The following is a 55,104-nucleotide window of genomic DNA, read 5'->3' on the forward strand; positions in this document are numbered from 1 at the left end:
CGACGCGGTCAGCCTGAAGTGGACCACGCCCTCGTCGGCCTCGCAGGCAGCGTCGTACCGCTCGAAGCCGGCTTTCTCCAGGACACGCACGGAAGCCGGGTTCGACAGTTCCACGCCGGCCGCCACGGTGTGCACCCCCGGCGCGGTGAGGGCGAACGCGGCGAGCGCCCGGGTGGCCTCGGTGGCGTAACCCCGGCCGCGCCGGGAAGCGACCACGCCGTAGCCGAGCTCGACGGTTCCCTCGGAGGGCGGCCAGAACAGACCGGTCGAGCCCACGACGAGACCGCTGTCCCGTTCGACGATCAGCCGGTGCCCGTAAGCGCCGAGCCAGGCCGGGTTGTCGTCGAAGAGGCTCGCGATGACGCGGTCGCCGTCGGCGGGAAAGTCCTCGGCCCAGCCGGCCGGCCGAGGAACGCCCTCGGCGCGAACGGCCCCGGCCTCGGCCGTGGTCCAGCTGCGGAGCACGAGCCGCTCGGTGCCCAGCTCGCCGAGATCCTTGGAAGTAGCGGAATGCACGGATGTCTCCTGGTCATGCATGGTGGATGACCCGGACCGCACCGCGTCAGCGCGCGGACCGGAAAAGGGCATGCTGAGGAAGGCCGTTGACGGCCATATTCATCAACCTCCCTGATCGCTGTCCGCGTTGGCGCAGTACCCGCGCCGGCGTGACGGTAGCAGAAGCCGCCGGTGACCACCCGCTCATCTCCTGCGGGCGGCCACCAGGGCGAACGAGAGGAACTCCCCGCTCCGTCACAGGGCTCATGTCTCAGGTGTTGTCGGGGTCCGTGTCAGGACGGGGCGAGGACGCAGAACTCGTGGCCCTCCGGGTCGGTCAGGCACGTCCACGGGACATCGCCCTGGCCGAGGTCGAGGTCGGTGGCGCCGAGGGCCCGCAGCCGGGCCACCTCCGCCGCCTTGTCGTCACCGGGATACGGCAGCAGGTCGAGATGGACGCGGTCCGGCACGGTCTTCACGCCGGGCGTGCGGAGGAACTCGAGATACGGGCCGACCCCCTTGGCGGAGCGCAGCACCGCGCGCTCGTCGGTCACCTCATGCAGGGTCCAGTCCGTCGCCTCGCCCCAGAACCGGGCCATGGCCCGCGGATCCACGCAGTCGACCACCACCGCGGCGATGGGACCGGTGTCCCGGTATGTCTCCCGGGGCTCCAGCACGCAGAACTCGTTGCCCTCCGGGTCGGCGAGGACCGTCCACGGCACGTTGCCCTGGCCCACGTCGGCGGGCGTCGCGCCGAGAGCCCGGAGGCGCGCGACCAACTCCTCCTGATGGGCCGCGGAGGTGGTGGCGAGATCGAGGTGCACACGGTTCTTCGTCGTCGTCTTGGGTTCCGGGACGGCAACGACGTCGACGCAGACGGCGACCGGGTCCGGCCAGACGAAACCGCCGACGGGTTCCACGTTGGTCACGCCCGGCCCCTCGCTGGAAACACCCCAGCCGAGCGCCTCCGCCCAGAACCCGCCGACCGTTGAGTCGTCAACGGCCTTTATGTTCACCTGAACAGGTCGCAGTGCCATGCCGGCGATCCTATGCACCGCGCAACGACATCCGCAGGTACCGCCGCCCCAATAGAGATCAACTCGCGCACCGGCTCGCCGGCCAGGGGCTGCCCCGACGACAGGACGCGGCCTGGCCGGCCCGGCCCTGCCGAGAAGAGGCGTGGGGAAAGACCCCCAGCCGATCTCGGCTGGGGGGTCTTCGTCATCCGGATCTGGCGTCAACGGCGTCGGTCGGTTGCAGGAGCCGAAGAACCGGCCACGCCCAGGTCAGACGGCAAGCCGAGCAGTCGGGCTGCCGGTGGGGCTCGGCACGAGTATTCCCTGCGGGACCGTGACGGTGCCGTCTCCCTTCGGGAGCGGCTTGCCGTCGACACACAGTCCCGGGGCCCGCATCGGGTCGCTGCAGTAGCTCTCCGGGACCACACCGGAGTCGGGTGTCGTCCCGGTGTCCTCCGTGGGCTCGGGGCCCTCGTCCGTGCTGTCACGGTCCTCGTGATCCCGGTCGTCCCAGTCACGGTCCTCGTGATCCCGGTCGTCCCAGTCGTGGTCCTCACGGTCGTCCCAGCCGGCGGTGATGGTGGCTGCCGTGTGGGGCGTCGCCGGGGCGGCGAATGCGCCAGTGGGCACCAGTGCGCCTCCTGCTGCCAGGGCGGTCGAGGCCGCGAGCATCAGAACACGCCGCTTCCGAGTGGTGGGGGAGGTGGTAGTCATAGGCATTCTCCTTCGGCCTGAAGGGATCAAGGGCGTCGGCCCGATGAATCACAGGCCTTTGACGGTGGGGCGCCTGACCGGTGAAGGGGACCGCCGGAATTGTTCCGGGCGATGCAGTGGCCACCGGTTCTGCGTGACCCCATGTCTCAAGTAGGCCCCGGCAACGCGGGGTGCGTCATGCCGCTGCATCTCGGGACTTGACAGGTGGCAGCGGCCATGAGCGGAGGCATCGGGGTGTCCCCATCGTCCGGTCCATCAGCCTGGCCATCGCCTTCACGCTGTGAGAACACCTGTCGGGGTGAGTTCAGGCGTCACCGGCAGATCAGTGCGCACCCGAGCGTGAGGAAGGCTTCATGGACGTCGTGCGGGAGGACCGGTTCACCGGGACTGGGACGACGACGGCAGGACGGCATCCGTCGGCCTGTTTGACGCTGTCCGGGCACGGCCTTCTTCTGCCACGAGACGGAGCACGCGCTCCCGCTCCTGGCGGCCCCAGGTCTCCTTGGTCGCGAGGATGCCGACGAGACCGACCAAGGCCGCGCCGAGGTAGAGCAGCGCCGCGCCTGGCCAGCCGAAGGCGCCTACCAGGGCGGCGGCGAGCAGGGGGGCGAATCCGCCGATGGCCGCGGCGACTTGGTAGCCGAGCGAGGCTCCCGAGGTACGGGTCGCGGTGCGGAACTGCTCGGTGAGCAGGGAGCCCTGGGTTCCCGTGAGCGAGGCGTGGATGATGCCGATGCCGATGATGAACACCGCCACCACGAGCGCGGGTTGGGCGGAGTTGGTGAGCAGGTACATCGGGAAGGCGAAGAGGATCGCCGCCGTACAGGCCGTGATGTAGATGGGGCGCCGTCCGATGCGGTCGGTGAGTGCGCCGGCGAGGAAGGTGACCGCGATGGCGAGGACGCTGGCGGCGGTGATCGCACTGAGGGCGACGGGCCTGAGGTCGGGATGGCGTTCGGTGATGTAGTTGAGCAGGTAGGTCGCGGTGGAGTAGTAGGCGAAGGACTCCACCACGCGCAGGGCGATGACGCGCAGGATGCCGCGCCAGTCGCCGGTCAGGGTCGCGCGGAGCGGGTTCTTCTCCGTCCTGCCGCCGGCCTGGGCCTCCTGGAACTCGGGGGATTCGGAGAGACGGGAGCGCACGACCAGTGCGACGATCACCAGGACGGCGCTGAGCAGGAAGGGGGTCCGCCACTGCCAGCTGCCGTCGAGGGTGTCGCTCCATGCGAACACGCCGCTGGCCAGGGCAATGCCCAGAGGGTTGCCGGACTGGGGGATCGCGGCGAACATGCCGCGGCGGTGCCACGGCGCGTGTTCGTAGGCCATGGTGATCGCCCCGCCCCACTCGGCGCCGAAGGCGAGGCCCTGGATCATGCGGATGGTCACGAGCAGGATGGGTGCGAGCACACCGGCCTGCTCGTAGGTCGGCAGCAGGCCGATGAGGAAGGTGGCGGCTCCCATCACGATCATCGCCGTGACGAGGACGGGTTTGCGGCCGAGCTTGTCGGCGAAGTAGCCGCCGACGGCCCCTCCGAGGGGGCGCATGACGAAGCCGACGGCGAGGGTGGCGAAGGAGAGCAGGGTGCCGACGAACCGGTCGCTCGCAGGGAAGAAGACCGCTCCGAAGTAGAGCGCGGAGGCGGTGCCGTACGCGATGAAGTCGTAGTTCTCGACACTGGTGCCGAGGGCCGCGGCGACTGCTGTCTTGACGCGGTCCTTCGAGCCGAGCACGCTTCGCCGTCCGGCGGAGGCGCTTGTGGGCATGGGGGATCTCCTTGGTGGGTCGCCGGAGAGACGCCGGCGTCTGCGCGGTGAGGAGGACGGGGCCGCAGAGGGCAGGCCTGATCCTTGGGAGGGGTGCTTGTGGGCACGACTGGGAGGCGCCCGGCGCAGTCGTCCGTGGGCCGGGCACCGTTCGGGGAGTCAGGGAAAGAGCGAGCGCACCCGCTCGAGGGGGTGCGGGCGGCTTGTCAGGGGGCCGGGGTCAGGGCGTCGAGCGCATTGAGTTTCTGGACGCGGCGGCGGGTTTCCTCATCGTCGTCGAAGACAGCGTCGAGGAACTCCCGGATGATGTCGGGCACGAGCGCGTGGGGGACCAGCCAGGCCCCGATGGCGATGGCGTTGGCGTCGTCGTGCTCGACAGCCTGGTGGGCGGAGTACGGCTCGTGGGCGAGGCCGCAGCGGACACCGGGCAGCTTGTTGGCGGCCATGACGGCGCCCTGGCCGGTACCGCACACGAGCACGGCCCGATCGGCCGCGCCGGAGAGCACGACCTCGCAGGTGGCGCGGGTGATGTCAGGGAAGTCGACAGGGTCGCAGCTGTGCGTGCCGCAGTCGATCACCTCGTGTCCGAGCGCCTCGATGGCCTTGCGGACAGCGTCTTTGAGGGGGTATCCGGCGTGGTCCGCACCGAGGGCGACCTTCATCGGTTGTTGTTCCTTTCAAGGAGGGCGCACTGCTCTCCGCCGGGTCGGGGAGGGACGTCGCAGTGCTGGGTCTGGAGCGTCGGCGGCGGTGAAACGCGCAGGGCAGCCGCTGGCTGCCCGCCGCACGATCGGGTAAGCGCAGTCGGCGGCCGTGACGGGCCTGACACGTTCGGCGCCGGGCCGCATCACCGTGCGCGGTCACCCGGTCCGCAGCGGTGCTGTCGTGCTGGGCGGCTTCGCCGACGAAGGTGCCGGGACTGTGAGCCAGGAGATCGTGCGGGGTCACCCCACGGTCGGCATCGACGGTGCCGGGACTGTGCGCACCCGCAACGGTCCGCTCGCCGGCGCGATGAGCGCGCTCACCGACGACATGCGTCCTGCCGACGACATGTGTCCCACCGACGACATGTGTCTCGGCAACGGCATGTGCCTCGGCGCAGTGGCCCGCGGCTGCACCGCCGGGACGAGGCGCCCGGACGAGGAGAACGGCGTCTTCGGTGGCGGCGGCGCCGAGGGCGCCCCGGACACTCATGCCGTGCCCTGCACAGACCGGTCCGCGAAGGTGGTGGGGACACGTTGACCGGGTGCTTCACGGCCGGCGAGGAGGTCGACGAGCCCGCGCACACCGAGCCGGCCGATCGACGAGGCGTCGTTGCGGACCGCGCTGATGGGCGGCGAGGCGAACTCGAACCAGTCCAGGTCGTCGAAGGAGACGACTTCGATGCGGGCGGCCTGCTCTGCGCCGAGCCGTTGGCGCAGCGCGCGCACGGCTCCCAGAGTCGTCTGACCGTTCGCACCGAACACGGCCGTGAACGTGACACCGCGGTCGAGGATGCGGCACATGGCCTCGGCCGCTCCGCCGGCCAGGAAGTCACCGGCGTCGAGCAGCCTGTCATCGGTGCTGATTCCGTGCGCCCGGCGCCCGGCAAGGTAGGCGGCTCGGCGCTCGGCTCCGGTGGAGATCCCGTCGGGGCCGCCGATGAAGGCGACGTCGCGATGGCCCCTGCGCTGCAGCCAGGCGAGCACCTGCTGTACGCCCTGGGCGTTGTCCGTGCCGTACAGCGGGGCGTCGACGCCCTCGATCGTCCGGTTGAGGAACACCACCGGCAGCCCGGACGCGAGCGTGGCCGCGACCTGCGGCGAGACGGTGCCCTGCGGCGAGAACAGCAGGCCGTCGATGCGCTGAGCGGCGAAGGTCTTCAGGTAGGCGTCGGCCTGCTCGGCGTCCTCGTTGGCGTTGGCCAGCAGCACGGTGTAGCCGTGGCGGCGCGCCTCCTGTTCGGCTGCGTGAGCCAGCTCGGAGAAGAACGGGTTGCGGATGTCGGAGACGAGCAGCCCCAGCACATCGGTACGGGCACGCCGCAGGGAACGGGCGGGCCCGTTGGCGATGTATCCCAGCTCCGCCGCAGCGGCGAGTACGCGGGCCCGGGAGTCGGCCGAGGTCTGGCTGCTGCCGCTGAGCACCCGGGACGCGGTACCGAGCGCGACCCCGGCCCTCGCCGCGACGTCCTTGATCGTGGCCATCCGCTCCACCTCCTCGTGGAAACGTTTCCATGGTTGGAATGACATTAAGATCGCACATCACTCGTGAGATGGGCAAGGTCCGGGAGCCCTCTTCGTCGTTGCCGACGAACGCCTCATGCCCGACCCCGCTCGACGTGCTGCTCGTCCGCGGTGTCCGGGACGGTCGCGCGGAACGAAGCAGCAACGGGGCGGAGGCCGATCCGATTCCTCGCAGGCGGGCCCGTCCGGGTTCAGGGCCGATGCCGCACGAAACAGGCGTAGGCGAAACCCTCGTCCGCGCGCGGCGCCCGGGTCCAGGACCGGGTGGTGAAGGTGGGGAGCCTGCCGTGGGTCAGCGCGAAACGGGGCAGCGACAGCCCGAGTTCGGTCCGCAGCGCCTCCAGCGCACGCAGCTCGCCGTCCACTTCGCAATCCTGCGGACGGAACAGCCGTGCGGGATCCAGAGCCTCGGGTATCGCGCCGGAGCGCTGGATCTCCGTACCCCGCACGGTGAACGCGTAGAGCTCCTCGCCCCGTTCGGCCACCGACAGGTGGAACGCGGCCGGGTGGTCACCCGGAGACGAGCGCCTCGGGTCGCGCCACACCACCACCGCCCGGCCGGACAGGGAGGCGGCCGGAGCGGGGGACAGGAACAGCTTGTTCAGGTGGTGGTGGGAGTGGCCGTCGAAGGCGAAGGCCCACGCTTCGGCGGTGCGGCCGACGGCGACCACGGCCCGGTCCTCCCAGAGTTCCACGCCCTGCCGCTCATGAGGCCGGGGCGCCCGCCAGGACGCCTTGCGCGGATCCGCGGGCGCGCTCAGTACGGCGCCTTCCTCGCCGATCAGAGCGGGCAGGCGGGACGGGTCGGCCCCCTCGACCCAGACACAGCGGTAGCCGTCGTGCGGGCGCCGGTTCGCCGCAGGCTCCGTCAGCCAGGCCAGGCCCGGCGGGTCGAGATCGGGAACCGGCTGCGGAGCGGGCCCCCTCTCCCCGGCCCGCGGTGTCGCGAGGATCTCCTGCCCGCGCTCCGGGGTGACCAGGGGACCCAGCACCGGATCGGCGAGCAGGCCGATCGGGGCGATCAGCGAGGGCCCGGGGCTCTCCCACAACGGAAGCGCGTCCCGCAGCACCCGCCACGCGACGTCGGTCGCCCCCCAGCGGGCCGACTCCCGGGCCTCGGCGACGGCCCGGCCCCAGGGACCGGCGGGCGCGTAGCGATGGGTGCCGTCCCGCATCGCCCTCAGTACGGCCTCGGCGGTTTCCCGGGCGGCCCCGCGGGCGGCCATCATCCCCAGCCAGTGGTCGTCCCCTCCCAGCCGCCATTGGCCGCTTGCCGGCGCCATGGCCTCCACGGGCAGAATCTCCGGCAGGTAACGCGGGTCGGCCACCAGGCTGCCGTAACCCCGGGAGCTGTGCGGAGCCAGCAGATGCCTGAGCTGGTTCAGCAGGACGGCGCTCCGGGGCCGCCCGAAGGACAGCGCCTCCTCGAGCAGGGGCAGGGCCTCCTCGTACCGTCCGCGCAGGGCCAGCCGGCGGGCCTCCTCCACATGGGCGTCCTGGAGGCGCGTGGTCGCGTTCACGAAGTCGGGTCTCTCCACCCGGTCGGAGTGGAAGCCGCGGTACATGGCCTCCATGTACGCGCGGAACGACGAGTAACGGTGGGGCAGTTCACCGCCCCAGCCCTTGTAGACGTACAGCGCCCACTCACCGTCCTGGTCGCTGTCGCCCGGATCGAGCAGGGCGTGCGACATGTCGGAGTCCGTCTCCAGCCGTAGCGCCCGTCGCCACATCCCGGCCAGCAGGACGTCCTCCTCACGCGGGTCGTCGCCCAGGTTCTGCTCGTACAGCGGGGTCATGTCGTACGGATCCCGGAACCACTCGATGTCCGCGGCGCCGCCGAGCTGATAGACCCCGGCCGTCTCGTCCACGTGCCACCCGTCGCTCACGGCCAGGAACTCCCGGTACGAGGGCGGCAGCCGCCGCCCCAGCCGCTCCTCGGCTGCGGCGATCGCCGCCTCGTCCGCCCCGGGCCTGGCCGGGGAGACGACGGCCTGCTCGCCGTCGTCGTCCTCGTCCGCGCGCGGAACCCACTCCTCCTGCCAACGCCTCAGGAAATCATGCCAGTTGAAAGACTCGCTGCTCATGGCGGCATGGTGTCATCCGGCACCGACAACGGTGCCGGCTCCAGTTCTCGTACAGCTGCGGCCGAGTGACGGATGTCGCCATCCGCCCTGGGATCACGCGACGCCGCGTGAGCAGCCGGTCGGCCGTGCCCGTGAGCCGGCGCCCGGCGGTCCGGCCGGACGCCGACGCCGCCGGTTGTCGTTCTGGCCCTGCCGCTCGGCGACCTTACGCCCGCCTTCCAAGGGCCTGGAGACGGCTGCCGGCCCGGCCTCACGCTCACTGTCACGTCGACGGCGCTCGTCTTCGCATGCCTGCACCACCTGACCGGCTGCCGCGAAAGCGCCCGGTTCCGGTGGCAGCTCGCTGCTGGGGCCGGCCGCTGCGCCGCCGCCTGCTGCCTGCACCCCTACCGCCTCGCCCCTCGGGGAGGCGCGGGGCACTGGTTGTGCCGGCCGGGCACCTGGAGGTCGCCGGCCGGCGGGAGGGCGACGCGCTGCCCGGCCTGCTGTGAGGGAGCCCGCCGGAGTGACGCGGCCACAGGGCCCGTCCCGGGTCATCTGCAGTGCGGTGGCCCGCATGTCAAGCAGCGACCCGCCGTGTCTGGAGGTGAGCAGGCGTCAAAAGGTCACCTTGACGGAGTAATAGTCATTCAATCAGTCAAATCTGCCGTGGTTTTGACGTCTCATCAGTTCGCCGTGGAGCGGCTGAGAGGGCTCGGTATCCCCCGATCGGCCCACCGTTGCCACCACTTCCGTTCTGCCCGAAATGACAGCAATGGGAGGTGTAAGTACGTTCAATCGCGAGCCGACTGCCGCAGCCGGCCCTTCTCAGACAGGAGACAAGGCGACATGATCAAGACCCGTTCCCACGCGCTCACCGCAGCCGTCGCGGCCGCCGCGGCCCTGACCGCGACCGGCATCACCTACGCCGTCGCCGCGCCGCAGACGGCCCCGCCCGTCGCCCAGCACGCGCCCGCCGCTCCGGCCGCTGCCGCCCAGGCTCCTCTCGGCGGCGACACCGGTGGCACCGCGAGCAAGGACGACGACGACGACGACGATGACGACCGCGGCGACAAGAACCACGGTAAGAACCACGGCGGCAAGGACTACGACGAGGGCTGGATCCACGTCAACGAGCGCTCCTACACCGCCCGCCCCGGCGGTTGCATCACGGTGGTCAGCGGCCTGGGCTCCACGAGCCTCAACATCCGCAACGACAGCAAGAAGACCGTCGCGGTCTTCCGGGGCGCGACCTGCGACAACGGCGCCCCCGTCGCCACCGTCGGCCCCCGCAGCTCCAGCTACGGCGTCGACCCCGGCTTCACCCGCGGTGTGAAGGTCAAGAACGGAATCGTGGGCAGCTTCCGGGTCCTCGACGACCACAACGACCACAAGAACGGCCACTGAGCCGGAAACCGCATGAGGCGCCATGGAGAACCCGGCCCGCCGTAATCAGGCCGGGGCTCTCCAGCCAGGCGCATCACAGATAACCCCGGCCCGTCATGAGCGGGCCGGGGTTCTCATCCGGGCCACGGCCCGGGGCACCCTCGGAAACGCCCCCACCTGGCCCTGGCCCGACAGCTCACGCGCCTGTCCCGCCGTACGGGAGGCGAACAGCAGGCGCTGCGTGCCTGCCCGGACAGCCGTCCTCCTGCCTCACCGGCTCACCGACGGGCGACTCCCGCTCCAACACGCCCCGTCGAGGCTTTCCCCGAGCGACGGCCGCCGGCCCCGCGCCGGCCATCGGACACGGCCGGACGGGCTGACGAAACCACGAGCCGCACGCCCGGCGTGGCACCCCTGCCCGGACCCCTCACGGGTCACACACGCCCAGGGTCGGTGTGCCAAGGCGCACGCGACGGCACGGCACTTCCCCCCGACGGCACCCGGACGCCGAGTCGCCCTGGAGGCGATTCGGCTTTCCCTGCCCGCTCCGCAGAAGCTTCGTTTCCTCCCCGGCCGGAAGACCGGGGTATCCACGAAGGAGTCTTGATGAGCATTCGTCTGGTGGAGGACGCGAGCGACGACACCTACGTCCTGGACATCCTCGACATCACCCTGGTCCCCGCACTGCCACGCCTCGGTCACCGGCTCAGCTGGACGATGAACAGCCACCTCAAGGAAACGGTCGACCTGACCCGGGTCACCTGCAGAGTGACGATGAAGATCGGCCCGGTGAAGATGATGGACAGGACCTACCGGCTGCCCGAGCTGCTGGCAGGCATGGGCGCCCGCCTCTCGGGCGACCCCCGTCCGCCCGCGGGACCGTGGAATCAGACGTGGCATCTTCAGATCCCCAGGACCGTGCCGGTGGCCAAGCACCGGATCCAGCTGCACGCGCACACAGCAGACGGCAAGGACTTCTTCGCCCTGAACATCCCCCTCGACTTCAGCCACCGATTCCACCCCGCACCGGACAGACACCTCACCTGGTGGCCATGCCCGACCGTCTGAACCCATGGCGCCTCCGTCGGCGCACCCGAGATCTCTTCGAGGTGACCGGCCGTCGTAACGAGCGCCGGCCGGCCTCGGCTTCGGCTCGGGCCCGGGTGCCGGCGAGTCGGCGGGAGCCGACTGTCGGTTCTGATGTGAACCTCCCATGGCACCAGCTTCGACACGAACGGGACACGCCGCTCATCCCCACCTGGTGATGCACTGTCGGACTGCGCGCTGCCCGCCTGCCGTCACCGCCCGCCGACCCGTATGGCTACACCATGCGGGCCTCCGGCCCGCCGCCCGACCCCGGCAGGGCCGTTGTCACACGCGGCGGCTACGTTGCAGCCCGGCACGTAAGCGAGCGGGGAGCGGGGAGCGGACATGGTCGTCGAGGTGGGGTACGCGCAGGCGTGGGACCCGGATACCCGCGTGCCCTGGCGGCCGATATCCGTGGGGGAGGCCCGTGAGCGGGACGCCGCCGGGCTTCCGTACGTCGTGGTGTACCGGGCGGCGGGCCGGCAGGCTCCCCTGGAAGTCCGGCTCGTCTCCTGGCGGGACCACTATGTCGGGCTGTGGGTCTACGACTCCCACGGCCGCCGGACCTACGACCTGGACATGCGGCTGCTGGACGACCCGGCGCGGCTGCTGCGCCGGTACACCGTCGGCTGGAACTACACCGGCCCGGCGATGGCGGAATTCGACGAGGCCTGTCCGCGCATCACCGTGGAGCTGTTCCCGGACGGGACGGGCCGGCGGACGGAGGAGCCCCGGGGCAAGCGCGGGGGCTCGTACGTCACCGTGCCCAGGGTCCGCGACGACGAACGCTGGACGGACCGGCCGGACTTCGGCCAGTGGCCGCTGCTCTCGGCCCAGGTCCACGGGCTCACAAAGCCGCCGGTCTTCGAGCTCGCCGAGGTGGCCGCGGCAGCCGACGACGGCAGCGGGCCGGCGCCGGCCACCTGCTGGCGTCCGCCCCGCCCCGCGCAGCCAGGGCCGATCGGTGAGCTGTTCCGGCCCGGAGCGCGTGTCACCGACGGGTACCACCCCGAGATGACGGTTGTGCAGCCGCGCCGGATCGGAACCCTGCGCGTTCCCAGCGGGCTGCTGGCCGTCTCCGGCCCGGACAGCAACGACGGCGACGGACCGCACATCACGGTCCCCGTCCCGCCGGGGGAGCACGTACTGGAGGAGGCGCAGGCCCGCCACACCTACCACTGCGAGTGGAAGGGAAGCCAGGTCACGCGTACGGACACCATGGCCGTCCGCGTGCTCGTCAGCGAGATCCCCGCCGCGACCTGGGAGATGGCCCTCCGGCCCGACGACGACCCCCGACTGCTCCGGGAGAACGGGATCTTCGGCTTCGACACCGACGGTGCCACGGGCTGCTTCGCCGACGCCGGGGCCTGGGAGCCGCTCCTTGCGCTCTTCGAGAGAGGGCTGATCCAGGCAGACCCGGACCTGGGCCCGGACGAGTACGAGGGCATCAGCGACTCCATGTACCTGCTGCGCACCCGGGACCAGGCCTCCGGCGGCGAGCTGGCAGCCTTCGCGACGACGGGGGACGGCACCTATCCCGTCTGGGTCGGCCGCTCCGAGGCCGGCGAGGTGGTCGGCGTCGTGGTGCTGGTAGAGGGAATGCCCCAGCTGCTCCCGGAAGGCGGAGCCACCGTCGGTGCCTGACGTGACCGACGCGGAGTCCTGGAACCGGCGTCCGGCGCCGTGGGCCTGTGCGCCGGTGGAGGGCCGGGTCATCGGCAACCGGCCGACGCCCGAAAGCCAGTCGCACCGCTGAAGCCGGCGACGGGCGGTGTGTTCGCTCACCCCGGCCGCCGCCGCGAGGCCGGTGCAGCCGAGGCGTCCGTCGGCGCCGAGGGCCGCCGGCATCGCCACCAGGTACGAAGAGACCGCCACCTCCTGCGAGGCAGCGGTCTCACTGGCATCGTGCCTGCTCCGGGCAGGATCCGTTCGAAGACGGACCCCTGGTTCCGGTACCGGAACGGACCCTAGTTCCGGTACCGGAACACGATCCGGCCGCGCGTCAGGTCGTACGGCGGGAGCTCCACCAGCACCCGGTCCTCCAGCATGATCTTGATGTAGTTCTTGCGGATCTTCCCGCTGATGTGCGCGAGCACCTGGTGGCCGTTCTCGAGCTCCACGGTGAACATGGCGCTGCGCAGGCACTCGACGACCTTGCCCTCGACTTCGATGACGTTCTTGTTCTTCGTCATCGCACCAGCTCCAGGTTGCTGCTCACCGGCCGGGCGCCGATGCCCTCGAACAGCGCTGAGGCTGCTCGGTTGGACTCCTGGACTTCGGCCCAGGCCGTGGCGGACCCGGAGCGGTGCAGCGTCCCCAGCGCGTGGGACAGCAGCGCTCGCGCGATGCCGCGGCGCTGCTCGCCGGCCCGGACGGCGACCAGCCCGAGGCGCGGCCGGTTCACCGTCACCACCCGGATCAGACCCAGGTAGCGGTCCGGCGCCGCGGCCACCGCGTACTTCGACGGGTCGACGACGGTGTCGCCCTCGGGGCGGGGAATCACCTCCGCGGGCATCGACTGCCACCCCACGGTCGCCTCGACTTCGTCCCGGATCGCACGGTCCACCGCCCGCAGCAGACTCTCGTCCGCCTGACCGGCGGGCACGATCCTCACGCCCGAAGGCGGCAGGACTGCTTCGAGCCCTGTGACCCGCGGATCGGTCGGCACGACGTACTCCCACTCGCGGCGCCGGACCGTGAAACCGGCCCGCCGCCAGCCGGCCGTCAGCTCGACGTCGGCTTCGTCGACCACCGTGTACAGCGGCGTCGGCAGTTCCGCCAGCATTGCCTCGGCGAGCCGGTCGAAGGCGGCGTCGTGCCAGGCGTCGATGCTGACGAACAGACGTCCGTCGGGCCGATGCTCCGCATGTCCGCGGCCGACCACCAGGTCGTCATCCAGTGCGTGCCATTGCCTGTCCGCGACGCGCGTGACCATCACCGCGTTCTCGCTCGGGCCGGCTGTGAAAGGCTTCGTGTTCATCGGAGTCCCCTTCCGGGAGCGCCTCGATCTCAGGCGCTCCTGGCGACACCGAACGTCAGCCGCCGGACCGTGACGGGTTGAGGGAGCACCCACGGGTAACTGTGTTCACGGGGCTCACCTCCATACGACGACTTCACGGTCCACCGCGAAAGTAGCAGCGGGGCGCCGCCTGGCTCAATTCCTTTTCTACGAGCCCGTAATGCGGTCGACGGCCGCGCCACGACGCACACATGACGCGAGACCGGGCACCACAACGCATGGCCGCCCAGGACCTGCCGGCGGACGCCGTCATCCGCAGTTTCAGCCTGGCTCGGTGATGAACCGGCCGCTCGTGGGCCTGGCGGCGGCGAGGGGCGACGCGGTCATCGACCAGGTCATGGAGCAGGGCCGGCCGCCATGACCGACCTCATGGCCCGCCGACCTCGCTCACATTCGGCAAGAGCAAAGCGTCACGCCGGCGGGCGGGTGAGCTTGGCGGCCACGGCGTCGAGGACCCAGTCCAGGCCGGTCGCGAAGGATGTCCCGGCGTCCACGTCCGTGCCGTCGTACACGGCCTTGGCCAGCGCCGGGAAGCGGCCTGTGGCCAGCATCCTCGTCACATGCGGGCCGGAGGCGCGCTGCCAGTCGCGCTTGGACAGGCCCGTGGCGCGCTCGGCCCGCAGGTTCGCGATCTCGCGCCTGATCGCGCCGGTGAAGTAGGCGCTGACAGTCTCCACGGCGCGCATGACGGTGTCGATGTCGGCGAGGCCGTCGAGGGCGGCGAGCGTGGCCTCGGTCACGGCGAGGCCGTTCGGGCCCAGGGCCGGGCGGCCGCCGAGCAGGTCGGCCAGCCATTCGTGACGCAGAGCGGCCTGCCTGGTGCGGTGGGCGAGGACGCGCAGCGCCTCCCGCCAGTCACCGGGCTGCTCCTCGGGGACGATCTCGGCCTGGACCTCGTCCACCATGAGGTCGAACAGCTCCTCCTTGGTGGAGATGTATCCGTACAGCCGCATCGGGCCGGCGTTCAGCCGGGCGGCGACCTTGCGCAACGACACCGCCTCCAGCCCGCCCTCGTCGGCCAGCGCGATGGCGGCGGCGACGATCCGCTCCCGGTCGAGCGGCACGGGGCGAGCGGGCGGCTCCGGCCGGTCCCACACAGTCATGGTCATACCGTTCTGCTGCGATGCATCGTAGTGGAGGAATACAGTGTATCGACATGAGACATCGTATCGCCGTGGTCGGGAGCGGCCCTGCCGGCCTTGCCTTCGCCCGTGTCCTGCACCGCCATGGCTACCCCGTCACCGTCCTCGAACGCGATCCCGCCCCCGACGCGCGCCCCCCGGGCGGCACGCTGGACCTGCACGAAGGGCTGGGCCAGCTCGCGCTCGACAAGGCAGGGCTGCTGGCGGAGTTCCAGGCGCTGTCCCGTCCCGAGGGGCAGGCCATGCGCATCCTGGACACGGACGGGACCGTCCTGCGCGACTGGCGACCCCGTCCGGACGACCGGGCCAATCCCGAGATCGACCGCGGGCGACTCCGTGACCTGCTGCTCGGCCCTCTCGACGTCCAGTGGGGGCGGGGCGTGACGCAGGCGGTGCCGGGAACCGGGGATGGCGTACTGGTCCATTTCGCGGACGGGCGGCAGGAGACGTTCGACCTCGTGGTCGGCGCGGACGGCGCATGGTCCCGGATCCGCCCGGCAGTCTCGTCGGTGACGCCGCACTACACCGGCGTCACCCTGGTCGAGACATCCCTCGACGACGTCGACACCCGCCACCCCGGCCTCGCCCGGTTGATCGGCGACGGTTCCCTGGCTGTGTACGGCGTGAACCGGGCTCTCGTCGCCCAGCGCAACAGCGGCGGCCACGTCAAGGTGTACGCCCAGTTCCGCGCACCGCTGGACCGGCCCACGAACCCGGACCTCGATGTCGAGGCCGTGCGATCGGGCCTGCTGGCTCTGTTCGACGGCTGGGCTCCTCCCGTCCTCGACCTCCTCCGCCATGGCACCGCCTTCGCCCGCCGCCCCCTCTACGTCCTGCCCGTCTCCCACACCTGGACCCACGTCCCCGGGGTGACGCTGCTGGGCGACGCCGCCCACCTGATGCCCCCCTTGGGGGCGGGCGCGAACCTCGCGATGCTGGAAGGCGCCGAACTCGCCGAGTCCATCGCCACCGGCACGGAAGATCTGGACGAGACCGTCCGCGCCTTCGAGGAACGGATGTGGGCACGGGCCGGCAGGTGGGCGAAGATCACCGCGGCCGGTCTGGAACGCCTCGTGAGCCCGGACCCCGCCGAAGCCCTCGCCCTCTTCGACCAAGTCCAGCCCTCCTGACCACCAAGCGCGAGAGCACCGCCGCAGTCCCTTCCGGCAAAGCCACCGTTGTGCGCATTCGCTCCGGTGACCATTGCGCGGCATCGGCCTGCAGACGCGCATGCGGCGCGCGGCTGCAGGGGCGGTGCGCTCTGCATGGCCGAGGTCTACCAGGTCATGCCGAAGGCGGGCGCAACGCCCGCACCGAACCGAAGGCCACCTTCGCGCCCCACTCACCGATCCACAAGGGAAAAGTCATATACCCCGCCGGGGTAGGGCGGCTCGGCTCTACGATCTTCACATGACTGACCGGAACCCGGCGGCCGAGGAGCTGCAGACCGCACGGCTGACGCTGCGGCGCCCGGCCGAAGGCGATATCGATGCGATCTTCGCGATCCACCACGATCCCGATACCTGCCTGCACAATCCCTCCGACGCGCTCGCCCGGCTCGACGAGGCCGAGGCGCTGTACCGACGCTGGAACGACCAGTGGCAGCGGTGCGGATACGGGTACTGGGTTGTCCGGCGCCGCGACTCCGACCGGCAATTGGGCTTCTGCGGGATCAAGCCCATGGAACTGCGGGGCATGAAAGTCCTCAACCTCTTCTACCGCTTCGCCACCTCGGCCTGGGGCCGGGGCTACGCCGGCGAATCCGCCATGGCGGTCACCGCCTGGGCATCCCGCCATGTCCCCGGCCTGCCGCTGATCGCCCGCGTCCGGCCGGCCAACATCGCCTCCCAGCACGTGGCGATCCGTGCCGGCCTGACCCGGAAGGAGCACCTCGACGGAACCGGATACGACGGCTTCGACTGGATCTACGCGGCGAAGCTGCCGAACTGACCGGTCCCCGGGTACAGGTGGCCCTCATCGAGGGCAGGTTTCCTGGCTGTCCGACGCCGGTCGCGAGGGAACCCGCGCGCGGCGGGGGAGTGGTCACGCGTGCTGGACGCGCGGCGGAGCGGCCCCGTGTGCGGCGCCGACGCCGGCCGGGGGCATGCGCAGGGCGAGCAGGGCGACGTCGTCGCCGTCGGGGTCGATGCGTTCCAGCAGCTCGTCGCAGAAGTCCTCCACCCCGCGGTGAGCCAGGGCGGTGGCCTGCAGGCGGAGCCTGGCCATGCCGATGTCGATGGGACGGGCACGGTCTTCCACCAGGCCGTCGGTGTAGAGCAAGAGGGTGGATCCGGGTGGCAGGGGGTCGGTGCCGTCGTGCCGGTGCAACTCCATGCCCAGGGTGTCGCCCATGCCCAGCGGCGGGTCGGGGTCGTCCTGAAGGTAGTGGGCGCCGTCTTCGGTGATCAGCAGGGGCGGGGGATGTCCGGCGTTGGTCCAGCGCAGGCGCCACGGGCCGCCTTCGGAGCCCTCGACATGGGCGAGGAAAGCGGTGGCGATCGGCGCACCGCTGGTGTGCGTCATCGCGTCGTCGAGATGCTCCATGATCAGGCTGGGCGGTCCTCGGCGGTCCCAGGCCAGGGCGCGCAGCATGTTGCGTAGCTCGGCCATGTGGGCGGCCGCCGGCAGGTCATGACCGACCACGTCCCCGATGACCAGCGCGGTGACGCCGCCGGGCAGCACGAACGCGTCGTACCAGTCACCGCCGACCTCGGCGACGGCCTGGGCGGGCCGGTAGCGGGCGGCGATGCCCAGGGGATCGACGTGCGGCAGAGGGGTGAGGAGTTGTCGCTGCATGGCCTCGGCGACGTGCCGCTGCTGGGCGAACAGCTGGGCGTTGTCGACCACCAGCCCGGCGCGGCGGCCGATGTCGGCGAGCACCGTGACCTCGGCGTCGGTGTAGGGCGGGGAGCCTGCGGTGCGGCCCACCGTCAGCGAACCGAAGACCTTGCCGCGGCTGTACAAGGGCACCACGACGGCAGAGTGCCCGCCGAGCTGGTCGAACAGGTCCTGGTGGGTGGTTGCGAGCGGTGAGTCGGTCTCGCGGGCGAGGATGTCGGGGTCCAGCAGCACCGGCTGGATTCCGCGCAGGACACGGACCAGGTGGGAGCCGGACGGTTCCGGCAGCGGCGGCAAGGGCCCCTCCAGCCCCGCGGCGGCATCGGCATCGTCTCTGGTGTGGATGGCGACCCGCTCCAGCTCCTCGGTGTCCGCGCGGAACAGGTCCACCGCGGCCCAGTCGGCCAGCCCCGGCACCAGCAGGCGGCTGGTCCGCCGCAGCACCTCACCGGTCTCCAGGGTGGAGACGAGCACCTCGGAGATCTCGGCGATCAGGCTCAGCCGCGCGGTCAGCTCCTCCAGGGCCGCCAGGTAGGCCGCCGTCTCCTGCTGGGCGGCCCGGCGGGTGCTGAAGTCGCGGAAGACCAGCACCGCACCGGCCGTCTGCCCTTCCACGTGCAAGGCGGTCGCCGCCCAGAGGACCGGCACCAGGGTGCCGTCGTCCCGCAGGAAGAACTCCTCACTGCCCTCGGCCGGACGGCCGCTGGCGAGCACCGCACGGGTCGCCGTATGGATGCGGCACTGCTCGGCGGGCAGGACCGTGCCGTCCTCCGCCCGGCACAGCAGGTCGTGCAGGTCCTGGCCGAGCGCCTGCTCCGCTGGACGGCCTGTGATCTGGCCGGCGCGGGCATTGGCGGCAGTGATGCGACCGGATGTGTCCGTGGCGTACACCCCGGTCCCGAGGTGATCGAACACCGCCCGCAGCAGGACCAGCTCCGGCACCGGATCGACCGCAACCATCACTCTGCCCGCCCGTCACCGCTCCCCGGCTCGCGTTCTCGGACGCCGGGTGTCCGTGCCCTGCTCTCTCAATCGGCGATCGCGGGATTTCGGGCACGTGGCGCGGCGGGTCCGTCGCCTGAAGGGAAGCCGCTCACGTGATGACTGCATGCAGCCACCGTGGCCAGGCAGGCATGAGGGTGCGAGTGCCCGACAGGCGGAGCCGGACTGTGGGCGATGCACGGTGACGCCGCAGGGCGAACGACCGCCGGCCCCGGCGAGCACGGCTCGTCTCCCGCGACGGAGCCGCCGGCTCAGCCTCACCTCTTGAGCCGGACAGCCCTGGCCCACCCTGATCATCGTTTTGCGGATCGAAGAGAACGGCGGCTGGACGCCACAGGGCGCCGTCCGCAAGGGGGTTGGGACATGTTCCGCACGAGGGGGGCCGTGTGATGTCGGGGAGTCACCGTCGGACGGTCCTCGAACCTCGACACGGGCACGTACTTCTCCTTCAGCAAGGACGGACGGCCGCGCCCTGGCATCGAGTTCGACGGCGACCACGGCACGATCGCCGCGGCCGATGTGTAGCGCTGAGCAGCGCTCGACGCCCGTATGCTGGTCGACATGCTCATGCGCGTCGGGCAGAGCGACGTTCGTACCGGTCGCGGAGCCAGGGGCACGGCCGCTCCGCGGGCCACCTGTGGGGCGGGGCCGACGCACACGAGAGGGACGGGTCGTCGCCGGCCGGCCTGTCCAGGATGCGCGCATCCACCGCCGGACGATTCACAGCCCCCACCCCGTAGGACACGCTCCAAGGCACACACGGGGCGGGATCAGCGGAGGAAGTCCACCAGCCGGCTGTTGAGCTCTTCCGGTGCGGTGAGTGGCAGGGAGTGGTGGGTGGCCCCGGGGAGCACCGACACTTCGGCCCGGGGGAGTGCCCGGCGGGCCCGGTCGGCGATGTGGCGGGCGTTGTGGGCGCGGCTGTGCTCGGCGAGCAGGACCAGTGTCGGCATGCGGAGGTCGGCTGCCGGAGGCCGGCCGCCGGCGATGAGTCTGCGGCTGGGAACGGTGGTGGCCAGGGCGTAGAGGCGCTGCCAGGTCTCGTCGGGACGGGTGGGTGCGGTCTCCCAGGCCAGGAAGGAGCGGGCGCGGTCCTGGCTGGGGCGGATGAGCGTGGGCAGTGCCCGTAGCAGGTAGCTCGGTCGGAATCCGGCGAAGACCTGGGTGGGGTCGACGAGGGCGAGGCGAGTGACCCGTTGTGGTGCGTGCAGGGCGTATCTGACGGCCAGCCAGGCGCCGTAGGAGTGGCCGCACAGATGCGTGCGAGCGAGCCCCAGCCCGTCCAGCAGGGCGTCCAGCCAGGCGGTCAGGTCGCCGGCGTCCTTCAGGGGAGTGCCGCGGCGTTCGCTGCGGCCGGCGTCGCCCATGAGGTCGACCGCGTGGACCCGGTGGTGCTGACCGAGGGCCGGTGCGTTGGCGTACCAGACCAGGCCGGTGGCCAGGCCGCCGGGCAGCAGCACCAGCGGACTGCCGTCGACCGGCCCGTACACGTAGACCCGGGTGGGCCCGTAGGGGGTGTCGACGTCGCGATCCTCGGTCATCTCCGGCCAGCGGGCGCGGAGTTCGTCGTAGGCATGGTCGAACGCGGTCCGATGCACTGGGCATTCCTCTCGCTCAGCGATACTCTCGTTGAGCGAGATATTACGTCGGAGGCCCCTGGAGTGTGCATTGGACGATCAGAACCCGACGATGGAGCTGGTCCACCTGCTGCGTGCGGTCACCGTGGAGTTCGACCTGCTCGGTGCCGAGTTCGCTGCGCGCCACGGGCTGCACACCACGGACGTCCGCGCGCTGATCCACCTGCTGGACGCGGCACGGGACGGCACTCCTGCGACCCCGGGACGGCTCGGCCGGCAGCTGCGTCTGAACTCGGCCGGGACCACCGCACTGGTCGACCGACTGGAGCGGCTGGGCCTGGTCCGGCGCAGCAGGGACACCGCTGACAGGCGACGCGTACTGCTGGAGGTGGAGGAGAAGGCCACGGAACTGGGGTGGGCGTTCTTCGGTCCGGTGATCGGCGAGGTGGTGGCGGCCGCGGAAGACTTCCCGGCGGACGAGCTGGAGACGGTGCGGCGCTTCCTGGCAACGGTCTTGCAGTCCACCCGGCAGATGCGGGCCTGACAGACCCTCCGCAGTGCCCGGCCACGACACCTCCGGCGATGCGAGCAGGACACGGCACCCGGGGTGGGAACACGACCGATGCCCAACCCGAGAAGGAGACCGTGACATCTCGGGCGGTGACAGGGCTGGACGCCCGAGGCGGTGGCCGTCGACCCACTACGCCGAACCGGCATCGAGGCCGGCGGCGGGGACATCATCTCCCGCAGGCCGGCGTCGAGGCTGATCCGAGGCCGGTAGCCGAGGTCGGTGCGGGCGGCGGTGACGTCGTAGGAGCGGTCGCGGCCCATGGCGGCGACCAGCCAGTTGGTGACCGGGGGCGGGGTGCGCCTGCGGAGCAGGCGTGCGCTGCCGTCCACCAGGGCCGCGGTCCAGTGCCAGGCGCTCGCGCGGCACCGGCACAGTGCCGGACGCCCTCCTCAGCGACACGGCATCCGCCGGACGTGCTGCCGGCAGCGGGTCGCTGGTACGCACCGCCGTCCTTCAGGAGCGGCTTGAGCAGTTCGCGCAGGCGGTCGTGGGGAAGGCCGGGGGAGCGGTGGCCGTTCCGGCCGACCATGGTCTCGTTCGCGATGAGGGCGTTGAGCACGGCTCCCTCGATCGCCTGCACGGCCGCCGTGTAGAAGCGGTCCATCCGGCCCCACGGGATGAAGCGCAGCGTCTCGTACTCGTCGGCGGACGGCTCGGCCCGGGGGACCTCGCTGCTCAACGTTCCGGCGACTGGTCGGCTCCGCCACGCCGAAGAACCACTTCCTGCTGGCCCGCGGCGGCAGCGCGGTCAACACCGCGGTCAGCCTCGGGATAGCCCTGGCGGTGATCAACGCGGTCATCGCGATCATGCTGCAGCAGGGCCGGCTGCTGTACTCAACAGCCCGGGACGGCGCTTGGCCGGACCTGGTCGGCCGGCCGCTGGCGCGCGTGCACGCCCGGCTGAAGACCCCGGTGACGGCCACTCTCGCGGTGGGCGTGGTCTCCGCGCTGATCACCTGGCTGATCCCGCCGGACACCTTGCTGCTGGCCACCGGCGCCAATCTGCTCGTGGCTTTCCGCGCAAGGCGGAGAGCGCCACCAGCGCCTCCCGGAGCGGGGAAGGCGATCCTCCGTGAGCCTCCCGGCATCGGCGGTCAGTCGCCGGCGCGTTTCCCGCTGCGTAGAAGTGCCAGTTGCTGGTTCACGGCGGCGGTCACTCTGCTCTCGTCGCCGGTGGCGAGTAGGTCGAGCAGTGCACCGCGCAGTACGGCCAGCGTCAGGGTGCGGTGGACGGTCCCCTCTTCGGTGTCCCGTTCGGCTCGCGGCTGGCAGTCCGCGAGCACGTTGAGCCAGTCGTCCACGGTGCTCCTGGCGAACCCTGCCCAGGGACCGTCGGGCTCGACCAGGGAGCGGGCATACGCCTCGGCCCACAGGCGCAGCAGCGGACGGTGGTCGTCAGCGGCGAGCCACGCCCACACGCCCTCCGCGGCGGCGGCGAGCCCGATGGGCTGTTCGTGCCGGCGGAGGTTGTCCAGGAGTGCCAGCTCTTCTGTGCGGGCTCGCTGCAGCAAGGCCCGCAGGAGTCCGTCCTTGTTGCCGAACAGGAACATCAGCACGCGGGTGCTCGAACCGATGGCCTCGGCCAGCGGGCGCAGCGACATGTCGGCCAAGCCGTGCGTGAGGGCGTACTGGTAGGCGGCTTCGAGAAGCTCGGTCTGGCGGGCGGACGGGTTTGCGGTGCTCCGAGGCATGCGCCTACCCTACGGGTACTGACACGATCGTGTCAGTAGCGTCTGGTTGCGAGTCGAACTCAGGGAGTGCACATGTCGGCAGGAGCAGACCAGCGGAGCATCACGGTTCGCCGCGCCGACCAACCCGGTGACCTCGGCTGGATGGTGATGGCCCACGGCGAGCTGTACGACCAGCAGTTCAACTGGAACCGGGACTTCGAGGCTCTGGTGGCAAAGATCGTCGCCGACTACGCCACCGAACAGTCCTCGGCGGCGGAGGCCTGGATCGCCGAGGTCGACGGCGAACGAGCGGGCTGTGTGATGCTCGTCGCCGACGACCGGCCGGGAGCGGCCAAGCTGCGTGTCCTGCTCGTCACCCCGAGCGCCCGGGGTCTCGGGATGGGCACGCGCCTGGTCGGGGAGGCCCTGGCATTCGCCCGCGCGACCGGCTACCAGCACGTGACGCTGTGGACCACCGACAACCTCCGATCCGCGCGCAGGATCTACCAGCACTTCGGATTCACCCTCACCGACGAGAAGCCCTACCAGGGATTCGGCCACAACCTTGTCGGCCAGACCTGGAGCCTCGACCTCTACGACAGCCCAGCGGCATGAAGACGCACTAACCGGGGAGCTCTCGGCGCCTCTGCTACAGCCCCCGACGCATCAGCCACTGCGCGCCGTCCGTGTCGCCGGCCTGCTCGCGCAACTGTGCCAGCCACGCCCTGCCGTGGTCGGGTTCGCAGCCGACGGCCCGATGGCCATGGTCGGGCCAGAGGCCAAGAGGGCTTGGCGTCCTGGGCGAGCGCCCGGGAGACGGGGTGGCCGCCCTGCCACCGCACCTGCTGCGGACCGTGGATGTCCCCCCTGCGGCGCACCGCCACCGGCCGGCCGCCGCTCGCAGACGGCCGCTGTACGGCAACCGGCGCACCTGTCATGCGAGGTGTACTACTCGGTGGTCGGTTCTTCGACTGCGGGTTCCTGGGTGACCGGTGCTTCGGTGACCGGTTCTTCGACTGCGGGTTCCTGGGTGACCGGTGCTTCGGTGACCGGTTCTTCGACTGCGGGTTCCTCGGTGACCGGCGCTTCGGTGACCGGTTCTTCGGTCGTCGGCTGCTCGGCTTGGGGCTGTTGCAGCTCGGCTTGCGGCTGCGTGAAGTCCGGAGTGTTGGCAGTGAGCGGCGTGAGGGTGGCCTGGTCCTGCGGTTGCTGAGGTGGATTCGGGGTGTTGAGCGCGCTCGGGAGGGTGAGGAAGTCGGTGATTCCTTGTACGCCGCGCGGATCGTTCAGGACGGCGGGGGTGGGCGGGCCGCCCGCGGGGCCCAGGTTGAGTCGGCTGACGATTCCGGCCTGGGTGTTCGGGGTGCCGGGGCCCAGAGCGAGCTCACCCGGAGCAGGGAGATTCAGGGTGGGGACGTTCAGGACGGGGTCCAAAGTGGGGTTTCCCGGGGCCGGGGGGCCCACGAGGGCGTTCAGAAGGGGGTTGCCCGGGGCTTGAGCTGCTGGAGGAGCTCCGGTCAGAAGGGGACCCAGCGGGGCGGGGCTTACTGGAGCCGGGGGGCCGCTCGGCGGGAGGGTGTTGAAGAAGGGGTTGCCCGGGGCGAAGGCGTCCGGAGGGAGGGCCCTCAGAACGCTCGGCGGGAGAGCGGTCACAGTGCCCGGAGGAAGGGAGCTCAGAACGGGGCCGAAAGTGGGGCTCTCCAGAGCCGGGGCGCCCGGTGCGAAGGGAGTGAGGCACGCCGGGAACGGCTGGGTGCAGGGTTGGCCCGGTACCGCCGCCGACGCCTCATGAGGCACCGCTGCGGCCTTTGTTGCGCCTAGGCTCACGGCGAGAACCGCGGCGAGGCAAGAGGCGCTGATCAGGCCGGGAACTCGTCGTCGGATGCTTCCCCTCATGGCACTTTCTCCATCTCGCGAGAGAGGGCCGCACTGGCCCACCTGCGATCGTGTGATGCTGGGCGTTATCGCAGTGCGACGCCGACGTGACCAGCATGCTCATGACCCGCCGGCTCGACCTCCGTCACCGTTTGAGACCTTGCAGCCTGACCGTCGACAGCCCCCGGCCTTTGAGGGGAAGGCCAGGGGCCGCCTGCCATGACGGGACGGTCACCAGAACCATGAACTGCGCGGTGCCGGCCCCTGCGCCGGGAAGTCGCCGGTGACCGCGTGACACTCTGGTGCGCGCGTGCCACCGGGACCAACGTTCCTTCACCGAGACCGGTCACGGCCTCGTCAACGATTCACGTCAACGGGCTGAAGGCCCCCCCAGCCTGGGCACCTGCTCGCGGCGCTCTACTTTTCGCTGGTCACCGTGGCCGCCTTGGGCTGGGCGACTGCGCCGACCGCGGGCTGGCTGCGCATCGCTGGAGCAGGTCGAGCGTCTTCTCCCCGACCGTGCTGAAGTCCATCCGGGTGCTGATCGCCGCGTGATACGTGACGGCCGTACTGCTGTGTACCCGTCCTGCTACCGGAGTTCGGCGAGAAGTTCTTCCCTTGACGGCACCACGCTCACTCCATATATTTAGTTCGGCCGAACGAAATAAATCAGAGAGCGGGAGGAGCAGGGAACAGCATGGACTCCCGAGAAACCGAGATCCGCGAGCTCTTCGCGGAGTACTGCAAGACCTGGACTGAAGGGGACTCCGCCGGATTCGGGCGGCTGTTCACCAAAGACGCCGACTATGTGTCCTACGACGGCAGCTGGGCAGCCGGCGCCGCTCAGCTGCAGGACAACCACGACAAGCTGTTCCGCGGCGTGATCGCCGGATCGGCGATGGTCGGCGAGGTCGAGTCGCTGCGCTTCATCACCGATTCCGTGGCCGTGCTGGTGGGCAACGGATCGGTTCTCATGCCATGGCGAAGCAAGCTGCCGAAGCGACGGCTGTCGCGGCAGATCATCGTCTGCGTTCGTACGCCGGAGGGCTGGCGGATAGCGGCGATCCAGAACGGCCGGCAGCGACCTGTGACCATCCCCGAGCCGGACTCGATGCCGTCGAAAATGTCGCAGGCCATGACGCGGCTGGCGCAGCGCTTCGGCATTGGCCGGGCGCGCGAGGTCGCACTGCCGTGACCGTGTCGACCAGGACCGTCCTTGCGATCACGATCGGACCCGGATGAGGAGTGCGGCGGCGGTGACGGCGGCCAGGAAGACGTATCCGCGCTTGTCGTAGGGGACGGCGACGGACCTGAACTGCTTCAGTTGACGCCCCAGTCGATGTCACCCTCGGTGTCGGCGACGGCCCGCACATGCTGCAACAGCATCTCTCACGTGCCGTCCGCCGATCGCAGCAAGTGCCGCTCGTACCCGGTCTTCCACGGACCGAAGCGTTTCGGCACCTCACGCCGCTGCGCCCCGGTTCTCACCTGGTGCAGAAGCCCGATGAGCACATGGCGGTGATCCCGCCATCGACCACAACGGCCGATGCTCGCCGACAGGAACGATCGAGCCATTCCCCCCTCGTCAGGCAGGTCGCCCCGGCTCGACTGCTCCGGAGGGCAGCGGTGGTCAGTTGTCTCTGGTGTGGAATTGATGTACGCCGTGCAGAAAAGGGGGGCCCATGCCCGCTTACGGCATCGTCAACGTCGATGTGCTGGACGAGGAGGCCGGCCTGGCCTACGCGTCCGTGGCCCAGCGGTCCGTCCTCAGTCATGGGGGCCGTTGTCTGGCAGCCGGCCCCACACCTGAGCCTGTCGAAGGCACCTGGGACTCCTCCCGGGTTGTGGTCATCGAGTTTCCCGACATGGATCACATCCGGGAGTGGTACGACTCTCCCGACTACCGGCGGGCCCGGCGCATACGAGAGGGCAAGGTTCGGGTGGGGATGCTGTTCGTCGAGGGCGCCCCGCCCGAGGGCTTCGCTCTCCCTGCCTAGCAGTGCTGCCGGCGCGGTGGCCGGCACCGTGCTGCTCCTGGCCGGGTGCGGTCGACGCTGAGCCGAAGCCATGAGCCGGTCGTGGAGCCTCTCCTGCTCCATCGGGCAACCGTAGGGCAGTCGGCTTCAAGCAAGCGTGCATCATGGGTTCTGCTGAGCTGCTTCGTGACGCCGTCTGCGCGATTCCGCCATGCGTCGTCGCTGCGCCGGCTGCGACGGCGGATTCGGCCACGCACGACTGCAGGCCGCGCCCACCGGATTATCCGGCTTGGTGCAGTCCGAATCGACTCTCGGCGTGACCCGCGAGGTGCCCGCCGCTGCAAGCTCCCACCCACCGCACCAGCGTGCTCCGGTCGCCCTGGGACGGGTTGTTCAGACGAGCGCTGGTGTGGGAGCGGGCAGGTAGGGGGTGATGTTGCGCCAGGCGCGCTCGATGTATTCCTCCTTCTCGCCGACCGGGGCGACGTAGTGCAGTGCGCCTTCGGCGGCGTCGTTGCCCTCGAGGCGGGCGATGATCCAGGCGGCGAGGTAGTGCGAGGCGAGGCAGCCGCCGGCGGTGGCGATGTTGTCCTTGGCGTAGAAGGGCTGGTTGAGCACCTCGACGCCGGCGGCGATGACCCAGGGCTTGGTGGTCAGGTCGGTGCAGGCGGGGATGCCGTTGAGCAGGCCGAGCTTGGCCAGCACGAGCGCGCCGGAGCACTGCGCGGCGATGAGCTGGCGCGAGGGGTCCAGGCCGCGCAGGACATTCATGATCGCCGGGTCTTCGACGACCTCGCGGGTGGCGATGCCACTGCCGACGATGACGGCGTCAGCGGCGCACGCCTCCTCAAGAGTGGACATCTGCTCGATGACCACCCCGTTCATCGATGTCACCTTGGGGCTGGGGGCGGCGATGGTGACACGCCAGTCGTCGGTCTTGATGCGGCTGAGCACACCGAGCGCGATCAAGGAGTCGAGCTCGTTGTAGCCCTCGAAGGTGAGGATGGCGATGTGCACGGCGGCTGTCCTTCCGGATGAGTGGGTCTTGACGGTAAGGACCCGCGAACAGGACAGTCAAAGAATTGTCATGGATACAATTCGGTGCATGGCAGCCCCGCGGTACAAAATCCTGGTCGACGCGCTCGCATCCGACATCCGGGCAGGCCGGCTCGCCGCAGGCGTGCGGCTGCCGACACACCGCGGGCTCGCCGCCCGCGAAGGCATCGCCGTGGTGACCGCGACTCGGGTGTACGCCGAACTGGAAGCGATGGGCTTGGTGAGCCGGGAACAGGGCCGCGGCACGTTCGTGCGTGAGATCGCGGTCCCCGCCGGTCACGGCATCGATCAGCAAGTCGTCGCCACGGATGCGGTCGACCTCACCTTCAACTATCCGTCGCTGCCCGGCCAAGCCGATCTCCTACGGCAGACCCTGCGGGAGGTGGCCACCTCCGGTGAACTCGACTCGCTGCTGCGCTACCAACCACATCGAGGGCGTCCCCAGGACAGAGCCTCGATCGCACAGCACCTGAGGCGTCGAGGAATCACTCCTGACGCGGATCAGATCCTCATCGTCAACGGTGCGCAGCACGGCCTGGCCGTCACCGTCATGGCCGCGCTCAACGCCGGCGACGTCGTCGCGGTCGACGCACTCACCTACCCGGGTTTCAAGGTGCTCGCGCATGCCTTTCATCTCGACCTGGAGCCCATCCCCACCACCACCGACGGGCCGGACCTCGATGCCCTCGAGGAGCTGTGCGCGACCCGCCCCGTGCGCGCGATCTACACCATGCCCACCTTGCACAACCCTCTGGGCTGGGTCATGCCGGCAGCCGACCGCACCCGTCTGATCGAGATCGCCCGACAGCACGGCCCGCTCATCGTCGAAGACGCCTCATACGCCTACCTGGTCGAGGACCCTCCACCGCCTCTGGCCGCAAGTGCACCGGACATCACCGTCTACGTCTCGGGACTGTCCAAGAGCGTCGCCACCGGCCTCCGGGTCGGCTTCGTCGTCGCCCCGCCGTCTTCGGTGCCGTCGCTCGAACGCGCGATTCGGGCGACCACCTGGAACACCCCGGCCCTGACCACCGCGATCGCCTGCCGCTGGCTCGAGGACGGCACGGTGGACCACTTGGAAGCACAGAAACGACACGACGCCACGGCCCGCCAAGCACTCGCCAGACAAGAACTGGCAGGCCTGCCACTCATCGGCCACCCCTCGTCCTACTTCACCTGGCTGCCGCTGCCCGACGACACACGCGCCGATCGCCTGACCGCCACCCTCGCGCGTCAGCACATCTCGGTGACCACGGCGGAGCCCTTCACCACCTCGAAGCACACACCGCAGGCGATCCGCCTAGCTCTCGGATCGACCGATATGGACAGTCTCCGGTCGACGCTGCGCACGGTGCGACGAGTCGTTGTCGAGGACGCCTACGCTTGAACCTCCCTCGATCAACCGATTCCCGCCCGCACTGCATTGCCACGCGGGTCCATCCCCGCGCCCGCGGAGATGGACCCGGCACCCCGGCGCAGGTGCGGAAGTCGGTGGTCTGCTCCCCGCCGGCGGGGCCGGGCCAGGCGGCGCAGTCGTCATTCCTGCGCGAGATCGTCGCGGTCATGGAGTGCAGGCGCTCGTGCGCGCGATCGGCGCGGGCGGTTCGACCTTTCACACCGCTTCCCACTACTGCAGTGTCTGCATCGTCGCTTGGTCGGCTGACGTGTCGGCAGGGGAGCTTGCACTCCACCGGCATGCGCAAGGTTCGAGGAGGCTGAACCCCTCTTCGTGAGGGGGCCCGCGTCTCCCAACCGGCACCGACGCTCACAGAGGGATGCTACGGTGTTTGAAGTGGCGATCATGCCACTCATGGAGATCGGAGGAGATGCGAGATGACGGTCGTGGTGACTACCGCTGCGCGCGGTGCCCGACTCGTTCGCGTCTCTCGGGTCTCGTCCTGACCTTTCCCCTGCCTGCCTCCCCTCCGCAGGAGTGGTTCCGGCACGTCTGCCGTCCGGCGAGACCCCCTCTCAAGGGTCTCTTCATTGTTTCCTCAACGCGCTTCACACCAAGCTGCTCTCTCCCTTCCTTCGCACGTCCTGACTCCGGCTGACTACGGCTGCGACGCGGAGCGTGAGCGCTCCTTCGCCCTGTCGAGAGCCGACGGCCTGGTTCCGGGCCGTGTGGTGCGGGCCGAGCGCGGTCTGTGCGACGTCGTCGCCGAGACCGGGCCCGTCCGCGCGGCGGTCGTGCCGTCCTCGGTCACCGGTGACCGGCTGACGCCGTGCACCGGTGACCGGGTGGCCGTCCGGCCCGCCACCGCGGCCGCATCCCTCACCGACGTGGAGGTGCTGGAGCGCCGGACCGCTGTGGTCCGCTCCACCTCCTCGCGCACCTCGCACGCCCAGGTACTGGCCGCGAACGTCGACACCGTGGCGGTGGCCGCCTCCCGTACCGACGCGCGGCTGCGTGGGGGGTCGGAGCGGCCGAAGAAGCACGGCGCGCGGCTTCGACGCGCCATCAAGCAGTTCCCGCACTTCAAGGCATGACGGAAAGGAATCTGGTCATGGACCTTCCCCGCATCTTCACCATCCGTGAGAGCAGTCACCGGATCCACAACCCGCTGACCGCGGACAAGTTCGCGGCCCTGGGCGAATCGCTCCGGCTCGCTCCGGGGACACGGGTGCTCGACCTGGCCAGCGGTTCTGGCGAGATGTTGTGCACCTGGGCGCGTGACCTGGGCTTCACGGGCACCGGGGTGGACATCAGTACGGTCTTCACCGAGCAGGCCCGGGCCCGCGCCGCTGAACTGGGCGTCGCCGACCGGGTCAAGTTCATCCACGGTGACGCCGCCGGCCATGTCGCGGACCAGCCCGTCGATCTGGCCGCCTGCGTCGGTGCCACGTGGATCGGCAACGGCGTGGCCGGAACGGCCGAGCTGCTCGATCGCAGCCTCCGCCCCGGAGGACTGATGCTGATCGGCGAGCCGTACTGGCGGCAGACCCCTCCGGACGAGGAGACCGCCAAGGCATGCCATGCCACCTCCATCGCCGACTTCCTGCTCCTTCCCGAACTGATCGAGCAGTTCCAGGACCTCGGGTACGACGTCGTGGAAATGATGCTGGCCGACCAGGACAGCTGGGACCGCTACGCCGCGGCCCAGTGGCTCAACATGCGCCGCTGGCTCGACCAGAACCCGGACGACGAACTCGCCCCCGAAGTACGAGAAGAACTCACCACCGAGCCCGCCAACTACGCGCGCTACGGGCGTGAGTTCCTCGGCTGGGGAGTCTTCGCCCTCATGAAGCGCTGACACCCCCGTCCCGTGCGGAACCCGGGCGTCATACCGTCCGGGCCCGCACGGGACACAGCTTCCCCAGCCATCGCGGCCTTCTGCCGTCGGAACGACTCCTCCATCTGTGTCGCATGGTCACGACCGTCAATCGGTCAGCGCAAACCTTGGCTGCAACACGCCCTCCATGCCGACCGACGCCCACGTAAGCCACTCGCGAGCCGTCTCCGCCTCGGTGTCCGAGCGGAGATGCCGATGCCGACCTCCTTGGCCGTGATGCTGTTCCTGTCCGCCGCCCAGCGCCTCGCGGGCCGCGAACTCGGCTCCGCCAGCGCCGTCGCGGACTCCAAGCAGACCCTGCTGGGCACCTACCTGTCCGCCGTGCCCCTGGCCGGGCTGGTCCTCACCGCCGCCCTCGGCTGGTCCTGGGCCGACCCCGCCGCCGCACTCGTCATCGCCGGCATCGCCGTCGAGGAAGGTCGCAACTCCTGGCAGGGAAAAGGCTGTTGCGCCCCCCGGCTGCCGCAGCCGCCCCGCAAGCCGTCGCGACGGACGGGTGCGCTGCCGACCGGGCTGCTCCTGCTGCGCGTGAACATCTCGTTGCCGGCCCGCCCCATCCCGCCCCAGCACCCTGATACTGGCCCGGCGATCGAGGAGCGGGGGCGGCCGTGGACGGAACGGTGCTGGGCGGGCTGGCGGCCGGACTTCTGATCGCCATGGTGACCGCCCCGGTGGGCGTGTCCGGAGCCGTGTTCCTGCTGCCCGTACAGCTGAGCCTGTTCTCCGTACCCAGCCCGGCCGTCACCCCGACGAACCTGCTGTTCAACGTCGTCGCTGGACCCGGCGCCCTGTGGCGCTACCGCCGAAACGGCATCCTGGGCGATCCCCTCGCACGGCGCCTGGTGACGGGCACGCTGCCCGGAGTCGTAGTCGGCGCCGTCATCCGTGTCTTCGCCGTTCCCGGACCGGCCGTCTTCCGGCTCCTGATCGCCCTATTCCTGCTGCCGCTCGGCCTGTGGCTGTGCGCCCGCACCCTGTTCCCTGCCCGCCGTCGACGCACTGCACCGGAGCCGCCCCCACACACCCTCACCCTCCTCGCCCTGGTCGTGGGCGCGGTCGGCGGCGTGTACGGCATTGGAGGAGGATCCCTGCTCGGCCCGATCCTCGTCGGACGCGGGCTGCCTGTCCAACGCGTCGCCCCGGCCGCGCTCGCCGCGACCTTCACCACCTCCGTCGTGGGTGCCGCCGCCTTCGCAGGGCTGTCCCTCATGAGTTCGGCAGACGTGGCCCCCGACTGGCCGCTAGGACTTGCCTGCGGGACCGGCGGACTGATCGGCGGCTACCTCGGCGCCCGCCTCCAGCCCCACCTCCCGGAAACTGCACTACGGCTCCTGCTCGGCACCCTCGCCGCCGCCCTCGGCACGCTGTACGCCGCCCAAACCCTGTGACCTGTAGGAGGACGCCACGCGATGCTGCGCGTCGGCACTCTGCGGCACCCCGCTCAGACATGGACAACGTAAAACCCTGTCCGCAACTTCGGCTCGGCCGCCCATCCCGGCCGCGGATCCGGCGTGGGTACGGGAGTACTCGGCATCGGCTCCGGCAGCGTCCACGTCACCCCGGATCCCTTCCACCAGGTGCTGCCCTGCCTCCGACGACCGGCCCTCGGTCAGCTGGCCGGCGGTGTTCTCGATCCAGAGCAGCATCCACTTGACTCATGCCTGCCATCCGGGATCGGCGCTGTCGTACCGGCCTTCCGAGTCGGTTTTTGGACGCGCCCCGGGCGTGCCCGGGCAGCGGTGCGTGGGGCAAGCGTTGCGCACCTCGCCGGGGCGCCGGATCGTGAATCCATGACGATCAACGACGAACCTGTGAACGGCGCAGTCGCATGAGCCGGGCGCCGTGGCAGGCACCCCGGCGCAGTGTCGCGCCACTGGAGCTGTTCTTCGACCTGGTCTTCGTCTTCGCGATCGGCCAGCTCGCGGAGCACCTGCACCACGAGCTCTCCTGGCGCGGCGCCGCCGAGACCGCGGTCATGCTGGTGGCGGTGCTCAGTGTCTGGGCGCTGACCAGCTTCGACGCCACCTTCCTGGATGTCGAACGCCCCCGGACCCGGTGGCTGGTCCTGGCCGTGATGGGCCTGGGACTGTTCATGAACGCCCAGATCCCCCACGCCTTCACGAACCGGCCGTGGGCCTTCGCCATCCCCCTGGTCGTCATTCTGCTCCTGGTCGACATCACCGCCGCCATGACCGCTCCGACCCCCGTCCTGCGCCACCATTACCGCCGCGTGTCGGCGTGGGCCGCTCCCTCGGTGCCGCTGTGGCTGATCGGTGCCGCCGTGGACGACGGGCCCCGGCTTGTCTGGTGGGCGGCGGCCGCCGCCGTCGACATGACCGGCGTCTGGCTGGCCCACCCTCTGCCCCGCGACCGGCTTTCCTCGCGGGACCTCGCCTTCGACGCCGAGCACATGGTGGAACGGATCCGCCTGTTCATCATCATCCAGCTCGGCGAGACCGTCCTGACCATCGGAACGGCCATCTCCGGCGCCCCGGCCGAAGCGGCCACCGTGGTGGCCGGCCTCGGTGTGTTTGTCGCGCTGGTGTGCCTGTGCGCCAGCTACTTCCAAGGCGGCGAGGACATCCTCGCCCGGCACGTCGCGGCAACTCCCGACAAGCTGCTGCCCGTCCGGCACGCCGTCAGCGGCCAGTACCCCACCTTGGCCGGTCTGGTCGCCCTCGCCGTCGGCGCCGAACTCGCCATCAGCCATCCCACCGGCCACGGCAGTGCCACTGTCGGTCTCCTGCTGTTCGGCGGCCCGGTCCTCTACGTGATCACCCAGGCCTGGTGGTACTACACCTCCACCGGACAGGCCTGGGGCGCCCGCCTCCTCGCCTGCCTGGCGTTCACGGTCGCCGGTATCACGGCTGTGTGGCTTCCCCCGCTTGTCTCGGTGCTGGTCCTCGACGCCGTCCTCCTCGCTCTGGTCGCCGTGCTGAAGCGGGTTCACCAGCGCGTCCTCGCGGCGATGCCCGCCGCAACGCGGCCCTGAGGAGCGCAGCCCGCGGGTCTGTCGCCGGGGCGAGGGGGCCGCTGCCGGTCAGAGCCGGCCGCGGGTGTACTCCCACAGCCGGCCGGCGGTGCCGTGGTCGAGTGCGTGGGCCGCGACGCCGTCACCCGTGCCGTCCTGGGTCACCGGCGCTTCCTGGTTGTCCTCGAAGTAGCGGCCCGTGACACCTTCCAGCAACGGGGAGGCGGCCAGGAGGACGGACGTGGCGGCTCCCTGCTCGGCGGTCTTGTAGAAGGGCTGTTCCACACGGTTGCCCGCCACGTCGGCGGCGCCCATGGCCCGCAGGGTCTCCCGGTCCAGGTGACGCTGGAGCCGTGTCGTGATCCACCCCGGCATGAGTTTGAGTTGGCGGTGATGCCGTCCGGCGCCCATCGCCGTGCGATGCCGACGGCGAGCAGGATCGCCGCACTCTTGGAGCGGCCGTGGGCGGCCCACCGGTCGTAGGGGGTGCGCTCGAACTGGGGGTCGGCGAGGTCGACGGGGTGCCGGCGGTGTGCACCGGAGCTGACGGTGACGACACGCGCGGAGCCCGCGGCACGCAGGGCGTCGCGAGGCCCAGGGCGAGCGCGAAGTGCCCCAGTCCCTGGCCGAGGCCGTCCGCGTCTCGCGCTCCACGCTTGCGGCGCGTTTCAAGAGATCCGTCGGGCAGAGCCCGGTGGAGTACCTCACCCGCTGGCGTCTGGAACTGGCCGCTCACCGCCTGATCACCACCGACCAGCCCCTCGCCTCCCTCGCACAGGCCGTCGGGTACGGATCCGAAACGGCGCTTGGCCTCGCGTTCAAGCGCGAGTTCGGCATCGCCCCCGGCGCCTACCGGCGAGCCGCCGCCACAAGGCGGTGAGCCCCTTTCTCCCCGGAGGCCGCCGCCACGCGGTTGCCGCAGGCAATCATCGTGGCCGCCTACGCCGGTGGGGAGGCGGCTGGTGCGCGGGGACGGCGTCGCCCTGGTGCCCGTGGGCGGCCTGCGTGCGTATGAGTGGTGCGCGGCCATGTACGGCACCCCGGTGGCGGGGGAACGCAGGCGGCCACGTCAGCCTGCGGAGTGCGGGCGGAGGCGGCCTCTTCTGTCAGTGGTCCACCGGGACCGCCGCCGGCTGCGTGTGGGGTCTCATGGGGGAGGGCCCGCGTTACCGGAGCAACTGCCCGTGTGTTGTGTCTGTCTGTCTTGCCCCTCTTCTTCCGAAAGGACAGGGCGGACGCTTCTTCTCACCGTGCCAGCAGGGTGCCGGGGTGCTGAGGCGTCGGGTTCATCGCCTCGACCGCCGCGACCATGGGGGCCAGTTCCGGATTCCTGGCAGCTTCGTCGAGCGCTTCCCGCAGGGCCGTGTCGTTGGTCGGCCGGGCTTCTTCCAGGAGTTTCAGGCCGGCTTCGGTGACGTCGGTGTAGATGCCGCGGCGATCGGTCGGGCACAGGTACCGGGAGAGCAGGCCGCGGCCCTCCAGACGGGCAACCAGACGGGTGGTGGCGCTCTGGCTGAGGACGACCGCGTCGGCGACCTGCTTCATCTGCAGATGCCCGCCCTCACCCTCGTGCTGGCGGCTGAGCACGTCGAGCAGCGAGTACTCCCGCACGCTCAGGTCGTGCTCGGACTGCAGGGCGCGCTCGATGTGCGCCTCGATCCTGCCGTGCAGGAGGAAGAGGGCTGCCCATCCGTTGGCGAGGGCGGTCAACGCGGGGTCCGTGGCTGTCATGGGTCTCCTTCCGGATGAGACTCAGGTCCAGGTTAACCCATAATCGAAAATACCCGCCATGTCCCGTATGTAGCCCATGCAAGTAAATGCAGCCGATGTGGGCGGGGACGTCGCCGAGGTGCGGGTTGCGCCGCCCTGCCGAAGAATCTTGCCTGTCACGGTTCCTCACGGACAGCCCTGCGCCCTCGAGCGTTTCGCTGGTGTGACGCGGCGCCCGGAGGGCGGGGGAGGCGCAGTCGGGCGCGGCCCGCTTCCGAGGAGGGCGCCGCCACTTCTGGAAAGGTGCTCGCCCGATGCAGATCGATCTCAGCGGACGTACCGCGCTGGTGACCGGGTCGACGGCGGGAATCGGCGAGGCGACCGCGCAGGCGCTGGCCGTCGCCGGGGCCGACGTCGTGGTCAACGGCCGCAACGCCGACCGCGTCGCCGAGACGGCGGAGCGGATCGGAGCACGCGGCGTCACGGCCGACGTCGGGACGGCCGAAGGGACGGCCGACCTGATCCGGCAGCTGCCCGACGTCGACGTCCTGGTCAACAACGCCGGCATCTTCGCAACCAGACCCGTCTTCGAGATCCCCGACGCGGACTGGCTGCGGTTCTACGAGGTCAATGTCCTCTCCGGAGTGCGCCTGGCGCGCCATTACGCACCACGGATGGCCCGGCGCGGATGGGGCCGGGTGATCTTCGTGAGCAGCGAGGCGGGCCTCCAGACGCCGACGGACATGGTCCACTACGGGATGACCAAGACGGCGCAGCTGGCGGTATCGCGCGGGATGGCCCAAGAACTCGCCGGCACCGGGGTCACCGTGAACTGCGTACTGCCCGGGCCGACGATGAGTGACGGTGTGCTGGCCATGTTCGACGAGCTCTACCCCGGGCTCGATCCGGTCGAGCAGGAGCGGCGCTATCTGGCGGAGAACCGTGCGGCCGCGTCCCTGCTCAAACGCCTGATCCGCCCCCACGAGGTGGCCAGCATGATCGCGTATGCCGCCTCGGAGCAGGCTTCGGCGACCACGGGCCGGGCACTCGGCGCCGACGGCGGCCTTGTCCCCACGATCGTCCCCTGACGGGCGCCCCGGCGGCCGTGCCGGACGGCTCGCATCCGCCGGGTCCGCAGGGCGGTGACCCCGGTGTGTCCGCCGAGCGGTGCCCGCCCCTTCGGAGCGGAAGGCGCAGCCACCCCCCTTGCGTTAGCCCGCGTCTGCAATTATTGTCTTCACCTGTAAGGTGCTTCTGCAGCAAAATGCGGTCGCTCCCTGTACGACCCAGGCGGGTGTCCTCTCACCCCCGCGCCCGGCTCCGTCGGACGAGCCGCCGCAACCGGGAGGCACCCGCTCCCCCCAGCCTCACCCCCACACCGAGGCATCGATCGAAAAGGCATCATTCATGTCCCTGAAGGAAATCCTCCCCGGCCGTCTCGGCTTCGGCACCGCCCCGCTGGGCAACATGTTCCGCGCGATCCCCGAGGAGGAAGCCACCGCCACCGTCGAGGCCGCCTGGGACCAGGGCATCCGCTACTACGACACCGCCCCCTTCTACGGCGCCGGCCTCGCCGAGGAGCGCCTGGGCCAGGTCCTGTCCACCAAGCCCCGCGACTCCTACGTGCTGTCCACCAAGGTCGGCCGGGTCATCCTCGACGAACCGGAGACCGACGTCCCCGACTTCGGCGAGAAGGGCGGCCTGTTCGAGTACGGCAACCCCAACAAGATCGTCCACGAGTGGACCGCCGACGCCACCGAGCGCTCCATCGAGGACAGCCTCAAGCGCCTCGGTGTCGACCGGCTCGACATCGTCTGGGTCCACGACATCGCGCAGGACTTCCACGGTGACGCCTGGGTCCAGAAGTTCGAAGAGGCCCGCACCGGAGCCTTCCGCGTCCTGTCCCGCCTGCGCGACGAGGGCGTCATCAGGGCCTGGGGCCTGGGCGTCAACAAGACCGAACCCATCGAGATGACCCTCGCCCTCGACGAGCCCAAGCCCGACGGGTTCCTCCTCGCCGGCCGCTACACCCTCCTCGACCACGCCCACGCCCTGCAGCGGCTGCTGCCGATGGCCCAGGAGCAGAACGTCGACATGGTCGTCGGCGGCCCCTACAGCTCCGGCATCCTCGCCGGCGGTACCCACTTCGAGTACCAGCAGGCCCCGCCGGAAATCATCGAGCGCGTCAACCGTCTCAAGGCACTCGCCGACAAGCACGGCATCAGCATCAAGGCCGCCGCCCTCCAGTTCTCCCTGGCCCACCCGGCAGCCGCCGCCGTCATCCCCGGCGCCACCCGCCCCAGCCGCATCGCCGAGGACATCGCCGCCCTGAGCGAGACCGTCCCGGCCGCCTTCTGGACGGACCTGCGCGCCGCGGGTCTGGTCAGCCCGGCCGCCCCGCTGCCCAACGGCGCCTGAACCCCACCATCCCCACCTTCGACCCCCCACGCCAGCACCACCATCCGGAGAAACACCATGGCCTCGACATCCGTCAGCCGCATCGTCCCCGCCTCGCCCGACAAGGTCTGGAGCCTCATCGGCGGCTTCGACGCCTTGCCCGACTGGCTCCCCTACATCCCTGAGAGCACCGCACTCGAAGGCGGCCGGGTCCGCCGGCTGAAGAACCCCGAGGGGGAGGTCATCATCGAGCGCCTCGTCGACTTCAACGAGACCGAACGCCACTACAGCTACGCCATCCTCCAGGCACCCTTCCCCGTCAACGGCTACGTCTCCACCATCCGCGTCCACACGGTCCCCGGACAGGAGAACGTCGCCGAGGTCCAGTGGTCCGGCCGCTTCAACCCCGAAGGCGCCACCGAGGAAGAGGTCGTCGACCTGTTCACCGGCATCTACCGCGACGGCCTCGACGCCCTCCACGAGACCCTCGCCGCCTGACACCGACACCGGCCCGCCGAACCACACGGCCCGAGTACGCACCCCGCGGACCCGGGCCGCGGCGTACCCGGGCCGCGGAGTCGCTCGTGAACCGGCCCATAGGAAGCCGAAGCAAGTCGGCAGCTGGCTCACACGCCTGCACTCCTGACTCGGGCAAGCCCCCACAGGGCGGCAGAGGCAGGCCCTGCTGCCGGCCTTGCCGCAACAGGGAGGACTTCCACAAGCCAGGTCCGCCACACGGCTTCTGGAACGCGCGATCAGCCACCTCCCCGTTGACCGCGGACACCATCGCTGACGTCAGCACCTGAGCGAGCGCAGCACGGAGCCCGGGCGAAAACCCAAGGCTCCGCTCCGAGTCGGTCTGGATTGTCCCGTACGAGTGACAAGCGGCTCAGGCGCCGCTCCACCGACTTCGGTACCGGCAGCGGGCCCTGGGCCAGCGCCCGCTCCAGCTCCCTGTAGTCGGGCGACAGGATGAGATGCATCTGCTCAGTGGTGGCCATCCGGTACTGCGCGAGCACCGCCAGGGCCGAACGGTCCCAGCTGACCGCATCGACATCCGTCATGACGGACTCCCTCGTGCAGCGGCACCAGTACTGCTCGGGCGCCGCGCGTACGACAGAGGCCATCAGCTGACCCTTACCACCTCGACGCCGTCACCCACTGGCGAGACGGCCAGTGCCGACGCCGGCCTTCCAGGCCGCCCACGACAGACAGATCGCTGCAGCGATCTCGGTGGTCCTGGACGCGGGCGGCTGAGGATTGGGGAGTTTCTGCAGATTGCCTGTACGAAGCGCGCACGCCCGGCATGATCCGGAGGGACGTGGGGCCGGGCGGAGCGAGGAGGCGTGGGTGGTGCGTGGCCATCTGCTGGGGGGCCGTTACCGGCTCGTGGAGCCGCTTGGCGAAGGCGGTATGGGGCAGGTGTGGGAGGCCCGGGACGAGAGGCTGGACCGGCCGGTCGCGGTCAAGGTCATTTCACTGCTCTCCGGCGGCGGCAGCCACGCCGCCGATGCCCGCGCCCGCTTCCTGCGCGAGGCGCGACTTACCGCCCGGCTCCAGCACCCCCATATCGTGACCCTGCATGATGTCGGCGAGGCGGACGTCGAGGGACGCACGACGCCTTTCCTCGTCATGGAGCGGCTACGGGGCCAAGGCCTGGACGCCCTGCTGCGCAACGGTGACGTAACCCCGAGGGACGCGGCGCGATGGGGCTCCCAAGTGGCCGACGCGCTGGCGGAAGCGCACGGAGCCGGGGTCATGCATCGAGACGTCAAGCCCTCGAACATCATGGTCACAAGCTCTGGCAACGCCAAGGTTCTCGACTTCGGCATCGCGCGGGCGGCCGACCCCCACGCCACCGCGGACCGGCTGACGCAGACCGGCTACATCGTCGGCACCCCACCGTATATGGCCCCCGAGCAGGCCCGTGGCCACCCCGAACCCCGCAGTGACCTCTATGCCTTGGGCTGTGTCCTCTTCGAACTCCTCACGGGCCGACTGCCTTTCGAGGCACCCGACACCATGGGCTATCTCAGCGCCCACCTCACCGACGATCCGCCCGCGCCCGGTTCGGTAGTGCCGGGCGTGTCGGCCGACTGGGACGCGCTGGTACTGCGGCTACTGGAGAAAGATCCCGGCCGACGGCACGACAGCGCGGTCGAACTCGCTGCAGATCTGCGGCGACTGGTCCACGCGGCGCCGACCACCTCCGCGACCGTGTCGACCGCACGCCGGCAGGCCGTCCGGCCGACCATCCGTGTCACGACCCATGCGCCGGGCGAGGCCGGCCTCGACGCGCGCCGGACCGCGACCGTCGCCATGGCGGCGGCGCTGACCTGCCTGCCGCTCCTGGTGTACCTGCTCTCCCAAACCGCCACCTACGTCACGGACAGTGGCGCGCCCACGGGGCTACTCATCGCGAACCTGCTGCTGGGCCTGGCTGAGGCAGCCGCGCTCGGCATTGGTGTGGGACTCCTGCTGCGCCGCAGATCGGCAGGCCGTCGGACGACAGCGGTGGCGGGCGTCCTAACAGCACTGCACGGGCTGAGTGCCAGTGTCCAGTACCAGGTGGCGCACGGGCCGCAGACCGTCGCTGTGATCGCCCACGTCGTCGGCCCGCTGATGGCCGTCGCCGCGGCGACGGCGGTGGTCGCGGCCCTCCGCCCGTCCACGGCCCGGTGGTGCCGCGAGACGCAGGTGTTCCCGGAACCGGTCGTGCGGGCCGGGACCGTCGCACCCGCGCTGCTGACCCTGCTCGTGGCGCCCGTGGTGCCTGTCGCCGCCGGCCAGGCCGTCGACGCGGGAGGGATCACGTACGCGGCGGGGGTGCTCCAGACGGTGCTCTTCTCCCTCCTGGCGGCGGTGCTCGCCGACGGCGTGGTCCTGGTCCTCGTCCGGAATCCGGCGGGCCGCATGCCCGTCGCCGCAGGCGGGCTCGGCTTCACCCTCGTCGCCCTGAACGGCCTGCTGCATGCGAACGTCCTCGGATTCACGTTCCGCATCGTGCTGGGCCTCCTGGCGATCGCGGCCGTCGTCACCACGGTCCGCGCTGCCCTTCCGCCCGGCCACGCCCGTCGCCGGCCGTCCACCTAGGCCACGCGTGTGGCACGAGCACATGGTGGAACGAACCGTTCCGCCCGGGGGAAGGGTCTTGAGCCCCGGACGTCACGAAGCGGAGAGGACCGATGGAGCCTTTGAGGGAGGCGGAGCGGCCCGTCGCCGGCGCGTTCCGGCTGGTGGCGGAGCTCGGCCGGGGCGGCATGGGGCGCGTGCTCCTCGGGGTGTCGCCGGACGGGCGGCTGGTGGCGGTCAAGCTGATCCACGAGGAGTTCACAGAGGACGGCGGGTTCCGGGCACGTTTCCGCCGTGAGGTCGAGGCGTCCCGTCGGGTCTCGGGCGCGTACACGGCCTCCGTGGTCGACGCGGACGCCGGGGCGGCGCAGCCGTGGCTGGCGTCGGTCTTCGTGCCGGGTCCCGCCCTCAGCGAGGTGGTAGAGCGGACCGGTCCGATGCCCGCCGGGGCGCTGGTGCGGCTGGCCTCCGGGCTCGCCGCCGCGCTGACGGAGATCCACCGTGCGGGGCTGGTTCACCGGGATCTCAAGCCGTCCAACGTCCTGCTCGCCGCCGACGGCCCCCGGGTCATCGACTTCGGCATCGCACGGGCCACCGACACCGGCGGCGGTACGGAGATCACCCGGACCGGTCTGGTCGTCGGCTCTCCCGCGTTCATGTCACCGGAGCAGGCAGAGGGCCGGCAGCTCACGCCCGCGAGCGATGTGTTCTCCCTTGGCGCGGTGCTGGTCCGGGCGGCCACCGGGCACAACCCGTTCGCGGGGACGTCGGCGCTGATGACCCTCTACAACGTGGTGCACGCAGAACCCGATCTGACGGGAGTGCCTGCTCCGCTGCGGGATCTCGCCGGCCGGTGCCTGGCCAAAGACCCGGCATCGCGGCCCGGTCCGGGCGAGCTCATGGACCTGCTCGGGCCAGTCCCGCCGTCCCCGCGACCGTGGCCTGATGCCGTACACACTCTGATCGACGCGCAGCATGCGGAGGTCGCCCGGGCGCTCGGACCGCCCGGAGCAGGACAGGTACGGATCGAGGACGGCGAGGCGACGATCACCGGCACGCTGCGGCTGCCGCCCGGTCCGCTGCCCGTACCGCGTCCGCGTCCGGGCCGGCGCACGCTGCTGCTCGGCGGGCTCGGGGGCGCCGGCGCGGTGCTGGCGACGGCGCTGGCCGTGGACCGGCTCACCGGCCCGTCATCGCCAAAAGGGTCGGGAGTGTCGCCGTCGCCGAGCACCGCCTCGCAGGGTCCCAGCGCGTCACCGTCCCCGACGGCCGTAGTCGAGACGCCTGCGTACACGTTGTCGGCAAGATTCCCGCACTATCCCACCGCCGTCCGGTTCAGCCGGGACGGCAGGCTGCTCGCCGTCGGAGACCGGAACGGCAGCGTGCTGCTCTACGACAGCACGACCCTCAAGGCCTCGCCCCCGCTCGCGGACGGGGAGTACGGCACTACCGGCGACGTGGCGTTCTCCCCGGACGGCAGACTGCTCGCCAGTGTCGACGAGTCCGTGACCATCACCCTGTGGGACGTGGCAGGGCGGAAGAAGACAGCCGAGCTCAAAGGACTTGAGGATCAGGAGAACGCCATCTCGTCGTACTCCCTCGCCTTCAGCGCAGATGGCGGGACCCTCGCCCTGGCCTCGAACCGGACCATCGTCCTGTGGAACGTCCGCACCCGTGCCAGGATCGCCGCTCTGCGGCAGCCCCTGGACGATCCCGACCCGGGATGGGGTGATCTCGACGGCGTGGTGCTTACCGACGGCGGCCGAACGGCCGTCACCGTGACCACGTCGGGCAACCTGCGCTTCTGGGACGTCGCAAGGGCCGAAATCACCGCGACGGTCCGCGCCTTCTCCGGCCTGGCTGCGCGCGATGTCGCAGTCAGCCCGGACCACAGGCTGCTGGCAGCCGGCGGTGCGGGGACGGTCAGACTCTGGCATGCCGGAAGCCGCCGGGAGGCTGGCACCCTAAACTTCGGCACCTCGGACGACGTCATCTCCCTGGCGTTCAGCCCGGACGGGAAACTGCTGGCCGCCGGGACCTTGTCCGGCGAGACACGAATCTGGTCCACCCGCACCCAAAAACCCGTCCGGACGTTCGACGCGGAAAGCGGTGGAGGCAAGACGCAGCTGCGCCAGGCCATCGGCGGTTCGGCCGCCGGATCACTCGACTTCAGTCCTGGCAACACCCGTCTGGCGGTGGTCCACGATCACTACCTCGTGCTCTGGAAGCTCGCCTGACGCCTGACACAGCCGCCAGGAGGCTGGGCCGAGGTCTGACCCTTGCTCTCACTCACGCAACCGTACTTTCGCGTACATTTCCCGTACGGCTGTTCACCGGCGTACGCCCGCCTCGGTGCCATGGTGGAAGACGAGCTCCTGCGGAAGCCCTTCCTCGGCCGACGCCTTCACCAGCGCGGTCTGCAGCGCCGCGAGCCGCGCCCCGCGCACCTGCTCCGACCGGCCCTCCGCGCCCAGAAGCCGCGCGGCTGCAGAAACATCTGCTGCCGAACGGCCCGGATCGTCTTCCATTGACGACACGGCGTACGCGGTCTCGCACGGTCCCGTTTCCTCGTAATCGAACATCGGGCTAATGCTCGGCGACGACTTCACAAGATCTGTGCCAGAACCTCGTTTTGACCTACGCAGCCAGCTCCCGACGATCCACCTGGACCCCCGACTGCCGGGCAGTCTCGATCCTCGTAAATCGAGGCATCATTCTTGGGACGCCATGTCGACAAACTTGGGGACAGCTCAGGGAGCCGACATGCCGCGGTTGCGACCCGCTGCCGGGGTGGAGCGGGCGGCGGCACTGGCTGCCAGGCCGAGCAGCAGGGCGATGATGCCCACAATGACGTTGTTGACAATGGTCCTTGTGGTGCTGACGTCACCTGAAACGACCCAGGGGGCAATGATGGTCCACACACCCAGGGCGCAGGCGGCCCACGCCATGCTGTGCGTGCGCTCGTAGGCGCGCCCGAAGCCACCGCTCATCAGGAGCGCGTAGGCGATGCCGACGATCAGGTTATTGACGGCGAGCGTTGAAAAGCCGTTGAACCCCGCTATCCACGGCGACGCCGCCAGGTAGAGGCCCGTGAGGAAGGCCAGGGTCTCCACGGCCTGTGCCCGGGGGGTGGTCGCTGCGCGCTCGGCCATTTCGTGGCGGGCGCGCATGTCGAGAATGTCGGGATGGGTTTCTATGGATGACCGGGGAGAGGTTGTCATTTCCTGTCACCTCCGGGGTGCCTGTTCTCCGATTGCGAGCGACGGGTACCCCTATCACGCGGCCGAACCACTGTCCTGCCCGGGGGGCGAAAGACCTCGCGGTGGAAGCCAACATGAGACTCGGCCTTTCCCGGCAGCGGGATTCAGGGGAGGCGGGCACCGGCGGCCATGCGCAGGTTCCGGGCGCGGCATGACACAGCGACTGCCAGGTGACGGCCGTAGTGCAGGGCGGCTGCCCGCATCGGGCTCAGGTTCCGGCGACGACTGCGGTCCGCAGGGGCCGACGTACCGGGTGAAGGGGGCCCGCAGCGGACGCCTCCTTGCTCAGCACCCGGCTGAGCCAGAACGAGGCCAGGGACGTCAGCACCACGTCCCATGGCTCAGGCCGCTCCGGCAGCGGGCGGCCAGGGAGCCGGACCACCGTGGCCCACCGCCGTGTGGGCGCCGAAACCTGCCATGGCGGCCAGATAGCCGTCCAGCGGCCGACCCTGCCCTGGGTGTGCCTACTTCTGTCCGGCGCGGATGCGGTCGGTCCCTCCCTCGCCCGGCGCCCGCTCGCCTCCGTCCTGGTGGCGCAGGCGTACCTCGACGTGACCGTCGACGATGCGGGTGTCGAAGGCGGGCTGGGGCGCGGTGGCGGGGCCGCGGACGTTCCAGCCGTCCGAGAGCCTGAAGACGCTGCCGTGCCAGGGGCACTGGACGCATCCGTCGGCAATGGTGCCCTCGGACAGCGGTCCCGCGAGGTGGCTGCACCGCTCGGCCAGGGCATGGATCGTCCCGCCGATTTCGCGCACGACCAGGACCGGTACGTCGTCCACGCTGCGCCGCACGGGCCGGCCGGCGGGGAACTCGTCCACGGCCCCGACCCGGTGCCAGCCTTCCGTGACGACGTGCGGGACCTCTTCGGCGTGGTTGGCGCCGCAAGCCTGCCGGTAGGCCAGGTGGCCGCCCAGCATGCCGCCGAGCCCGACGGCCGTCAGGCCCAGGAACCCGTACGCGCGGCCAAGACGCCAGCGGCCCTTGATGCGGCAGGTGAGCGAGGCGGCGTACAGGCCGACGGCCGCCGTGTTGGCCAGGGCGTGCACCAGCCCGACGCGCTGCTGCTGACGGTGCAGCTCCGCCCAGTCAACCGCGCCTGCCAGGGCCGCGGGCGCGGCAGCGGCCAGCCCCACGCCGACCAGCAGTCCCGCCTCGCGGGAGCGGCCGGGACGCGCATCGAGCACGGCCGCTGACAGCCAGCTCCCGATCGGCACCTGCACCATCAGCGGATGCACCGGGTGCCCAAGCCACCTGCCGTGCAGCACATCTCGGCCGCGCCCCAGCGGCAGCGACCGCATCCCCGTCCGCAGCGCGCCGATCACCGCATCGGCCCGCGGCTCCCGCTCCAGGCGGTCCAGCAGCCACAGAACCCGGCTCTGCCGCATCCGGCGGCGTGGCATGGTGCTCATGGACCGCCGGGTCCCCACCAGCACAGACGGCAAACGACACCGCTGTACCGGCGCGCCACGACTCAGCCGTCCGGCCGGATGACGGCGCGGACGCAGCCGTCCGCCTTCTGCTTGAACGTCTCGTATGCCCGAGGCGCCTTCCTCAGGGGCACCTCGTGGGTCGCCAGGTGCGACGTGAGGCCCGCAACGGACACCGAGTTCTCGTGTTGTGCCGCCCTCGGCCGGGGTACCCGCGCCTGGCCACGGGTGCCGGCGACGGTCGATGCCCGAGCCGGCCCCCTCATCGGCACACCGGGAGGAGCGGGCGATGCACGGGCACCGGACCATCGCGGACCAGACTCTTGATCAGCTGGGCGGCGAAAGCAGCGTCCTGGCACGACAACGCCGTGACCACGTCCAGCTGGAGCGGCTGATGGCTCAGTACCAGGACCTGGGAGACGGTGAGGACCGCGAACGGATCCTGAAGGAGACCGTCCAGCTCGTCTTCAGCCACGCCTTCGCGGAGGAGACCGTGCTGTGGCCGGCGGTGCGGCGCTGTGTTCCGGGCGGGGACGAGCTGACCGCCCGAGTGGAGGAAGAACACCAACAGATCAACGATCTCGTCACCGACATCGAACGCCTCGCTCCGGGCGATCCGGAGCGCGAACAGCGAGTACAGCAGGCATTCACCCTGATCCGACAGGACATCCGCGACGAGGAGGACCTTCTCCTGCCCCGGCTGCAGGACGCCGTGGACACCGCTGACCTGCGTCGACTCGGCAGATCCTGGGAACTGGTCCGGAAGACCGCACCCACCCACCCCCACCCCGTCGTCCCACGGCGCCCACCGGGCAACGCGGTCCTGGGCGTGCCGCTGAGTCTCTACGACCGGATACGCGACGCACTGGGCTTCGCCGCTTCCGCACCATCCCTGATCAAGAAGCTGTTCGGCGGACTGGCCGGGCTGCTCCTCTCCGCCGCTGCGGCCGTCACGACGGTGCGCAAACGGCGCTGAGCCACGCGCTCGCCGGCGCCGCGAGGGGGGGCCGGCACGGTTGCTCCGACGGCCGTGACATGGCCGTCGACCACGTGGGCCCGGTCAGTCGAAGACCGGTGCTCTGAGGGAGGGACCTCGCCGCCGTCCGGGCGTGTGCTGTAGCGGGCGTTGCCTGATGGCTGAAACATGGCAGGGTGCCCTGGCTCGCGGACTGCAGGACGGCGACGGGGTGCTTCGCCCGCCCGGACTTCCCACGAGAGAGTGCCCATGACGTTCAATCCTCTGGAGCAGCGGGGCATTCCGCTGGACCGCCAGGTGCGCAGCTGGCGCGAGCTGAATGTGGAGCCTGTCGACCCGGACCGCTGTGACCCGTACACCCGGTGCCGGATCATCACGATGAACGGCATCGAGGTGGAGGCGATCCTGTTCAGCCACCAGCTCGCCCGCAACACGGTCGACCCCGAGATCAAGCGGCAGCTGGCACGGGTCCGCTACATCGAGGCGCAGCAGCAGAAGGTGGTGAACTGGCTGCTGCCGGGTGTGTCGTCGGTGCTGGAGACGACGATTGCCTACGAGCAGGTCGCGGTCGACCTGACGGCGTGGGTGGCGCGGATGGAGCCGGATCCGTACCTGAAGCAGGCGTACCAGTTCGGTGTGCTGGAGGACTTCGACCACCTGTACCGGTACGCGAACCTGTACGAGATGATCGAGCACCGCAAGGCCGAGTCGATCGTCGACAACCTGACCGAGGTCATGCCTGGCCGGCCCACGAAGTTCCACCACCGCGATCCGGTGGACAACGTCCGCGACCCGTACGCCAAGGACGAGACCGACCCGCTGTCGAAGCTGCACGCACTGACGATCATGTCGGCGGAGCAGCAGACGATGAACTTCTACATGAACACCGGCCCCACCTACATGGAGCCGATCGCCCGCCAGCTGTACCAGGAGATCGGGCTGATCGAGGAGGAGCACGTCACCCACTACGAGTCGCTGGTCGACCCGGGTGAGACGTGGTGGGAGCAGTTGGTCAACCACGAGTACAACGAGTGCTATCTGTACTACTCCTTCATGGAGCAGGAGAGCGACCCCAAGGTGAAGGCGATCTGGGAGCTGCACCTGAACATGGAGCTGGAGCACCTTCACACGGCCTGCGACCTGATGCGCCGCCATGACGGCCGCGAGCCGCAGGAGATCCTGGCGCCGGAGCTGCCCAATGTGCTCACCTTCGAACCGAACAAGCAGTACCTGCGCGAGCTGCTGGACACCCAGATGGATCTGACCACGCTCGGTGCCGGCTACGTGCGTGAGGCGCACGAGCGGTTCGAGCAGATGCAGGAGCAGATCCACGGCGGCGAGGAGCCGCCGAGCGAGCGGGTCATGGCCGAGCACGACGAGATGTTCGGTCGCGAGTACCGGGTCCAGTCGGAGGGTGAGCACCCCGACCCGGCCATGCGTGAGAAGTAGGGGAGCCGAGATGTCCGAGCTGCACACCCCGCAGGCCGGGGACGACCAGGCCCAGGACACCGACGTGGTGGCGTTGCTGATGCGCCAGCACGGCGACATTCGCAACCTCTTCGACGAGGTCGAGGCCGCCACCGGTGAGGAGCGGCGCGACGCGTTCCGCCGCCTGGTGCGGCTGCTGGCCGTGCACGAGACCGCGGAGGAGGAAGTCGTCCATCCCTTCGCCCGACGCGGTTTCGAGGGCGGCGAGCAGGTCGTCGAAGACCGGCTCGCCGAAGAGCGCGCCGCGAAGGAGACCCTGGCCGCCCTGGACGAGATGGACACCGACGACCCCGAGTTCATGCCGCAGCTGATGCAGCTGCGCACGGACGTCCAGGAGCACGCCCGGGCGGAGGAACGCTACGAGTTCACCCACATCCGCCGCAGCACCGATGCCACCGCTCTCGCGGCCATGGCCAAGGCCGTCAAGGCCGCCGAAGCCATGGCTCCCACACGTCCCCACCCCGGCGTGGAGTCGGGTGCGGCGAACGTGGCGCTCGGCCCGGTTGCCGCACTGATGGACCGCACCAAGGACGCGGTACGCAAAGCCATGGGCAACAACGGCTGACCGGAAAGGGGCGGCCCGGCCCCTCGGGGCGGGCCGCAAGGCTCTGACGATTTTCGGCGACGGAGACTCCTCGTCTCACCGGTTCCCCTCTCGGGTCCGGCACCTCCTTGGTGCGGTCGCTTACCCACGCCGGGCACCTGACGGCTACCGCGGATCGGGTCGCCGGTGGCATCCGCGTTCGCTGGACAGATGGGCATTCCCGCTCGGCAGCACGTCGCCGCGGACGGCCGCGCCAAGCGATCCCGTATCGGTGGCCCTCGGCGCGCGGCGGCTTGCGCCCGGCTTGCGGGCGCCGGTCCGTCACTGACCAGCTGCCACAGATCCGGCCACCTGCTCACGGTCACCGACACGGTGGCCGAACGGCGACGCGCTTGGCCTCGCGGGCGGCGAACCCGCTGCAGCACTGCAACGGCCGCCCTGTTGCACCGCGTCTTGGTCGCCCGATCGCGCAAGCCACTCCGGCTGGAGACGGGCCTGACCCGGTGAGACCCATTTCGGTGCTCACCGGCCGAGGTCTTGGCCCGCACGTCACCTGGGGCGGTCAGCGGGGCAGCAGGCACGCCAGTGCGCTCAGGCCGGCAGCGCAAGCAAGGACGGCGCACGCCCCGGCAGCGTGCATGGTGAGGAGGCTGCGGCGCAACGTGGCGTACCGGTTTTCGTATTCCTGGCGGAGCTGTGTGGCTCGTTGGACGGTGTCGAGCAGCATCTGCCGGGTGAGGTCGATCCGGTGGCGGATGTAGTGGCGTGTGACGTCCTCGGCTTGGGCGGTGGTCAGCCAGGGCATCCGGGCGCAGAGGTCCTCGGCTTCGCGGCGTGCCTGGTCGTGGTGGGCGCGTGCGAGCAGGTAGCCCTCGACGTCGTCGGCCAGGGTGCGGTGCCCGTCGCCGTGCGAGGCGTCGGGTGCGCCGTGGCTCATGGCTGTGTGCCCTTGTGACTGTTGGCCTCCACGGCGTCGCGCCGGCCGAGGTTCTCGAGTTGTTCGATGTGGGAGATGTCGGGATGGTGGAGGTCGAAGGCGGGGGATTCGCTGCGGACGCGGGGCAGGGTGACGAAGTTGTGGCGGGGCGGTGGGCAGGACGTCGCCCATTCGAGGGAGCGTCCGTATCCCCAGGGGTCGTCGACCTCGACGCGTTTGCCGTGCTGAGCCGTCTTCCACACGTTGTAGAGGAAGGGCAGGGTGGACAGGCCGAGCAGGAAGGCGCCGATGGAGGAGACGGTGTTGAGGGCGGTGAAGCCGTCGGCGGCCAGGTAGTCCGCGTACCGTCGGGGCATGCCCTCGGCGCCGAGCCAGTGCTGCACCAGGAACGTGGTGTGGAAGCCGACGAACAGAGTCCAGAAGTGGATCTTCTCCAGGTGTGTGTCGAGCATGGTGCCGGTCATTTTGGGCCACCAGAAGCTAAAACCGCCGAACATCGCGAACACGATCGTGCCGAAGAGCACGTAGTGGAAGTGGGCGATCACGAAGTAGCTGTCGGTGACGTGGAAGTCCAGCGGCGGCGAGGCGAGGATGACTCCGGTCAGGCCGCCGAAGAGGAACGTGACCAGGAAGCCGGCCGCCCACAGCATCGGCGGCTCGAACGACAGGGAGCCCTTCCACATCGTGCCGATCCAGTTGAAGAATTTCACCCCGGTGGGCACGGCGATCAGGAAGCTCATGAAGGCGAAGAACGGCAGGAGCACGGCGCCGGTGGCGAACATGTGGTGCGCCCACACCGTCACGGACAGGCCGGTGATGGCGATGGTGGCGCCCACCAGGCCCATGTAGCCGAAGATCGGCTTGCGGGAGAAGACGGGGATGATCTCGCTGATCACTCCGAAGAACGGCAGGGCGAGGATGTACACCTCGGGATGGCCGAAGAACCAGAACAGGTGCTGCCACAGGATCGCGCCGCCGTTCTCGGCGTTGAACACCTGCGCTCCGAAGCGCCGGTCGGCCTCGAGCACCAGCAGTGCCGCCGCCAGGACGGGGAACGCCAGCAGGACGAGCACCGAGGTGAGCAGCACGTTCCAGGTGAAGATCGGCATCCGGAACATGGTCATGCCGGGGCCGCGCATGCACACGATGGTGGTCATGAAGTTGACCGCACCCAGGATCGTGCCGAACCCGGACAACGCCAGGCCCATGATCCACAAGTCACCGCCCACGTAGCCGGTACGGACGGGGCCGCTGAGCGGGGTGTAGGCGGTCCAGCCGAAGTCGGCCGCGCCCTGAGGGGTGAGGAAGCTGCCGAGCACGATCAGGCCGCCGAAGAGGAACAGCCAGTACGACAGCATGTTCAGCCGGGGGAACGCCACGTCCGGGGAACCGATCTGCAGGGGCATGATGGCGTTGGCGAAACCGGCGAAGGTCGGGGTGGCGAACAACAGCAGCATGAGAGTGCCGTGCATGGTGAACGCCTGGTTGTACTGCTCGTTGGACACGATCTGCAGCCCGGGCCGCGCCAGCTCCGCCCGGATCACCATCGCCAGCGCCCCGGCGATCAGGAAGAACACGAACGACGTGATCAGGTACAGGTGCCCGATCTTCTTGTGATCGGTCGTCGTCAGCCAGGAGACGATCACCTGCCCTCTGCCGCGACGCTCCGCCGCCGGGACTGGAGCAACAGGTTCGGTGTGTGTCGCCATCAATTCCTCAATCGGCAGCTTCAGGTGCAGACATCGGGCGGTAGGGCAACCAGGCAAGTTCCCGGCCGGCCGGCTCTCGTGCCGGGCAGCGGTAGCCAGGCAAGCGGGAAACTAGTCGTGGCGAGTCGTCAGCGCCGCCTGGAGAGGTCGTCTTGGGGACTGAATGGCCGACTGATCCATCCATCCGAGTGAGAGCCGGGTTCCGCTCACCTGGTGAGCCGCACGGGCTCTCCCGTCGCGGGACGGCCTGGTTCGCGGTACCCGGACGGTACGTGCGCCCGCGCGGTCCCCTCCCCTTGCGAAGGTGTCTCCGTGGCGCAACGCGACGACCGGCCCTCGGCTCCTGATCCGTCGCGGTGAAGCCTGCTGCTCGCCCTCTGCGGGACGGGGTCCGCTCACTCGACGGCCTCTACGGTGCGAACGCCCTGCGGTGTCCCGGGTGTGCTGGGAGTGCCCTGCCGTCCTTTGAGCGAGCGGTGTTCCCCGGAGCTCGTCGGAACCCGGTGCAGCAGCCCGTCGTCTCGTTCGCCGTACTGGGCGGTCCTCTCCGGCGGGGGTGAGTGAAGGTCTCGTCGAAGCAGAAACCCTCCCCGGCCGGCACCTGGCTGCCCACCGGCCGCCGTCCAAGGCGCAGATGCTCGTGCCGGGTCGCGCCGCGCGCACGTGATACAGCGCCGGCCGAGCGGTCGTGGTAGCCGGTGTCGTGGTCGTCGTTCATCCACTCAGCAGACGCCCAGCTACTCGTCGAGGAAGACCTCCGCATAGCCACGGTCGTTGGTGCGGTGCTGCAGCTGTTCCGCCCACAGCCCCTTGTCCTCGGCGACCACTCGGACGACCTTTTGCAGTTCCTTCCCGTCGAGCACTCGCCCGGGCGGGGAGAACGGCAAGTCCTCCCTCATCGTGCGTTACTTGCGGCGTTCATCGTGGTGGCTCCTGCCGGGGGCGGAGCGCAGCCAGGTGGTGATCCACCCGGTCTGCATCGCGGCGTCGAGGAGGTACGTGGGCCGGATTCGCCCCTTGGGTACGTAGATCAGGTCGATGGCCAGCAAGGTGAGTGAGGTGCCGAGACCGATGCGGCGGGCATGGGCCCAGCCCTGTGGGGCCGGAGCCGCCGCGAGTTGCGCGACGCCGGCGGAGACCAGCAGGCCGCCCGTCGTCATCTGCAGCCAGACGTCGGTCTTCGGGCCGAAGACCCACTCGAAGCTGCGCAGATGCAGCAGCGGCCAGAGCCCACCCACGACGTTGAATGCGCCGTGTGCCACCGCGACCGTGTTCGGCCGCTCGGGAACTCTCGCCTTGCCCATGGGCCGTCCCTTCGGATCCCTTGGCAGGGTCGGCCGGGTACCCTGCCGACCCTGTGGGAAACGAAGGCTCACGGGGCCGGCAAGATTCCCGGGGCCGCGCGGGGGCAGGTGGTGAAGCGCAGGCCGAGTGGGCCGGCGGTGACGGTCCAGGTGTCGTCCGCGATGCTCACGTCGGCCGTCACGACGCGCACTGTGTCAGACTGAACGGCCCGAACGGTGACCGGGGCCAGCGCCCGAGCACCAGGCGCGTCCCGGACGAGGTGCCCACGCCGGCGATCCAGCCGTCGAAGCGCGACCGCGACCCCACTGCCTCGGCGTGCCGCGGCGGCGGCTCATGGTGCTACCCCCCATACCGTCCTGGCGTCGGGACACACGGCCTGGACGCCCCGAGCCGCACGTGCCGCACTCCCTCCGAGAAGTGCACCAAGGGCTCGGCGGCGGGCGAGGGAAGGCTCGCCGCGGTGGTGAGCGTCTCGTCGAGCACCTCGACGACGGCCTCCGCCAGCGGCCAGGGCTCGTGCTCGACCGGCGTCTCCCAGAGCATGCCGAACCGGCGCGTGTACGCCCGCCAGCGCGAGGTCAGCCAGACGTCCTGCTCGTTGGGCGCTATCGGGGCGCCGGGCCGGACGACCAGGCGGTAGGAGGCGTCGCCGACCCATCTGGACCCCGTGTACGAAACGGCGTCCCCGGTCACGGAAACGCTCAGCGTGCCCGGGTTGTACGGCGTGCCCACGGCACGGGCCGCCAGCATCAGCGGGCACGCCACCTCGATGGACAGGAACCACAGCCCATCCCGCCCGTCCCTGTGACGGACGTAGGTCCGCAGGTTGGTCTCCGCGAACGCCGGAAGCCCGGGCAACCGGGCGGGCACGCCGGGCAGGCGCACGTCCGACATGACAAAGGGGGTCAGCCCGACCCACGCCGCCCCCTCGTACTCGTCCACCACCAGTTCCTCGGGCAGCAGCGCCTGGACCTCGTCCGACGGGAACGGCCAGTGGACGAACGTCTGCCTCAGCCAGCCGGCGTGAAGCGCGGGAAGGCGCACCCGCTGCTCCGCTCCATACGCGACCACACACGGCGAGTGTCCCCGCCCTGGCCGGAGCAAACGTGCAGGACAGGCGGGCGAACCGCTGCTCCATCGGGTCGGACCTGGATACTTGTTGTCGCCCACCCGCGCCGGCGGCGCGACGGGCACGCACCTTCGACCAGGCAGTGCCCGACCGGCGGCCGGCGACCACGGACCGCTGCCACGGGCACCGATGTCCCGCCGCGTCACAGAGGCGAGCGGCACGCCGCTCCACGCCCACCGCAGGCGGCTGTGAACGGGTTGACCAGGGCCACCGCAGCAGCGACGGCCGGCCACCTCTTCTTTGAACTCGCCGCAGGCGTCGGGATGCCCTTGGCGTCCGTTCTCGGACCGTTCACCGCAGCGACCGCGTGGACCGTCGGAACAGGAACGGCCTGGCGCACGGCCGGCACCCGACCCGCGTCCGCCGATTCCGCGTTCGCCGTGCTCAACAGCGTCAGCCTGGCCGCAGTGATCGCCCACCTGACGGCCTGGCCACGCCGGCGGACGCGGCTGGCGATCCCGTGGCTCGCGGACTGCGAAGGGCTCGGCCCGCGGCTCATGCCGTACTACAACCCGATCCTCTACGTCTCGGGTGCCGCGGCCGTCGCCGCTCTGGTGCTGGAAAACGACTCCGCTTCGCGGCGCCTGCCGCTGCTGACGTTTCCGCTCGTTCCCCTCCTCGTCGCTGCCCAGCGCGCGGAACACCGGCGACTGAAGGCGATCGCGGCAACACGCCCTGGCTGGTGGAACCGCCGCCTGGCTGGAACCGGACGATGCGCTGCACACCACGACTGATCAGTGCGTGTGGTGTCGGCCAGAGGCGACGACGGGCTGCTGCCCGGCCGCGCAGCTCGGGCAATCCGGGTCTGCCTGAGCGGTGCCGATGCTGATCAAGAGGAGACCGCCTCGCTCCGGCGACGCGCATGACGAGGTGGGGTGCGTACTTCGCTCTCGCCGTGCTCCAGCGCTGCCCGGCACGGCCGCGGCCCTTCATGAAGCCGAGTCACAGTTTGCGTGGCTCATCGTTTCTTGCCGGATCAGTGATCTCGATGCCCGCCGGGATGAAGCCGGTCTGCCCCTTGCCGGCCAGTTCTTTCAGGTGCTGCCGGTAGCGCTCCGGGGAGACGACCTTGACATTGAAGAGCATCCGGGCGTGGTCGACGCCGCAGAGCTCGGCGCACTTGCCCCGGAAGGTGCCCTCCCGGTTGGGCGTCACCTCGAAGGCGTTGACGTTGTGGCCGGGGAAGACGTCCTGCTTCATCAGGAACGGCAAGACCCAGAATGAATGGATGACGTCCCGGGAGGTGAGGATGAAGCGGACCTTCTCGCCCTTGGGCAGCCACAGTGTCGGGCCCGGGTTGCCGTTCTGCGGGTTGCGGGTGCCGGGGACCCCGACGTCGTAGACGCCCTCGGCGCCCGCGGGGAAGGCCCTGCCGTACTTGTCCGGAACGATCGCCATGTCCGGGTCGGCT

Annotated in this window: 54 protein-coding genes and 3 pseudogenes (2 of these 57 running past the window's edge); 27 read left to right on the top strand and 30 right to left on the bottom strand. The window is 70.3% G+C overall.

The genetic code is table 11. The features are described from left to right. The 5 genes from IE260_RS25555 to IE260_RS25575 all read right to left on the bottom strand — a co-directional run. Positions 1 to 537 carry the 5' portion of a GNAT family N-acetyltransferase gene (locus IE260_RS25555; RefSeq protein WP_189875792.1) on the bottom strand. The gene continues 21 nt to the left of window position 1, outside the view, so only the first 537 of its 558 coding nucleotides appear in the window; its start codon is at positions 535 to 537; its stop codon lies off the left edge, out of view. A gap of 251 nt (positions 538 to 788) precedes the next feature. Further along, positions 789 to 1,532, bottom strand: a complete 744-nt coding sequence (locus IE260_RS25560) for a VOC family protein (RefSeq protein WP_189875794.1) — start codon at positions 1,530 to 1,532, stop codon at positions 789 to 791. 249 nt (positions 1,533 to 1,781) lie between these two features. Further along, positions 1,782 to 2,225 carry a hypothetical protein gene (locus IE260_RS25565; protein ID WP_189875796.1) on the bottom strand — a complete coding sequence of 148 codons (444 nt, stop codon included), beginning with the start codon at positions 2,223 to 2,225 and terminating at the stop codon, positions 1,782 to 1,784. 378 nt (positions 2,226 to 2,603) lie between these two features. Continuing rightward, positions 2,604 to 3,989, bottom strand: a complete 1,386-nt coding sequence (locus tag IE260_RS25570) for an MFS transporter (RefSeq protein WP_189875798.1) — start codon at positions 3,987 to 3,989, stop codon at positions 2,604 to 2,606. Between the two features lie 206 nt (positions 3,990 to 4,195). Beyond that, positions 4,196 to 4,651: an RpiB/LacA/LacB family sugar-phosphate isomerase gene (locus tag IE260_RS25575; RefSeq protein ID WP_189875800.1), complete on the bottom strand. Its 456-nt coding sequence runs from the start codon at positions 4,649 to 4,651 to the stop codon at positions 4,196 to 4,198. 259 nt (positions 4,652 to 4,910) lie between these two features. Here IE260_RS25575 and IE260_RS25580 point away from each other — a divergent pair, with 259 nt between their 5' ends. Beyond that, positions 4,911 to 5,231, top strand: a complete 321-nt coding sequence (locus IE260_RS25580; RefSeq protein WP_189875802.1) for a hypothetical protein — start codon at positions 4,911 to 4,913, stop codon at positions 5,229 to 5,231. Here IE260_RS25580 and IE260_RS25585 read toward each other — a convergent pair. Together IE260_RS25585 and IE260_RS25590 are read right to left on the bottom strand one after the other, a co-directional pair. After that, a complete protein-coding gene (locus IE260_RS25585; RefSeq protein WP_189875804.1) occupies positions 5,180 to 6,175 on the bottom strand; it encodes a LacI family DNA-binding transcriptional regulator in 996 nt (331 codons plus the stop codon). The two genes, IE260_RS25580 and IE260_RS25585, sit on opposite strands and share 52 nt — an antisense overlap. A 230-nt stretch (positions 6,176 to 6,405) precedes the next feature. Next, positions 6,406 to 8,298 carry an SMI1/KNR4 family protein gene (locus IE260_RS25590; protein ID WP_189875807.1) on the bottom strand — a complete coding sequence of 631 codons (1,893 nt, stop codon included), beginning with the start codon at positions 8,296 to 8,298 and terminating at the stop codon, positions 6,406 to 6,408. Positions 8,299 to 9,126: 828 nt separating this feature from the next. Here IE260_RS25590 and IE260_RS25595 point away from each other — a divergent pair. From IE260_RS25595 to IE260_RS25605, 3 genes are all read left to right on the top strand, one after another. Continuing rightward, positions 9,127 to 9,684 carry a hypothetical protein gene (locus IE260_RS25595; protein WP_229881238.1) on the top strand — a complete coding sequence of 186 codons (558 nt, stop codon included), beginning with the start codon at positions 9,127 to 9,129 and terminating at the stop codon, positions 9,682 to 9,684. A 585-nt stretch (positions 9,685 to 10,269) separates the two neighbouring features. Beyond that, entirely contained in the window at positions 10,270 to 10,731 is a 462-nt protein-coding gene (locus IE260_RS25600; protein ID WP_189875809.1) for a hypothetical protein, read from the top strand. 363 nt (positions 10,732 to 11,094) lie between these two features. Further along, positions 11,095 to 12,393, top strand: coding sequence for a DUF4241 domain-containing protein (locus IE260_RS25605; protein WP_189875811.1), 1,299 nt, complete (start codon positions 11,095 to 11,097; stop codon positions 12,391 to 12,393). Between the two features lie 323 nt (positions 12,394 to 12,716). On the opposite strand, the gene infA is transcribed toward IE260_RS25605, so the two are convergent. From infA to IE260_RS25620, 3 genes are all read right to left on the bottom strand, one after another. Next, positions 12,717 to 12,941 carry a translation initiation factor IF-1 gene (gene infA, locus IE260_RS25610; protein ID WP_010981942.1) on the bottom strand — a complete coding sequence of 75 codons (225 nt, stop codon included), beginning with the start codon at positions 12,939 to 12,941 and terminating at the stop codon, positions 12,717 to 12,719. Next, the gene (locus IE260_RS25615; protein WP_189875813.1) at positions 12,938 to 13,729 is read right to left on the bottom strand and encodes a GNAT family N-acetyltransferase; all 792 of its coding nucleotides are present in this window, start codon (positions 13,727 to 13,729) and stop codon (positions 12,938 to 12,940) included. The genes infA and IE260_RS25615 overlap by 4 nt, the downstream gene beginning before the upstream one ends. Positions 13,730 to 14,178: 449 nt before the next feature. Further along, positions 14,179 to 14,871: a TetR/AcrR family transcriptional regulator gene (locus IE260_RS25620; protein ID WP_189875815.1), complete on the bottom strand. Its 693-nt coding sequence runs from the start codon at positions 14,869 to 14,871 to the stop codon at positions 14,179 to 14,181. Between the two features lie 53 nt (positions 14,872 to 14,924). Between IE260_RS25620 and IE260_RS25625 the strand changes: the two genes are divergently transcribed. Both IE260_RS25625 and IE260_RS25630 read left to right on the top strand, forming a co-directional pair. After that, positions 14,925 to 16,040 (top strand): FAD-dependent oxidoreductase, encoded by a 1,116-nt coding sequence (locus IE260_RS25625; protein WP_189875817.1) that lies wholly within the window; start codon positions 14,925 to 14,927, stop codon positions 16,038 to 16,040. A gap of 280 nt (positions 16,041 to 16,320) precedes the next feature. Further along, positions 16,321 to 16,860 (top strand): GNAT family N-acetyltransferase, encoded by a 540-nt coding sequence (locus tag IE260_RS25630; RefSeq protein WP_189875820.1) that lies wholly within the window; start codon positions 16,321 to 16,323, stop codon positions 16,858 to 16,860. A gap of 93 nt (positions 16,861 to 16,953) precedes the next feature. Here IE260_RS25630 and IE260_RS25635 read toward each other — a convergent pair whose 3' ends face one another. Together IE260_RS25635 and IE260_RS25640 are read right to left on the bottom strand one after the other, a co-directional pair. Next, positions 16,954 to 18,690, bottom strand: coding sequence for a SpoIIE family protein phosphatase (locus tag IE260_RS25635; RefSeq protein ID WP_229881241.1), 1,737 nt, complete (start codon positions 18,688 to 18,690; stop codon positions 16,954 to 16,956). An 830-nt stretch (positions 18,691 to 19,520) separates the two neighbouring features. Then, positions 19,521 to 20,291, bottom strand: coding sequence for an alpha/beta fold hydrolase (locus tag IE260_RS25640; protein WP_189875972.1), 771 nt, complete (start codon positions 20,289 to 20,291; stop codon positions 19,521 to 19,523). A gap of 148 nt (positions 20,292 to 20,439) precedes the next feature. Between IE260_RS25640 and IE260_RS25645 the strand changes: the two genes are divergently transcribed. Continuing rightward, a complete protein-coding gene (locus IE260_RS25645; RefSeq protein WP_189875973.1) occupies positions 20,440 to 20,871 on the top strand; it encodes a MarR family winged helix-turn-helix transcriptional regulator in 432 nt (143 codons plus the stop codon). A 193-nt stretch (positions 20,872 to 21,064) separates the two neighbouring features. Here IE260_RS25645 and IE260_RS41895 read toward each other — a convergent pair whose 3' ends face one another. Continuing rightward, positions 21,065 to 21,577 carry a P1 family peptidase gene (locus IE260_RS41895; RefSeq protein ID WP_268254940.1) on the bottom strand — a complete coding sequence of 171 codons (513 nt, stop codon included), beginning with the start codon at positions 21,575 to 21,577 and terminating at the stop codon, positions 21,065 to 21,067. 47 nt (positions 21,578 to 21,624) lie between these two features. Here IE260_RS41895 and IE260_RS43125 point away from each other — a divergent pair. Next, positions 21,625 to 21,858: pseudogene (locus IE260_RS43125) on the top strand (amino acid permease); the annotation flags it as partial. A gap of 134 nt (positions 21,859 to 21,992) precedes the next feature. Here the strand turns inward: IE260_RS43125 and IE260_RS25655 are convergent. Continuing rightward, complete coding sequence (locus tag IE260_RS25655) at positions 21,993 to 22,589, bottom strand: TetR/AcrR family transcriptional regulator (protein ID WP_189875824.1); 597 nt, start codon at positions 22,587 to 22,589, stop codon at positions 21,993 to 21,995. A gap of 72 nt (positions 22,590 to 22,661) precedes the next feature. On the opposite strand from IE260_RS25655, the gene IE260_RS25660 reads away from it, so the two are divergent. Then, positions 22,662 to 23,183, top strand: a complete 522-nt coding sequence (locus IE260_RS25660; RefSeq protein ID WP_189875826.1) for a GNAT family N-acetyltransferase — start codon at positions 22,662 to 22,664, stop codon at positions 23,181 to 23,183. A 333-nt stretch (positions 23,184 to 23,516) separates the two neighbouring features. On the opposite strand, the gene IE260_RS25665 is transcribed toward IE260_RS25660, so the two are convergent. Then, complete coding sequence (locus tag IE260_RS25665) at positions 23,517 to 24,002, bottom strand: hypothetical protein (protein WP_189875828.1); 486 nt, start codon at positions 24,000 to 24,002, stop codon at positions 23,517 to 23,519. 1,138 nt (positions 24,003 to 25,140) lie between these two features. On the opposite strand from IE260_RS25665, the gene IE260_RS25670 reads away from it, so the two are divergent. After that, a complete protein-coding gene (locus tag IE260_RS25670) occupies positions 25,141 to 25,638 on the top strand; it encodes an SgcJ/EcaC family oxidoreductase (protein ID WP_189875829.1) in 498 nt (165 codons plus the stop codon). Positions 25,639 to 25,832: 194 nt separating this feature from the next. Here IE260_RS25670 and IE260_RS43130 read toward each other — a convergent pair whose 3' ends face one another. Further along, on the bottom strand, positions 25,833 to 26,018 hold the full coding sequence (locus IE260_RS43130; protein ID WP_189875831.1) for a transposase: 186 nt from the start codon (positions 26,016 to 26,018) through the stop codon (positions 25,833 to 25,835). Between the two features lie 107 nt (positions 26,019 to 26,125). Between IE260_RS43130 and IE260_RS25680 the strand changes: the two genes are divergently transcribed. Then, on the top strand, positions 26,126 to 26,440 hold the full coding sequence (locus IE260_RS25680; RefSeq protein ID WP_189875833.1) for a DUF1330 domain-containing protein: 315 nt from the start codon (positions 26,126 to 26,128) through the stop codon (positions 26,438 to 26,440). A gap of 372 nt (positions 26,441 to 26,812) precedes the next feature. Here IE260_RS25680 and IE260_RS25685 read toward each other — a convergent pair whose 3' ends face one another. Further along, a complete protein-coding gene (locus tag IE260_RS25685; RefSeq protein WP_189875834.1) occupies positions 26,813 to 27,436 on the bottom strand; it encodes a DJ-1/PfpI family protein in 624 nt (207 codons plus the stop codon). A gap of 88 nt (positions 27,437 to 27,524) precedes the next feature. Here IE260_RS25685 and IE260_RS25690 point away from each other — a divergent pair, with 88 nt between their 5' ends. From IE260_RS25690 to IE260_RS25715, 6 genes and pseudogenes are all read left to right on the top strand, one after another. Beyond that, positions 27,525 to 28,862: an aminotransferase-like domain-containing protein gene (locus tag IE260_RS25690; RefSeq protein WP_189875836.1), complete on the top strand. Its 1,338-nt coding sequence runs from the start codon at positions 27,525 to 27,527 to the stop codon at positions 28,860 to 28,862. A gap of 737 nt (positions 28,863 to 29,599) precedes the next feature. Then, a complete protein-coding gene (locus IE260_RS25695) occupies positions 29,600 to 29,965 on the top strand; it encodes a ribosome small subunit-dependent GTPase A (protein ID WP_229881245.1) in 366 nt (121 codons plus the stop codon). Between the two features lie 17 nt (positions 29,966 to 29,982). Then, positions 29,983 to 30,729 carry a methyltransferase domain-containing protein gene (locus IE260_RS25700; protein ID WP_189875838.1) on the top strand — a complete coding sequence of 249 codons (747 nt, stop codon included), beginning with the start codon at positions 29,983 to 29,985 and terminating at the stop codon, positions 30,727 to 30,729. 243 nt (positions 30,730 to 30,972) lie between these two features. After that, positions 30,973 to 31,300: pseudogene (locus IE260_RS25705) on the top strand (cation transporter); the annotation flags it as partial. Between the two features lie 124 nt (positions 31,301 to 31,424). Beyond that, on the top strand, positions 31,425 to 32,156 hold the full coding sequence (locus IE260_RS25710) for a sulfite exporter TauE/SafE family protein (RefSeq protein ID WP_373303408.1): 732 nt from the start codon (positions 31,425 to 31,427) through the stop codon (positions 32,154 to 32,156). Between the two features lie 440 nt (positions 32,157 to 32,596). Then, entirely contained in the window at positions 32,597 to 33,760 is a 1,164-nt protein-coding gene (locus IE260_RS25715) for a low temperature requirement protein A (RefSeq protein ID WP_189875841.1), read from the top strand. 48 nt (positions 33,761 to 33,808) lie between these two features. Here IE260_RS25715 and IE260_RS43135 read toward each other — a convergent pair whose 3' ends face one another. Next, positions 33,809 to 34,114: an SDR family NAD(P)-dependent oxidoreductase gene (locus tag IE260_RS43135; protein WP_189875843.1), complete on the bottom strand. Its 306-nt coding sequence runs from the start codon at positions 34,112 to 34,114 to the stop codon at positions 33,809 to 33,811. Positions 34,115 to 34,349: 235 nt separating this feature from the next. On the opposite strand from IE260_RS43135, the gene IE260_RS25725 reads away from it, so the two are divergent. Beyond that, entirely contained in the window at positions 34,350 to 34,619 is a 270-nt protein-coding gene (locus IE260_RS25725; protein ID WP_189875845.1) for a helix-turn-helix transcriptional regulator, read from the top strand. 365 nt (positions 34,620 to 34,984) lie between these two features. On the opposite strand, the gene IE260_RS25730 is transcribed toward IE260_RS25725, so the two are convergent. Next, on the bottom strand, positions 34,985 to 35,470 hold the full coding sequence (locus tag IE260_RS25730; protein ID WP_189875846.1) for a MarR family winged helix-turn-helix transcriptional regulator: 486 nt from the start codon (positions 35,468 to 35,470) through the stop codon (positions 34,985 to 34,987). A 293-nt stretch (positions 35,471 to 35,763) separates the two neighbouring features. Between IE260_RS25730 and IE260_RS25735 the strand changes: the two genes are divergently transcribed. The 3 genes from IE260_RS25735 (at position 35,764) to IE260_RS25745 (ending at position 38,344) form a co-directional block, all read left to right on the top strand. Beyond that, entirely contained in the window at positions 35,764 to 36,537 is a 774-nt protein-coding gene (locus IE260_RS25735) for an SDR family NAD(P)-dependent oxidoreductase (RefSeq protein WP_189875848.1), read from the top strand. A 319-nt stretch (positions 36,538 to 36,856) separates the two neighbouring features. Next, complete coding sequence (locus IE260_RS25740) at positions 36,857 to 37,867, top strand: aldo/keto reductase (RefSeq protein ID WP_189875850.1); 1,011 nt, start codon at positions 36,857 to 36,859, stop codon at positions 37,865 to 37,867. A gap of 57 nt (positions 37,868 to 37,924) precedes the next feature. Then, a complete protein-coding gene (locus tag IE260_RS25745; protein ID WP_189875852.1) occupies positions 37,925 to 38,344 on the top strand; it encodes an SRPBCC family protein in 420 nt (139 codons plus the stop codon). Positions 38,345 to 38,601: 257 nt separating this feature from the next. Here IE260_RS25745 and IE260_RS25750 read toward each other — a convergent pair whose 3' ends face one another. Further along, complete coding sequence (locus IE260_RS25750) at positions 38,602 to 38,910, bottom strand: hypothetical protein (protein WP_189875853.1); 309 nt, start codon at positions 38,908 to 38,910, stop codon at positions 38,602 to 38,604. A 286-nt stretch (positions 38,911 to 39,196) separates the two neighbouring features. Between IE260_RS25750 and IE260_RS25755 the strand changes: the two genes are divergently transcribed. Together IE260_RS25755 and IE260_RS25760 are read left to right on the top strand one after the other, a co-directional pair. Next, positions 39,197 to 40,939, top strand: coding sequence for a serine/threonine-protein kinase (locus IE260_RS25755; protein ID WP_229881247.1), 1,743 nt, complete (start codon positions 39,197 to 39,199; stop codon positions 40,937 to 40,939). Between the two features lie 92 nt (positions 40,940 to 41,031). Further along, a complete protein-coding gene (locus IE260_RS25760) occupies positions 41,032 to 43,155 on the top strand; it encodes a WD40 repeat domain-containing serine/threonine protein kinase (RefSeq protein WP_189875854.1) in 2,124 nt (707 codons plus the stop codon). A 93-nt stretch (positions 43,156 to 43,248) separates the two neighbouring features. Here the strand turns inward: IE260_RS25760 and IE260_RS25765 are convergent, their stop codons facing one another. From IE260_RS25765 to IE260_RS25775, 3 genes are all read right to left on the bottom strand, one after another. Next, a complete protein-coding gene (locus tag IE260_RS25765; protein ID WP_189875989.1) occupies positions 43,249 to 43,500 on the bottom strand; it encodes a hypothetical protein in 252 nt (83 codons plus the stop codon). A 168-nt stretch (positions 43,501 to 43,668) separates the two neighbouring features. Then, entirely contained in the window at positions 43,669 to 44,139 is a 471-nt protein-coding gene (locus IE260_RS25770; protein WP_189875855.1) for an SPW repeat protein, read from the bottom strand. Positions 44,140 to 44,642: 503 nt separating this feature from the next. Further along, positions 44,643 to 45,563, bottom strand: a complete 921-nt coding sequence (locus tag IE260_RS25775) for a Rieske (2Fe-2S) protein (RefSeq protein ID WP_189875976.1) — start codon at positions 45,561 to 45,563, stop codon at positions 44,643 to 44,645. Between the two features lie 331 nt (positions 45,564 to 45,894). On the opposite strand from IE260_RS25775, the gene IE260_RS25780 reads away from it, so the two are divergent. The 3 genes from IE260_RS25780 (at position 45,895) to IE260_RS25790 (ending at position 48,634) form a co-directional block, all read left to right on the top strand. Continuing rightward, on the top strand, positions 45,895 to 46,581 hold the full coding sequence (locus IE260_RS25780; RefSeq protein ID WP_189875856.1) for a hemerythrin domain-containing protein: 687 nt from the start codon (positions 45,895 to 45,897) through the stop codon (positions 46,579 to 46,581). Positions 46,582 to 46,830: 249 nt separating this feature from the next. Continuing rightward, positions 46,831 to 48,030, top strand: coding sequence for a hypothetical protein (locus IE260_RS25785; RefSeq protein WP_189875857.1), 1,200 nt, complete (start codon positions 46,831 to 46,833; stop codon positions 48,028 to 48,030). A 10-nt stretch (positions 48,031 to 48,040) separates the two neighbouring features. Next, positions 48,041 to 48,634, top strand: coding sequence for a hemerythrin domain-containing protein (locus tag IE260_RS25790; RefSeq protein WP_189875858.1), 594 nt, complete (start codon positions 48,041 to 48,043; stop codon positions 48,632 to 48,634). Positions 48,635 to 49,175: 541 nt separating this feature from the next. On the opposite strand, the gene IE260_RS25795 is transcribed toward IE260_RS25790, so the two are convergent. The 6 genes and pseudogenes from IE260_RS25795 to IE260_RS25815 all read right to left on the bottom strand — a co-directional run bounded on the left by IE260_RS25795 (position 49,176) and on the right by IE260_RS25815 (position 53,635). After that, positions 49,176 to 49,550 (bottom strand): hypothetical protein, encoded by a 375-nt coding sequence (locus tag IE260_RS25795; protein ID WP_189875859.1) that lies wholly within the window; start codon positions 49,548 to 49,550, stop codon positions 49,176 to 49,178. Continuing rightward, complete coding sequence (ctaD, locus tag IE260_RS25800) at positions 49,547 to 51,259, bottom strand: aa3-type cytochrome oxidase subunit I (protein WP_189875861.1); 1,713 nt, start codon at positions 51,257 to 51,259, stop codon at positions 49,547 to 49,549. The genes IE260_RS25795 and ctaD overlap by 4 nt, the downstream gene beginning before the upstream one ends. 737 nt (positions 51,260 to 51,996) lie before the next feature. Next, positions 51,997 to 52,158 carry a hypothetical protein gene (locus IE260_RS25805; RefSeq protein ID WP_189875863.1) on the bottom strand — a complete coding sequence of 54 codons (162 nt, stop codon included), beginning with the start codon at positions 52,156 to 52,158 and terminating at the stop codon, positions 51,997 to 51,999. Between the two features lie 6 nt (positions 52,159 to 52,164). After that, on the bottom strand, positions 52,165 to 52,563 hold the full coding sequence (locus tag IE260_RS25810; protein ID WP_189875865.1) for a hypothetical protein: 399 nt from the start codon (positions 52,561 to 52,563) through the stop codon (positions 52,165 to 52,167). An 80-nt stretch (positions 52,564 to 52,643) separates the two neighbouring features. Next, positions 52,644 to 52,870 (bottom strand): annotated as a pseudogene (locus tag IE260_RS43140) (hypothetical protein); the annotation flags it as partial. A gap of 33 nt (positions 52,871 to 52,903) precedes the next feature. After that, positions 52,904 to 53,635 carry a YqjF family protein gene (locus IE260_RS25815; protein WP_229881249.1) on the bottom strand — a complete coding sequence of 244 codons (732 nt, stop codon included), beginning with the start codon at positions 53,633 to 53,635 and terminating at the stop codon, positions 52,904 to 52,906. 246 nt (positions 53,636 to 53,881) lie between these two features. Between IE260_RS25815 and IE260_RS25820 the strand changes: the two genes are divergently transcribed. Further along, positions 53,882 to 54,427 carry a hypothetical protein gene (locus tag IE260_RS25820; RefSeq protein ID WP_189875867.1) on the top strand — a complete coding sequence of 182 codons (546 nt, stop codon included), beginning with the start codon at positions 53,882 to 53,884 and terminating at the stop codon, positions 54,425 to 54,427. A gap of 208 nt (positions 54,428 to 54,635) precedes the next feature. Here IE260_RS25820 and ctaC read toward each other — a convergent pair whose 3' ends face one another. Beyond that, on the bottom strand, positions 54,636 to 55,104 hold the end of the coding sequence (gene ctaC, locus IE260_RS25825) for an aa3-type cytochrome oxidase subunit II (protein WP_189875869.1). 506 nt of this gene lie beyond the right edge of the window; 469 of the gene's 975 nt are visible here — the last part of the coding sequence; the start codon falls outside the window, past its right edge; it ends in the stop codon at positions 54,636 to 54,638.

Source organism: Streptomyces viridiviolaceus (genome assembly GCF_014650995.1).
Classification (GTDB): Bacteria; Actinomycetota; Actinomycetes; order Streptomycetales; family Streptomycetaceae; genus Streptomyces; species Streptomyces viridiviolaceus.

Excerpts from the sequence above, each read along its gene's own strand:
- IE260_RS25775 (WP_189875976.1), bottom strand. The coding sequence starts at position 45,563 with ATGCGGCAGAGCCGGGTTCTGTGGCTGCTGGACCGCCTGGAGCGGGAG.
- IE260_RS25770 (WP_189875855.1), bottom strand. The coding sequence starts at position 44,139 with ATGACAACCTCTCCCCGGTCATCCATAGAAACCCATCCCGACATTCTC.
- IE260_RS25710 (WP_373303408.1), top strand. The coding sequence starts at position 31,425 with ATGGTGACCGCCCCGGTGGGCGTGTCCGGAGCCGTGTTCCTGCTGCCC.
- IE260_RS25715 (WP_189875841.1), top strand. The coding sequence starts at position 32,597 with ATGAGCCGGGCGCCGTGGCAGGCACCCCGGCGCAGTGTCGCGCCACTG.
- IE260_RS25805 (WP_189875863.1), bottom strand. The coding sequence starts at position 52,158 with ATGAGGGAGGACTTGCCGTTCTCCCCGCCCGGGCGAGTGCTCGACGGG.
- IE260_RS25595 (WP_229881238.1), top strand. The coding sequence starts at position 9,127 with ATGATCAAGACCCGTTCCCACGCGCTCACCGCAGCCGTCGCGGCCGCC.
- IE260_RS25620 (WP_189875815.1), bottom strand. The coding sequence starts at position 14,871 with ATGACTGTGTGGGACCGGCCGGAGCCGCCCGCTCGCCCCGTGCCGCTC.
- IE260_RS25575 (WP_189875800.1), bottom strand. The coding sequence starts at position 4,651 with ATGAAGGTCGCCCTCGGTGCGGACCACGCCGGATACCCCCTCAAAGAC.
- IE260_RS25700 (WP_189875838.1), top strand. The coding sequence starts at position 29,983 with ATGGACCTTCCCCGCATCTTCACCATCCGTGAGAGCAGTCACCGGATC.
- IE260_RS25670 (WP_189875829.1), top strand. The coding sequence starts at position 25,141 with ATGGACTCCCGAGAAACCGAGATCCGCGAGCTCTTCGCGGAGTACTGC.
- IE260_RS25565 (WP_189875796.1), bottom strand. The coding sequence starts at position 2,225 with ATGACTACCACCTCCCCCACCACTCGGAAGCGGCGTGTTCTGATGCTC.
- IE260_RS25570 (WP_189875798.1), bottom strand. The coding sequence starts at position 3,989 with ATGCCCACAAGCGCCTCCGCCGGACGGCGAAGCGTGCTCGGCTCGAAG.
- IE260_RS25765 (WP_189875989.1), bottom strand. The coding sequence starts at position 43,500 with ATGTTCGATTACGAGGAAACGGGACCGTGCGAGACCGCGTACGCCGTG.
- IE260_RS25645 (WP_189875973.1), top strand. The coding sequence starts at position 20,440 with ATGGAGCTGGTCCACCTGCTGCGTGCGGTCACCGTGGAGTTCGACCTG.
- IE260_RS25655 (WP_189875824.1), bottom strand. The coding sequence starts at position 22,589 with ATGCCTCGGAGCACCGCAAACCCGTCCGCCCGCCAGACCGAGCTTCTC.
- IE260_RS25785 (WP_189875857.1), top strand. The coding sequence starts at position 46,831 with ATGACGTTCAATCCTCTGGAGCAGCGGGGCATTCCGCTGGACCGCCAG.
- IE260_RS25680 (WP_189875833.1), top strand. The coding sequence starts at position 26,126 with ATGCCCGCTTACGGCATCGTCAACGTCGATGTGCTGGACGAGGAGGCC.
- IE260_RS25780 (WP_189875856.1), top strand. The coding sequence starts at position 45,895 with ATGCACGGGCACCGGACCATCGCGGACCAGACTCTTGATCAGCTGGGC.
- IE260_RS25615 (WP_189875813.1), bottom strand. The coding sequence starts at position 13,729 with ATGAACACGAAGCCTTTCACAGCCGGCCCGAGCGAGAACGCGGTGATG.
- IE260_RS25585 (WP_189875804.1), bottom strand. The coding sequence starts at position 6,175 with ATGGCCACGATCAAGGACGTCGCGGCGAGGGCCGGGGTCGCGCTCGGT.
- IE260_RS25600 (WP_189875809.1), top strand. The coding sequence starts at position 10,270 with ATGAGCATTCGTCTGGTGGAGGACGCGAGCGACGACACCTACGTCCTG.
- IE260_RS25590 (WP_189875807.1), bottom strand. The coding sequence starts at position 8,298 with ATGAGCAGCGAGTCTTTCAACTGGCATGATTTCCTGAGGCGTTGGCAG.
- IE260_RS25795 (WP_189875859.1), bottom strand. The coding sequence starts at position 49,550 with ATGAGCCACGGCGCACCCGACGCCTCGCACGGCGACGGGCACCGCACC.
- IE260_RS25640 (WP_189875972.1), bottom strand. The coding sequence starts at position 20,291 with ATGACCGAGGATCGCGACGTCGACACCCCCTACGGGCCCACCCGGGTC.
- IE260_RS25740 (WP_189875850.1), top strand. The coding sequence starts at position 36,857 with ATGTCCCTGAAGGAAATCCTCCCCGGCCGTCTCGGCTTCGGCACCGCC.
- infA (WP_010981942.1), bottom strand. The coding sequence starts at position 12,941 with ATGACGAAGAACAAGAACGTCATCGAAGTCGAGGGCAAGGTCGTCGAG.
- IE260_RS25660 (WP_189875826.1), top strand. The coding sequence starts at position 22,662 with ATGTCGGCAGGAGCAGACCAGCGGAGCATCACGGTTCGCCGCGCCGAC.
- ctaD (WP_189875861.1), bottom strand. The coding sequence starts at position 51,259 with ATGGCGACACACACCGAACCTGTTGCTCCAGTCCCGGCGGCGGAGCGT.
- IE260_RS25790 (WP_189875858.1), top strand. The coding sequence starts at position 48,041 with ATGTCCGAGCTGCACACCCCGCAGGCCGGGGACGACCAGGCCCAGGAC.
- IE260_RS25625 (WP_189875817.1), top strand. The coding sequence starts at position 14,925 with ATGAGACATCGTATCGCCGTGGTCGGGAGCGGCCCTGCCGGCCTTGCC.
- IE260_RS25690 (WP_189875836.1), top strand. The coding sequence starts at position 27,525 with ATGGCAGCCCCGCGGTACAAAATCCTGGTCGACGCGCTCGCATCCGAC.
- IE260_RS25630 (WP_189875820.1), top strand. The coding sequence starts at position 16,321 with ATGACTGACCGGAACCCGGCGGCCGAGGAGCTGCAGACCGCACGGCTG.
- IE260_RS25730 (WP_189875846.1), bottom strand. The coding sequence starts at position 35,470 with ATGACAGCCACGGACCCCGCGTTGACCGCCCTCGCCAACGGATGGGCA.
- IE260_RS25750 (WP_189875853.1), bottom strand. The coding sequence starts at position 38,910 with ATGACGGATGTCGATGCGGTCAGCTGGGACCGTTCGGCCCTGGCGGTG.
- IE260_RS25735 (WP_189875848.1), top strand. The coding sequence starts at position 35,764 with ATGCAGATCGATCTCAGCGGACGTACCGCGCTGGTGACCGGGTCGACG.
- IE260_RS25760 (WP_189875854.1), top strand. The coding sequence starts at position 41,032 with ATGGAGCCTTTGAGGGAGGCGGAGCGGCCCGTCGCCGGCGCGTTCCGG.
- IE260_RS25810 (WP_189875865.1), bottom strand. The coding sequence starts at position 52,563 with ATGGGCAAGGCGAGAGTTCCCGAGCGGCCGAACACGGTCGCGGTGGCA.
- IE260_RS43130 (WP_189875831.1), bottom strand. The coding sequence starts at position 26,018 with ATGGCTCGATCGTTCCTGTCGGCGAGCATCGGCCGTTGTGGTCGATGG.
- IE260_RS25560 (WP_189875794.1), bottom strand. The coding sequence starts at position 1,532 with ATGGCACTGCGACCTGTTCAGGTGAACATAAAGGCCGTTGACGACTCA.
- IE260_RS25745 (WP_189875852.1), top strand. The coding sequence starts at position 37,925 with ATGGCCTCGACATCCGTCAGCCGCATCGTCCCCGCCTCGCCCGACAAG.
- IE260_RS25605 (WP_189875811.1), top strand. The coding sequence starts at position 11,095 with ATGGTCGTCGAGGTGGGGTACGCGCAGGCGTGGGACCCGGATACCCGC.
- IE260_RS43135 (WP_189875843.1), bottom strand. The coding sequence starts at position 34,114 with ATGCCGGGGTGGATCACGACACGGCTCCAGCGTCACCTGGACCGGGAG.